Raw genomic sequence first — 57,671 nt, 5'->3', positions numbered from 1 at the left:
TTAAAGTAGTGTCAAAACTCCAAAATCCTCCATTGTTATTTTTATTGGTGGAATAGGCCAGATTTACAAAACCTCTGTGTTTCGCCATAAACGGAATTTCTCTTCTTCCATCTAAATAATCTGCCTGAACATCGTAATATTTATAAGCTAATCTTACATCAAAATTCTTAAAAGGTGTAAAATCCCACTGCGTTTGGAAAGAATTGGCGAAAGATTTTCCTTCTAAATTATAAAAAGTTAATTGCTGAGGTGAACGGTCTAAATCTGCCAAAACCTGATCCTGAAAATCCGTTCTGAAAAAGTCTGCAACAATCGTAGATTTTCTTCCGAAAATTTTAAATTCCTGTTGTAAGCTTGCGCCGTAATTCCAAGCGATTTCTGGTTTTAAACCATAAATATTTCCGCCGTTTTGTAAGATTTGAATATTTCTGTTTGATGCAAAATATTGCTGGCTTTCCGCAAAAACATTCGCCGTTCTGAAACCTCTTCCTGCAGAAAGTCTTAAAATGGTCTGTGGCGTGAAGTCATATTTAAAATTCAATCTTGGAGTAAATTGAGTTCCTGCCAAATTGTGAAAATCGGCTCTTGCTCCCGCAACCAAAGTATATTTTAATCCGGTTAGAGTATATTCTGCAAAAATCCCCGGAACAATTTCATTTCTTTTAAAATTATTGATGAGATACGTTTCATCGTAGCCATCGTACATAAAACTTGCTCCTGCTTTGTATTTATGATTGGTATTGCCTAAAATACTTTCGAAAATCAAATTTGAATAATAAGTATGCTGTTTCCCTGAATAATTTCTCAGACCAAAAAAACTGTCCTGTTGATGAAAAGTATACTGATTCATCCAACCTAAGCTTTGGTAAGGTTTTCCTTTAAAAACATATCCCGTTTTATTCCAAACCTGAAATCTTGAAATATCGATTCCGCCTCCGTAAAGTGACTGTTCTTTTTGGTCTGTATTTTTATTAAAACCGACTTGCCCGGCTGTTCTTTCATCTTTAATGAAATTAATTCCGAAATGTGAACCAAATCCTGATTTTTCCAAATCGTTGTAATTCAATAAATAAGCTGCATTGATCTGAGTTCCTTTCGGGCGGTCAAGAAAACCGTCGTCATTCATATCAGTATTCCCAAAAGTTCCGTTTCCGTGAAGTAAAAAAGTTTGCGACCATTTTTTGTCGATACTGGAAACGCTTGTGATATTGGCTTCGGCTCTTCCATTAAAATCTGCGAAAAGATTTAATGAAGTTTCAGGTTTTTCTGCATTTTTTAAAAACTCGGTGTTGATTTGTCCTGTAATACTTTCATAGCCGTTGGTTACCGTACTTCCGCCTTTTGTCAGCTGAATGCTTTCAATCCATCTTCCTGGAATGAAATTCAATCCATAAGCTGAAGCAAGACCTCTGATTTCGGGTAATAATTCTTTCGTTAAACTCGTGTATTTCTGGTCTAAACCTAGCATTTTCAACTGTTTTGTTCCTGTCACGGCATTGCTGAAAGAAACATCGACAGTCGCATTGGTTTCAAAACTTTCTGATAAATTACAGCAAGCTGCTTTTAACAGTTCTTTTCTGTCAATATTAAAAACCAGTCCTGCTTCTTTTTTATTTAAAGATGTTGCGGCTTTTGATCCTGTTACAGTAACTCCTTCAATATGCTTTTCATTATTTTCATCTGAAGAATTATGGTCATTGTGGTCAGAATGTTCAGTTTTTTCTCCTTCTTCAAAATGTACTTTCGGATTGGCTTTACCAAAAGGAATTTCTCTGTCGTAAAGGCAACATGAAGGCAAATTTTTGTAAGTATTGTCTTTTGATTTATACTTTTCGTTGTCGTGACCAACGTCTGCGATTTTCTTTAAAATTTTGTCTGCTGAGGTTTTTGACGGATCAAAATCAAGGATAACGGTCTGTTTTTCTGCATTCCATTCTGCGGAATCCGCACCGGCATCTTTCGCAGCTTTTTCAATTCTGGCTTTGCATGATTCGCAATTTCCTTTTACATAAAATTCATTCTCTTTTTTTGAATGATGGTCGTGGTTTTCTGCACTTGAAGCTTGTACATCTCTTTCATAGTGACAACATCCCGGAAGAGCTTCGTAAGCTGCGTCGGTTGACTTGAATTTTTCATTGTCGTGACCTCCTTCCGCAATTTTTTTTAAGATATCATCTGTTGAAACATTACTGTCTGTTTCTAAGGTTAAAGTTTGTGAATTGATAGAATATCTTGCTTCTTTTGCACCTGCTTTTTTGGCTGTGCTTTCGATCCTTTCTTTGCACATTTCGCAGTTTCCCTTTACTTTAAACTGGTTTTTAGAAAGATTTTGGGCAACTATAAATTGTGCAGATAATAAGAATATACCAAGAACGATCCTGGAAATATATAATTTCATTTGTTTAAAATTTAGATTAATTAAAAAACGGTTCACTAAAAATTTAATGAACTTTTGTTGATTGAATTAAGCTATTTTCGGCGGTTGCCAAATCTCTTTTAAACGGCTCGAAAGGTATGGGTCGGAATATTCGAACTGAGAATTCTTATTGGATTTATAATAAGAATATTCCAGCTGTAAACTTTTTGAAAAAGGAGTTTCTATGAAAGTGTAACAAGCCAGACAAGTCGAACAGCAATCGTCGTTACAGCTTGATTTCTGCTCTTTTTTGTGATGATTGTCTTTAGAATCTTGTTTATTATGATTGTTTTTGCAGCAATCCATTCCGGATTCGGATTTACAACAGTTTTCCTGTGAAATCTGAGTATAAAAAGTATCTTTAGGAATTAAAAAAATCCCCAGGCACAAAATAATTAATATAAGTTGAATTAATTTCACGAAGCAAAGTTAGGAAAATTGTTATTTATCTATATTATGTTCTAAAATTAATTCGGGTTTTAGCCAGCTTTTCTTCAAAATTTTTTTCATTATAACCTCCAAAATAACATGTAAAGAAAGGTTTGCCAAGATGTATCTTCTTGAAATTGGCTTCATTGTTCTTCCAATCCATGTAATTTTTGAGTTCAACTATATCACCATTTTGGAGTATTAGCGTCGAATTAAATATTTCAACTATGTTTTCCAGTTTGTTATTAAAAGGGACTTCATAAAATCCGGTTTCAGAAGCACGAAAATTTTCAAAGCTTCCATCACTAAACCTGGCAAGAAAATAGTGCGTAGGATTAAAACTTACCCTTTTTCTGATTTCTTCGGGGAGTGAATATTTGCATATTTCGATTTTATCAATATCTGATAAGGAGATGATATTGCTGCAAGAAATTAATCTTTCAATAATATCTTTTTGAACATCAGCTTGAGGTATTATTTTCCTGTCGGTTATTCCACGGGAAACTGTTTCATGTAAGCTGTTAAATTTTAATTCTATTGCTTTTCCGAGATGCCTGAAAACCACACAGGGAAGAAACGTTTTGTCGTATAGGGTTACAGATACATTATATTCAAGACCAAAAAAATCATTACTAATGGGTTGAATAAACTTATCCAATCAATTCATTAAAATATCTTCATGAATTGATCCTCCGATATCCCTCTCTATTTCGTAGATAATCATCAGCTTCTATTCAATTCTTTACAATGCTTCTCCTACTTTCTTCGCACAATCGTGCCAAGGTTCCCCATGTGGAGGATTAACTGCCGGTTTTGGACCTGTTGGAGCAGGGGTTGGAGCCGGAGCTGGTGTGTTTTGAGCTACAGTCTGTACTTGTTGTGGAGCTGGAGCGGGTTTACTGTTCAAAGGCTGCCCGACCTGAATGTCACATCTGTGTCCAGGTTCTCCATGTGGAGGATTCATTCCCGGAGCAGTTTTTATCGTTTTTGCTTTTCCGTTTTCCATGGTAAATTTTCCCGGCTGTACAGAATTTGGATCGATTTGGATGGTTTGACCTTGATTGGCGTTAACGGTTACATTTTGAGTTCCCTGTTGCGGAGCTGGCTTGCTGTTCAAAGGCTGTCCAACGGGAATGTCGCATCTATGACCCGGCTGTCCGTGAGGAGGATTCATTCCCGATGCGGTAACTGCTGCTGTAGTTGGTGCCACATTCTGAGTAGATTGAATTCCAGCCTGATCCAAAAGTGACGGTTTTGGAGCGTTATTCATAACCGTAGGCTGTGTAACACCAGCTTCTTCAGTTAAATAGGTTGCTCTTTCATCTTTTTTGCAGGAAACTGTTAGTATTGAGATGGCAATAACGCCTAAAAATATATTCTTCATGTCCTTTTGGTATAAAACAAAATTAGCAAAACATTTTTAATTGCTTTGCTAATTTTATATTTATAATAATATTTTAGAATTAATTCTTAACTAAAAGTCTGAATCCTTCTCCGTGAACGTTGATGATTTCCAGTCCTTCGTCGTCTTTTAATAATTTACGAAGTTTTGCTATATAAACGTCCATACTTCTTGCGGTGAAGTAATTTTCTTTTTTCCAGATTTTTCTTAGAGCAAGATCTCTCGGCATAAAATCGTTTCTGTGGATGCAAAGAAGCTTCAATAATTCGTTTTCTTTTGGAGAAAGTTTGTATTCGTTATCACCGACTCTTAGTTGTCTCAACATAGAATCGAAGAAGATATTACTGATCTTGAATTGTTCCTGCTCTTCATTTTCCAATGTAGAACTTCTCTGAAGAATCGCTTTGATTTTATATAAAAGTAATTCAGTATCAAATGGCTTTGTGATGTAATCATCTGCTCCCAACTGATATCCTTTTAAAATATCTTCCCTCATATTTCTTGCTGTCAAGAAAATGATTGGTGTGTTTTTGTCAATTTTTTTAACGTCTTCTGCTAATGAAAATCCGTCTTTTTTAGGCATCATTACATCGAAAATACAGATATCGAATTCGTTTTCTGTAAATTCTTTTAATCCTTGTTCACCATCTGTGGCAAGAGTAACTTCGAAATTATTTATCGTTAAATAATCCTTCAACACTGCCCCGAAACTCTGGTCGTCTTCTACTAATAATATTCTGTTGCTCATAGTTTTAACTATTAATAATTAATGATTAAGAATGAACATCGTCACTCTTGTCTTCTTATATTTTGTTTATTTGGTTTACTATTTTATTTATTTTAACTCATCGGCAGTTTTATCGTAAACGTACTTCCCTGATCTTTATGGGAGTCTACAATGATCTGACCTTTATGGAGTTCTACAATTTTTTTAACGTAAGAAAGTCCTAAACCTTGTCCTTTTACATTATGAATATTTCCGGTTTCTTCTCTAAAGAATTTTTCGAAAATCTTTGTTTTATTCTGGGTTTCCATTCCCATTCCTTTGTCGGAAATTTCAATTACATACCAATTCCCTTCGTTATTCGTTTTAATACTGATTTCAGGTGCTTCCGGTGAATATTTATTCGCATTGTCCAAAAGATTTACCAACATGTTGGAAATGTGAAATTCATCTATCTTAAAGGTATAATTTGTGGCTTTGAATTCCTGTGTAAGAGTGCCGTTTCTTTGCTGTACAATCAGATTGAAAGATTCTGTTGTTTTTCGGATCAGCTCTCTTACATTGGCTTCTTTTAAGAATAATTTTACCTCATTCCTTTCAAGTTTAGACATATTCAATACATTCTCCACCTGTTTTTTCATCCTCAGATTTTCCTGTTTGATGAGGTTTGAATAATATTTAACCTTATCAGGATTTGTCGCAATTTTATCATTTGCCAAAGAATCTGTCGCCACAGAAATTGTTGCTAAGGGAGTTTTAAACTCATGAGACATGTTATTAATAAAATCCGTTTTCACTTCCGCCAGTTTTTTCTGCCTCATCATATAGTTGATGGAAATAATATAAATTCCCAAAATTGTCAACAGTGAAAGGAATGTTCCTAACAGCATGGGCCAATTATTCATCGCCAGGGAATACTCCTTTTTCGGAAAAACTAAGGCTAAACTATACAAAGTCCTTTCTTTTGAGTCTGTAAAAAGAGGGTAATTGTAGGTATTATTGTCTTTTTTCTCTTTGTAAAGCTTGTTAACAACGCTGGTCAGTTTATTATTCTTATCCGTAATTCCATAGCCGAATGTTGCAGAAATTCCTCTTATTCTCAATTCTTTTGTAATCACGGAATCCAGAATTTTTTCATCAACTCTTTTTGTAATAGGTAAATTGTTTCCATTAACCTTCACAAATTCTTTCATGGCATAATCACCATTTTCGATATCCCGGTTAAGATCTGCCGTTAAAAGCTCGCGACTTGTGGTATCTCTTTTTATTTTATAGGCAGCTTCGTCGGAATATAAAGTTGTTAATTTTAAAGAATCGCCTTTTTGGGACAGCGGAAGCTGGTTTTTTTCAATAATATTTTTTGAATAAACGATCTGTCTCTGCGTACCGGAATCTTCTACCTGCTGAATTGTCGTTAAAGACGGTTGGCTGCTGTTGGCAAGAATATTTGTTCTGAAATCTTTATTATCTTCATTCAGATATTTATCAACCTCAATTTCGCCAATGGTTTTCGAAGTATTTTCCAGTGCGGAATATACTTTGGAAGAAAAATCCTGATCCAATGCACCATAATAACGTTTCAACCAATAAAACTGGAGCGTGACGAAGACAATCAATGAGATCGTCATAAACACCGAGATTATTGGGATGAATTTATTATTCATTTACTTTATTTTATGAGTTCTTTTAAAAGCGAATGTTAAAATTAATTATTTTACGACTAGATAAACAAAAAACGAGCCAAAAAATTGTGTTATTATTCTTAAAAATATGTTTTTTAACATTTATTTATAAATTTATAAATACTTGTCCTATGAAAAGTGTCGTAAGAGAAGAAAAAAGTAGCTTTGTTTAAACAAAATATTATTATGGAATCTAATATCATTTTTAACAAAGATTTTGATTCGAACAGTGTTTATGTAATGAAAATTTACAAGGCTGAAGTTTCAAAAGTGTGGGATTACTTTACCAAATCTGAATTATTGGATCAATGGTGGGCTCCAAAACCCTGGAAATGCGAAACAAAAAAGCAGGATTTTACGGAAGGCGGAATTTGGTTATATTCAATGGTCGGTCCGGAAGGAGAAAGGCATTATGCTCAGGTGAAGTACGGAGAAATTATGGAACACAGAAGTTTCGATGGTACAGATACTTTCTGCGACGAAAACGGAAATATAAACCCTGATTTTCCTGAAGCAAAATGGCTTTTTGGTTTTACAGGAGTTGAAGAAGGGGCGAAAGTTACCGTTAATATTCATTTTCAAACCTCTGAAGCGATGGCTAAGCTGATTGAAATGGGTTTTGAGGAAGGTTTCAAAATGGGACTGAATCAATTGGAGAAAATTTTGAAAAATCAATGAATAAAAAAACGGAAAGTGATATTGCTTTCCGTTTTTTTATTTTTAAATCAATTCTTCGTCCTGAAAATATTGAATAATCGCTTTTTTCATCAGAATCTGTTGTTCATTCGGTTTGAGTTCCGGAAGTTTTTCTAACTCTTCAAAATGGGGATATCCGTCATCATCATAATGCGAAAATTTATAATATCCAAAAGGTTCTAAAAGTCTGCAAACCGCGATGTGAAGTAAGTTTAGCTTGTCGTCTTTCGTATATTTCTGTTGACCGCTTCCCAATTCCTGAAGTCCTATCAAAAACAAATAAGTTTCAATAGGAGCATCTTTTTCGGTGTCAAAATTTTCAATGAAAAACTGTTGTATTTTCTGCCAATATTCTGCGTCGTTAATCATCTTTTTTCTTTTCTAATTTTAATAAAAAAGCATATTCTAATGCGTCTTCCTTCAACGATTCAAATCTTCCGCTCGCTCCTCCGTGTCCGGCACTCATATCAGTTTTAAAAACTAAAAGATTGTCGTCTGTTTTTAATTCTCTCAATTTTGCCGTCCATTTTGCAGGCTCCCAATATTGAACCTGAGAATCATGCAAGCCGGTTGTAATCAATGTATGCGGGTAATCCTTTGCTTCCACATTGTCGTAAGGCGAATAAGATTTCATATAATGATAATATTCTTCGTCATTCGGATTCCCCCATTCGTCGTATTCTCCGGTTGTTAAAGGAATTGTTTCATCCAACATTGTCGAAACTACGTCCACAAAAGGAACCTGAGCTACAATTCCGTTGAATAAAGTCGGTTCGTAATTCATTACAGCTCCAACCAATAATCCTCCTGCGCTTCCGCCCATTGCATACAGGTGTTTTGAAGAAGTATAATTTTCTTTAATCAAATATTTTCCGGCATCAATAAAATCGAAGAATGTGTTCTTTTTAAACAGCATTTTTCCGTCTTCATACCATTCTCGTCCTAAATATTCACCACCTCTGATGTGAGCAATTGCATAAATGAAACCTCTATCTAAAATTGACAATCGCACATTCGAAAAACTCGCATCAACAGTGTGTCCGTAACTCCCGTAACCATATAAAAGCACCGGTGTATCTGCAGATTTTTTCGTATCTTTATGATACACCAAAGAAATCGGAACTTTAGCTTCTCCGTCTCTGGAATCTGCCCAAATTCTTTCGGAAATATAATTTTCAGCAAAGAATTTTCCGCCTAAAACTTCCTGTTGTTTTAGAAGTTTGGTGGTTTTTTCTTTCATATCATATTCGTAAGTTGAACTTGGCTGGGTAAGAGAAGTGTAGCCATAACGCAAAACTTCTGTGTCGAATTCCAGATTAACTCCAATATAAGCGGTGTAAGTAGGATCTGAAAAGGGTAAGTAATAAGATTCCTGAGTTTTTTCGTCAATGATTTTGATCTGTAACAAACCTTCTTCTCTTTCTTCAAGAACAAGATAATTTTTAAAGATTTCAAAACCTTCCAATAAAACCTTTTCACGGTGAGGGATCACATCCACCCAGTTCTCCATTCCGCAGTTGTCTATTTTTGCTTTTACAATTTTGAAATTGGTAGCATCGTCTGCATTGGTGATGATATAAAATTCGTCTTCGTAATGTTCTACGGAATATTCAAGATCTTCAATTCTTGGCTGAATAATCTTCCAGTCTGCAAATACATTGTCCGCCGGAATAAATCTGTGCTCATCCGAAATCGTGCTTGAACTCGCGATGAAAATATATTCCAAAGATTTTGTTTTAAAAACATTGACATCAAAAGTATCATCCTTTTCATGGAAAATTAAAATATCTTCTGAAGAATCTGTTCCTAATTTATGTCTGTAAACCTGAAAAGCTCTTAAACTTTCATCTTTTCTGGTATAAAAAACATGCTCATTGTCTTTTGCCCAAACTGCTTTTCCTGTTGTATTAAGGATTTTATCGGGAAGAATTTCTCCTGTTTTTAAGTTTTTAAAATTAATGGTATAAATTCTGCGGCTAACGTTGTCGCTTGAAAATGAGGCTAATTCGTTGTTTGGAGAAACAGCAACGCTTCCGACCTCAAAATAATCTTCTCCTTCTGCCAAAATATTAACATCAAGAATGATTTCTTCTTCGTTCTCTAAACTTTTATATTTTCTGCAAAAAATGGGATATTCTTTTCCTTCTTCGTAACGGACGATATACCAATATTCATTAAAGAAATAGGGCAAAGATTCGTCATCTTTTTTGTATCGGGCTTTCATTTCTTCGAAAAGCTCTTCCTGAAGCTGTTCTGTGTCTTTCATCACAAATTCTTCGTAAGAATTCTCTTCTTCAAGATATTTTATGACTTCAGGATTTTCTCTTTCATTAAGCCAGAAATAATTGTCGATCCTTTTGTCTCCGTGTATTTCAAGTATTTTTTCTATTTTTTTTGCCTGTGGAGCTTTCATCCGAATATTTTAATTTTTTTATTTGGTCGGATGGAACGTCCTTCTACATTTTCTCTTTTTGAAGAGCCATTCTACATGGACGTTTCATTCAATGTTAATTCTTGTTCAAATTTAATTAAAAAAAAACCATCTTTCCTTTATGAAAAGACGGTTACTTTATATTTTATATTAAAAACCTATTTATGAAGAGCTTTAATATACTTTTCCAATGCCATTGTCATGGACGGAGTTTCTTTTGTAGGAGCCATTAAATCTACTTTTATTCCCGCTTCTTCCGCTGCTGCCAAAGTCGTTGTTCCGAAAACACCGATTTTAGTTTCATCCTGTTTGAAATCCGGGAAATTTTGTTGTAATGACTTAATTCCTTGTGGGCTGAAGAAAATCAGCATGTCGTAATCCTTAATCGTAATATCAGTAAGATCACTGCAAACCGTTCTGTACATGATTGCTCTCTTCCACTCAATGTTTGCGGCGTCAAGAGTTTTCACGATATCCGGGCTTAAAACATCTGAAGATGGCAACAAATATTTCTCAGTCGGGAATTTTTTGAAAAGAGGAGCCAGATCAGAGAAATTCTTTTCTCCAAAGCTGATTTTTCTTTTTCTGTAAACAATGTGCTTTTGAAGATAATTCGCAATTGCTTCCGACTGACAGATGTATCTCATCGTGTCAGGAACCGCAAAACGTAATTCTTCTGCTAATCTGAAGTAATGATCTATAGCGTTTTTACTCGTGAAAATAATTCCCGTGTATTGTGTAAGATCAATCTTCTGTGTTCTTAATTCTTTATTGTCAACCCCTTCGACATGGATAAAAGGTCGGAAATCAATCTTTATTTTTTCCTTCTTCGCTATATCCAGATATGGAGAAGACTCACTAGGCGCTGGTTGAGAAACCAATATAGACTTTATTCTCATCATTGACATTCGTTAAAAAAATAATAGTTTCCAAAGCAATAATAATGGTGCAATTTGGAGGGTGCAAATATACAAAAATTTATAATACCATTTTTCGGGTAAGATGTTGTTCTTATGAAATAAATAGAAAAAAACTTTGAAAATGAAGACTATAGCAAAAAATGATAAATAATATAAAAACAATTTATTTCTGTCGACAGGGAAATAATAGTGGGTTACACATAAAATTATTAATAAAAATGACAGAATGAAATAAAATTTTGTGGAGGTAAAATAAAAAATAGTCCATTTTTTTCCATCACCGATACTTTGGTAAAATAAAAATCCTAAACCTGATTTTATTAGATAAAAAAATACCACAGCAATTAAACAAAACCCGAATTTGTTAAGCTGATATCCCAAAATCTGTAAATCCGCAACGTATTTCGGAACAGTAGGAATGTATTGCGAGATTAAAACAGATAAAGTAAGAGCAATCACACAGGAAGTGATCACCCAGCTTGGCAGGTTATTGCTTGCATCAAAATATTTTTGAAGCAGAAAGTCTCTCAGGTTGGCCTCTCTCTCTACGATATTCATCATAAAAAGGTATAAAAATATACAGCCCAACAATATAAAAATTACCCAATCGTTGTTTTCAGGTATTCTTATATGATTTGTAATATTTTGTGATAACAGCAAAGGAATGTTTTTTGCAAAATTATAGATTATTTTGTATAATAGAAAAAAAGCCTGAATATTCAGGCTTTTTTTCTATTATACAAAAATTTTTATGTGGTTTTCTTCAATTTATCACCCAATATTATTCCAACCGGACCTATAATTGGAAATATGATTAAGGCAACATAAGGCAAAATCCCAGATTTATTTGTTTTTAGTTTTTTGAGTTTTCTCTATTGGATTAGCTGTATTGTCTTGATTTTCATCATTCATACAAGAAAGCATAGAACCAATAGTTAAAGATAAGAATAATGTGTAAATAATTGTTTTTTTCATCTTAAAAAAATTAAATTGTTAATATTAAATTAAACAAAAGCTTTTGTACTACAAACATATACAATTCCCTTAAAATGCAATTTAATTCTTGATGTGATTATTATGTGAATTTTATGTGGTTTTTAGCCCATAAATTTTATATTTGTTTTTAAATCCGACATACGATGGTAAAAAATAAGCTGATCAGAACCCGAAAAGCAAAGTACACCCAGGAAAATATGGCTAAGTTATTGCATATGAGCCAATCCCAGTATCAAAGAAGAGAAACTGGGGAGATTAAAATATCTGATGATGAATGGGAGAGAATAGCAAAAGTTCTTGATGTGGAAGTAGAAGATATTAAAGAAGAGGATGTTGTCCAAAGTATCATTAATAATTATGATAACAGTTCGGGAAGCTATTCTCCTTATATAAATAACAATTATAATATTCCTGAATTCATGGTGAAAAGCATGGAAGAGTATTTGGATATTCTTAAACAGGAAAATCGACAGTTGAAAGATGAGAATATTAAATTAAAACAACAAATTAACACACCTTTATGACTTGTGATTGTCTATAATAACTATCTTTGCAGACAATTTTTGAAATGAAAAAACTGGTCATAATTCCGACTTACAACGAAAAGGAAAATATTGAAAATATTATTTCCGCGGTTTTTGCATTGGAAGATGACTTTCATATTTTGGTAGTGGATGACTCGTCTCCCGATGGAACGGCGGAAGTAGTGAAGGATTTGCAGAAGAAATTTCCGCACTATTTGCATTTGTCTATCAGGAAGGTGAAAGACGGTTTAGGAAAGGCTTATATCCACGGATTTAAATGGGCAATCGAAAATAAATACGATTACATTTTTGAAATGGATGCCGATTTTTCTCACAATCCAAACGACTTACCGAAACTTTTTGAAGCGTGTCTGAATGCGGATATGGCAATCGGGTCACGTTACTCAAAAGGAGTAAATGTGGTAAACTGGCCAATGGGAAGGGTTTTACTTTCTTATTTTGCTTCAAAATATGTGAGATTTGTTTTAGGACTTTCAATTCATGATACAACTGCCGGTTTCGTTTGTTTTTCGCGAAAAGTGCTGGAAGAGATCGGGTTGGATAATGTAAGATTAAAAGGTTATGGATTTCAGATTGAAATGAAATTCAGAGCTTTTAAAAAAGGATTCAAAATTGTAGAAGTGCCTATTATTTTTACAAACAGAATCTTGGGAGAAAGCAAAATGAATGGAGGAATTATTCATGAAGCGGTTTTTGGAGTTTTAAATTTAAAATGGAAATCTATAATCAACAGATTATGAAAAAACTGATCTTCATTTTCGTTTTAATGTGTCTGTTTTCTTGTGGAGATTATATCGACAAGCCTAAAAATCTTATCCCAAAAGATCAGATGGCAGAAATTCTGGCAGATTTATCAATTAACGATCAGGCAACTTTCATGTATCCGAATTCAAATCTTGAAGCAGGAACAAGATATGTCCTGAAAACACATAATGTAAAATCCAATGATTTTATAGAAAGTTTCAAATATTACGTTGTCAAAGAAAAAATGAACGGGATTGCAGAAGAGGCCCAAAAAATATTATTAGAAAAAGATCCTAAAGCGGATAAATATATAAAGGACAAAAAAAGTAAAATAGTAAGTCCTGAAAATCTTCCGGCTTTATCAAGATAATTAAAGATGCAAAAATTTTTTAATATAGAAAAAACCTCCGAGGGAAAGGCCAGAGCAGGGGAACTTATCACAGATCACGGTAAGGTTCAGACGCCGATTTTTATGCCCGTAGGAACGGTTGCAAGCGTAAAAACAGTACACCAAAGAGAATTAAAAGAAGACATAAACGCCCAGATCATTTTGGGTAACACCTATCATTTATACCTTCGCCCGGGAATGGAAACGATGCAGGCTGCAGGAGGTTTACACAAATTCATGAACTGGGATCTTCCTATTCTTACAGATTCAGGAGGCTTTCAGGTGTTTTCCTTGGCGAGCAGCCGAAAAATGTCGGAAGAAGGAGCAAGATTCAAATCTCATATCGACGGAAGTTATCACATGTTTTCTCCAGAAAAATCGATGGAAATCCAGAGACAGATCGGAGCAGATATTTTCATGGCTTTTGATGAATGTGTAGCTTATCCTTGCGAATACAATCAGGCAAAAACATCAATGGAACTGACACACCGTTGGTTAAAAAGATGTATAGAGTGGACGGAAAATAATCCTGAATTATACGGTTACAAACAAAGGCTTTTCCCAATCGTTCAGGGTTCTACTTTTTCTGATTTAAGAAAAATTTCAGCAGAAGTAATTGCTGAATCAGGTGCTGAAGGAAACGCAATCGGCGGACTTTCTGTAGGTGAACCGGAAGAGGAAATGTACAGAATCACCGATGAGGTTACCGATATTTTACCAAAAGATAAACCAAGATATTTGATGGGAGTTGGAACCCCGTGGAATATTCTGGAATCAATCGGTCTAGGAATTGATATGATGGATTGTGTCATGCCAACAAGAAATGCAAGAAACGCAATGCTTTTCACTTGGAAAGGTGTTATGAACATGAAAAACGAAAAGTGGAAACAAGACTTTTCGCCTTTGGACGAGTTTGGAACGAGTTTCGTAGACAGAGAATATTCAAAAGCTTATGTGAGACATTTATTTGTTTCTAAAGAATATTTGGCAAAACAAATCGCTTCAATTCATAACTTGGCATTTTATTTAGACTTGGTAAAAGTTGCCAGAGAACATATTATTGCAGGAGATTTCTACGAATGGAAAAGATCTGTAGATCCGATTCTTAGACAAAGGCTCTAAAAATAAATGTTGGAAAAGTCCCGAATAGATGGCTTAAAATAGAGTAGGATGTAAATCCTGTTTAAATAAAATAGTAAAACGCATTAAAAAAATAAAATAATGCTAAAAATTATAGACAGATATATCGTTAAAAAATACCTTGGAACCTTCAGTTTCATGTTGATATTGTTGTCTATAGTTGTTTTGGTAATTGATGTACAGTCAAAAATTCCAAGGATTCAAAATGCAACGGCAATCGATCCGAAACTTAACGTTACCTACTTTTTGATCCATTTTTATCCATTTTGGATCATTAATCTGGTAATGACTTTCCTTTCGATTTTGGTATTCATTTCAGTGATTTATTTCACGTCGAGAATGGCAAATAATACCGAAATTGTTGCTGTAATCAGTAGCGGAGCCAGCTTTCACCGATTTGCGAGACCTTATTTGTTGACGTCTTTATTCATCGCAATTTTATCGTTAGGAATTAATCATTTTGTGCTGCCTTGGGCAAATATCCAGAAAAATCAGCTGGAGGCTTATACTTACAACGCTGTAAATAAAGAAAAGGTTTTGGGAACAGCTCCGGTTTCCGCGCAATTAAGCAAAACAGAATATATTTTCATCAATTCATGGAACAAAAGAGAAAAAAGAGGTTCGGGTTTCTTGTATCAGAAGTTTGATAAAAATAGAAAAATGACCTACGAATTAAAGGCTTCTGATGTTTCCTGGGATAAAGATAAAAAATATTTTGTCTTAAATTCTTATACAGAAAAGACCATCAATAAAGATGAAACTGAGAAGTTAGCCAATGGTTTTGATTTAAAGAAAAAGTTTGGTCACGATCCCGACGAGCTTTTTCCGAACGAACTTTTAGGCCAGAATAAAACCACTCCGGAACTTTTAAAATTCATCAAAAGGGAAACGGAAAAAGGTAACAGTAACCTGAATACCCACCTGAATGAGCTCCATCAAAGAACTTCAATGCCTGTTTCTGTTATTATTCTTACGTTTTTGGCGCTTTCACTTTCTTCACAGAAAAAACGGGGAGGTTTGGGAATTAATTTGGCTTTAGGTATTTCTCTGGCTTTCATTTTTGTATTCTCTTTTGAAGCTTTAAAGGTAGTTTCCGAGAACAAAAGCATGTCTCCGGCTTTGGCGATGTGGTTTCCGAATATTGTCTTTTTTCCGCTTGCAGCTTATCTTTATCTGAAAAGAGCCAATCAGTAAAGTAATTTTATCTCTTTGTGATAAAAAGATTTTAAACTCTCTTCCAGCTCAATCCAGAGTTCACCTTTTTCGTCGGCGTGTCTGATGATGCCATTTTGTCGTTTTCCGTTCAATTCAAAAACCGAAATTTCATCTTTCCGGAATAAATTAGCATTAAAAAGGCTCATGATTTCATGTTCGGAAGGGATGTTTTTTAATTTTTCAATTAAGAAATTATTAAGGTTTAAAGTAAATTCCTCAAGATTAAAATACTTTCCGGTTTGTGTTAAAAGTGATCCAGCATTGGATATTTCGTCAAATTTTTCCTGAAGAACATTGAATCCGGCACCAATGATGAAATAATTATTTTGGTTGATTTTTTTCTTTTCAATTAAAATTCCGACTATTTTTTTATTTTTCAGGATAATGTCGTTCGGCCATTTTATTTTCACTATATTTTCAGTCAAATTGGCAAGGAAATCGCTGATGACAATTGCGGTATAATAATTGAACATAAAATCCGAGATTGTAAAGTGCTTAGTCTTTACAGCAAGAGTAAAAGCCAAATTCTTTTCAGCGGTTGATGACCAGGTATTTCCATACTGACCGCGACCTTTCGTCTGGTTGAAAGTATAAAGGGAAATAAAATCTGAACTTTCATAAAGTAAAAACTTTGAAATTTCGTCATTAGTAGAAGAGCACTCCTTTAGGTAGAATAATTGACTCATTTAAGAAAACTTTAAGACTTTAAAAGGCTAAAAGTAAGGCTAAAGTAAAAGAAAAACAATAAATTTGCAGATTATAGATATTTTAATGAATAAAACAGCAGAAAAGCAGGCGCTAATAGATAAAATTGTAGAGGCTATCCAAGATGTAAAAGGTGAAGATATTATGATCTTCGATCTTTCTAAAATTGAAAATTCAGTAGCAGAAACCTTTGTTATCTGTAGCGGAAACTCTAATACACAAGTATCTGCATTAGCAGGAAGCGTAGAAAAAAAAGTAAGAAACGATCTTAAAGACAGACCTTGGCATGTAGAAGGTACCGAAAACTCAATGTGGGTTTTGGTAGATTATGTGACGGTGGTAGTTCACATTTTCCAAAAAGAAACCCGTGAGTATTATGATATTGAGGAACTTTGGGGAGATGCGGCAATCACAAAAATCGAAAGTGAATATTAAATTTTAAAAAGTATAAATGAACAATAAAGGATTTAACTGGTTTTTTCCGATTGCGATCATAGCTCTTTTGTTATTCTTTATCCCTAATTTTTTGGGTGACAGCAGTGCGAAATCTATTGATGAAGATAGTTTCTTCAGAGAAATGCAAACGGGGAAAGTTCAGAAGGTGTTAATAGATAAGCAGGCTCAAAAAGCTGATGTATTTTTAACACAGGCTGCTAAAACAGCGACAGTAAAAAAAGACGATAAAGCAAACCCTTTTTCAAGTCTTGTGATGGCTCCTAAAGCAGATTACAGCCTTAAGTATGGAGACTTAACACTTTTCTTAGAAAAATTTGAAGCTATAAAACAACAAAATCCTGCCATAAAAACATCCAAAGATTATGCAGAAGGAGAAAGCCCGCTGATGGGATTCCTTGTTCAGGCATTAATCTGGATCACAATTTTAGGATTATTTTATTTCCTTCTTTTCAGAAAGATGGGAAGCGGAGGCGGTCCTGGTGGACAAATTTTCTCTATCGGAAAATCTAAAGCAAAACTTTTCGACGAAAAAGAAAGAATTCAGGTGACATTTAAAGATGTTGCTGGTTTGGAAGGTGCTAAAGAAGAGGTTCAGGAAGTTGTTGATTTCTTGAAAAACTCAGAAAAATATACAAAATTAGGAGGTAAAATCCCTAAAGGTGTTCTTTTGGTGGGCCCTCCGGGAACAGGTAAAACGTTGTTGGCGAAAGCTGTGGCGGGTGAAGCGAAAGTTCCTTTTTTCTCACTTTCAGGTTCTGATTTTGTGGAAATGTTTGTTGGAGTTGGTGCTTCGAGAGTAAGAGATCTTTTTGCTCAGGCTAAAGCTAAATCCCCTGCAATTATCTTTATTGATGAGATTGACGCGATCGGACGTGCAAGAGGAAAAAACAATTTCTCCGGCGGAAACGACGAAAGGGAAAATACATTGAACCAGCTTCTTACAGAGATGGATGGTTTTGGAACAGATGTAAATGTAATCGTAATGGCTGCAACCAACAGAGCTGATATTTTAGATAAAGCTTTAATGAGAGCAGGTCGTTTTGACCGTTCGATTTATGTAGACCTTCCGGAATTGCACGAAAGAAGAGAGATTTTTGATGTTCACTTAAAGAAAATCAAATTAGATGATACTGTTGACAGAGACTTCTTGGCAAAACAAACTCCGGGATTCAGTGGAGCAGATATTGCCAACGTTTGTAATGAAGCAGCATTAATTGCAGCTAGAAATAGCCATACATCAGTTACAAAACAGGATTTCCTTGATGCTGTAGACAGAATTATCGGTGGTCTTGAAAAGAAAAACATGGCAATCAAACCTTCAGAAAAGAGGAGAGTTGCTTATCATGAAGCAGGACACGCTACCATCTCTTGGTTGGTAGAGCATGCGGCTCCATTGTTGAAAGTGACGATTGTGCCGAGAGGACGTTCTTTAGGAGCAGCTTGGTATCTTCCAGAAGAAAGACAATTGACAACTACTGAACAAATGCTGGATGAATTGTGTGCAACGTTGGGAGGTAGAGCTGCAGAGCAGGTTATATTTAACAATATTTCAACCGGTGCGCTTTCTGATTTGGAAAGTGTGACGAAAAGAGCTCAGGCAATGGTTACAATCTACGGATTAAGCCCAAATATTGGTAATATTTCTTATTACGACAGTTCAGGACAGTCTGAATACAGTTTTGGAAAACCTTATTCTGAAGAAACTGCCAAGAAAATTGATGTTGAGATTAAATCAATCATTGAAAATCAATATCAGAGAGCAGTTCAGATTCTTACTGAAAATAAAGATAAGCTTGATGCTTTGGCGAATAAACTTTTAGAAAAAGAAGTGATATTCCGTGAGGATCTTGAGGATATATTCGGAAAAAGAGCATGGGATCCTGAATTGACAGAGAGACCTGTGACGAATACAATTCCTACAGTTGGAGAATCAGCAGAACCAATTGTTATCAAAGAGAAAGAAAGAGAAGAGGGAAGTGAAATTCAGGCTCCTGAAAGTCCGACTCAGCTCTAAAAAAAATAAATTTTAATTAATTTAAAACCTGACAGTTCCAAAATTGTCAGGTTTTTTCATATTTATCGGCATGTTTTTGGATTTCTATCTAATTAATTTTATATTTTTGTATAAAGTTGATTAAAAATAAATTAAGTTGAATTTATTCAAGAAAATTGTAAGCAAACTTACCAACCAGCCTGAAGAAGACGAAAAACAGAGTCTGGAGAAGCTAGGGGATTCGCTAAAAAATGCGGATCTCGACTATAAGTTTGCTCAATTGTTTACACATTCCGGAGGTTTTTTTAATTATTGTGCAGATGAAGCGGAAGCTTTACAGACTTTAAACCAGATCATCAAAATAGAAGGCATCAGCAATCTTTTTTGTTGGGATAAAGATCTTCAGAATTTTTTGAATGTTGTAAAAGCTCCCTACACTTCCGAGTTGCAAAGTCAGAATGATGCAAGTTTCATCACCTGCGAATATCTGATCGCTTATGACGGAAGGATCATGCTCTCTCATAATAATATTCTTCATTACCATTCTTCAAGACTGCCGAATAAAATCATTATTATGGCAAATGTTTCCCAGATTGTGAATAATCTGAATGATGCGATGGGAAAAATAAAGAGAAACGGTAACATCAAAAACCTTACTTCTATCAGTGGAGGTCAGTCGAAACTCGATACATCTTCCAATACTAATACAAAACTGTTTTTACTGCTGCTTGAAGATTAAGCATCAACTTCTAAATTTAAAATTTTGGACAAAAATCTCATTCAAAGAACCCTATCAGGAATTGTTTACGTTGCAGTTATCATTCTTTGTACAACTCCGCTTGGATCACAATTAATCAACAGTATTTCTCCTGATCTTGTAAAGCAGGAATATTTATATTACGGTTTAATCACGCTTTTGATGGGGGTCGGTTCTTGGGAGTGTTTTAAAATAATGAAATTTGGGAACGGCTACGAAAGATTCGTTGTGTTTCCTTTGGTTATTTTTATCTTTTATATTTTTTCTAAAAGATATTTCCATTTTGATTTCTTCTTTGATTTTAGAATAAGTGAAATTCTGGCTTTGGTGTTAATTATCATTGCTGCGGTCACGTTATTTAAATATCCGAACGAATTGTACTTCGACAGCGGAAAACTGATTTTTACGGTCATTTATGTCGCTCTGCCATTTAGTTTTGCATTGGGATTACCCAAGTTTTCAAGTTATGACAACTCATTTTCGCTGGAAATTCTTTTCTTGTTTATTTTAATCTGGAGTAGCGATACTTTTGCTTATTTAACAGGGAAATTCTTCGGAAAACATAAAATGGCTCCTAAAATTTCTCCCAAAAAAACGTGGGAAGGATATATTGGCGGAGTAGTTTTAACATTAATTTTATCTTATTTCATCGAACAATATCAACCTGATCTTCGCGGAAACTGGATCATTGTTGGGTTTTTAGTGGCTGCATTCGCTCCTGTAGGGGATTTGGTGGAAAGCCAGCTGAAAAGAAATTTTGCAGTGAAAGATAGCGGAAACATTATTCCGGGGCACGGTGGAGTATTAGATAGGCTGGATAGTTTTTTAATCTGCGTTCCTGTCGTATATTTGTACTTTATTTTAGAAAAATTTATTTAATCTCATGAAACTACACAGAGAATCAAAAGGAACGATTACTGTAGCAACCATACTTTTCATTATATTGGGTGTGTTGGCTATTTATTTTCTTAAAATGTGGTCGTTGTTGATCATCCTGCCTTTATTGGTAATTTACAGCTTAGTATTTTGGTTCTTCCGAGTTCCGAATCGTGATATTTTAGATCACAAAGAAAACGTTATTGCTCCTGTTGACGGGAAAGTGGTAATGATAAAGGAAGTGGATGAAGATGAATTTATTAAAGGAAAAGCCATTCAGGTTTCGATTTTTATGTCTCCTTTAAATGTGCATATTTGTAGATATCCGGTTTCGGGAAAGGTAATTTATAAAAAATATCACCCGGGAAAATATCTGGTAGCCTGGCATGAGAAATCATCTACAGAAAATGAAAGAACAACGGTTGCGGTTGAAAGTTTAACAAACCATAAAGTGGTGTTCAGACAAATCGCAGGGTATGTTGCGAGAAGAATCGTTTTCTATTGTAATGAAGGTGATGAGGCAAAAGCTGGTCATGAATTCGGGTTTATTAAATTCGGTTCGAGAATGGACGTTTTTCTTCCTTTGGATACTGAGATTGTTTGCAAAATCGGAGATATTACAAAAGGTGGTATTGATGTGATTGCCAAAATGAAGGATTAAGATTTAACTTAAAAATATTTAAAGACTGTTTCGAAAGAGATGGTCTTTTTTTATTTTAAACACAAATGACACGAATGTTTTTCACGAATAAACACAAAAATTATGATACAAATTTTAAATTTTCATCAATAGGAACGGGCTTTAGCCCGTTTAACAATTAAACCAAATCAATTGGCTTTAGCCAAAACTTAAAACTAAACCCTGATAAACTGTTTTACCTCATTAATTAATCTCAAAATAAACTCCACGGGCAAATCCTTTTCCATATCAATTAAAAGGATTTTAAACTTCTTCCTGCCTTCCTGAAGCAATTCCGGATGATCGAGTCTGTCGCCATGATAAAAGCTCACATAATGTTTCTTGTATTTTTTGCTGTAATACAAATAACAAAGCATTTTCTTTTTATACTTAAAAAACGGAAGCCCGAAACTCAGCGTTTCAGTGATATTTTCGCTGTCGGATTCTAAGATTTTTTTGCGTAAAAAAAGAAGAGTACTTCTATCAGGCTCTTCAATTCTGTAGAAATACTCTTGTATTGGGTTCATTTTAAAATTTAATTTAAAAAGATTTTAATCGAAATTCTGTAGCTCAACAAGTTTGTTATACATCCCTTTTTTCGCAATAAGATCATGATGAGTCCCTTGTTCTACGATATCTCCTTTTTCCATAACCACAATCCAGTCTGCTTTCTGGATGGTGGAAAGTCTGTGAGCGATTACCAGAGATGTTCTGTTTTGCATCATTTTTTCCAAAGCATCCTGAACAAATCTTTCGGATTCCGTATCTAAGGCAGAAGTTGCTTCATCCAAAATCATGATTGGTGGGTTTTTCAGGACTGCCCTTGCGATAGAAACCCTTTGTTTCTGACCTCCGGAAAGTTTTCCTCCATCATCTCCGATATTTGAATCATAGCCTTCAGGAAGACGGGCAATAAAGTCATCTGCATTGGCAATTTTAGCTGCAGCAATCACTTCTTCTCGTGTTGCATCAGGCTTACCCATCAAAATATTATTGTAAACCGTATCATTAAACAGGACTGATTCCTGAGTTACCATTCCGAGAAGCTGACGGTATTCTTTTAATTTTAAATTTTTAATGTCAACACCATCAATTAAAATTTCACCTTCCGAGACATCATAAAATCGTGCTAAAAGATTGGCGATTGTAGTTTTTCCACTTCCGCTCTGTCCGACAAGCGCAACAGTTTTACCTTTTGGAATGCTCAGTGAGAAATTCTTAAGTATAGTGTGGTCTTTATCATAGTAAAAACCGATACTTTTAAATTCAATTTGATTGGTAAGTGTTGAAATTTCAACAGGATCTGCAACTTCATCAATTTTTACATCTGCATCAAGGATTTCCAACACTCTTTCCAAAGAAGCTTCTCCTTTCTGAACGTTACCAATCGAAGTAGATAAACTCTTTGCTGGAGGCAAAATCTGGAAGAACATACCTAAGAAAACCAAGAAATCTGCCGGCGAAATGGATTGTTCTACGATAATTTGTTTTCCTCCGTACCAAGCAATAATTAAGAATGTAATTGATCCTAAAAATTCGCTCATCGGAGATGCCAATTCTTTCTTTCTTCCCAAGCTGATAGAGCTGCTGATCCATCTTTGCATAGATTGCGTGAATCTATTGCTCATGATTTTTTCAGCATTAAAAATCTTAATGACTTTTGAAGATTTCAACGTTTCGTCAACAATAGAGAATATAGTTCCCATTTCATGTTGAGCTTCGTGAGAATTTTTCTTCAGACTTTTTCCGACCAATGCAATCATCGTTCCCATTACCGGTAATACAAGTAATGAGAAAAGAGTCATTTCCGGACTTAAAAAGAATAAAGTTACCAATGTACTCAGTAACATAAATGGTGCATTGATTAATTCTACCAAACTTCCCAAAATATTTCCTTCTACCTCACCCACATCATTCGACATACGAGACATTAAGTCACCCTTTCGGCGTTCCGTAAAAAATGAAACCGGTAAAGAAAGTATTTTATTGTACATCGCTCCACGAAGGTCTTTTGTAACTCCGACGCGGTAATTAATTAACAGGAAAGATCCTAAATATCGGAAAAAATTTCTCAGTAAAAACATAAAAGCAGTCACTATACAAAGCCACGCTAATACATTAAGTGCTCCGTGCTCTGTTACCAGAACCTGAACATAATAGTTGGAATATTCTTTTAAATAAGAGAAAAAATCTGTGATGTCACCCGAATATACAGGAGCTGTTTCATATTTTTCCGGCTTTATAGTTCCGAAAAGCATTCCCAAAACCGGCAAGATTGTCCCTAGGGAAGCAATCTGAAATACAGAATATAAGATATTGAAAAATAAACTTCCGTAAATATATTTTCTGTGAGGTCTTGCGAACTTTAGTATTTTAAGATATTGATTCATTCAATGAAAAAATTGGATAGCAAAATTACATAAAATTAAAAGATTAGACGTTTCTAACTTGATTTTACTTTACTAATATGTTTTAGTTGTAGGTTATTTGTTACAAAATATTTTAAATAAAAATAAAGAACCACCAAAAAATGGTGGCTTTACGGCATGATTAAAATTTTATTAAAATCTTACTTTCTCATTATACTTCGGAGCAAAATTATTTGGCGTCAGTTTCTCCAAAGTCTTTCCAAAATTATTAATAATCTGCGTTAAATTGTCAAAATCCACAACATGTACATCATCGCTCTCATTGTGATAGTGAGTCGCTTTCGTCATATCAACCGTTGAAAAAGAGTGAGCGATGATTTTCTTTTTTACAAAACTTACATTGTCTGATCTGTAGAATAACTGTTCAGAAGAATAAGGGTCTGCATTAATTTTTAGACCGTTTGCTGCATTTTTATTGAATAATTCATCTAAATCCGAAACTTCGTCACCTGTCATAAATAAAGCGTTTTTCCCGAATGCAGATTCTGTGGCCACCATTTCAAAATTGAAAAGTGTAGTGAGGTTGTTGTAAATTTTATCTAAATTCTGATCTTTAGAAATTGCTCTTGAACCCAGCATCCCTTTTTCTTCACCATTAAATGCCATAAAAACCATTGAGAAATCCGGAGTTTTATCTTTAAAATAATCTGCAATTCCTACCAATGTTGTAATTCCGCTTGCGTCGTCGTCTGCTCCGTTGTAGATATTGTCTTTAGGGTTTTTACTCGTTCCGATGTGGTCAAAATGCCCCGAAAAACCTAAATATTTATCAGTTTTTCCCTTCTTAATTCCGCAAACATTATAAACTGTTTTTCCTTTATAATCAAACGGAATCAAGTAAGAATTTCCGGTACAATATTCTAAATTGTTTTCTTTAAAAAGTTTTGCAATATAATTTGCGGCGTTTTCATTTTCCTGCGTTCCGATTTCACGACCTTTCATTTCATCTGAAGCCAATGTTGAAAGTACAGTCTGGATTCTTTCTTTTGAAACTTCCTGGGCAAAAGTAAATAGGGAGAAGAGTGAAAAAGTTAGATAAGTTAGTTTTTTCATTTTAAATTAAATTTAATAGATAATCTGTCGCAGTTTAAACGAAAATGTTGCATTTATTTTACATTTTAATAATATAATAATCTGTGCAAATTTGTGAAAGATAAAGTTAGACATAAAAAAACAGCTCCTAAAAAGAAGCTGTTCTTACTCAAAAAATCGTTGTAAGGTTATCGAAGTCTGTCTACAGATTTTACGAGCCTCTCATCTTTCTTGATATAAACGTTTGCAATAAACAAACAGATAATCGCAATCAATGGGAAAATTGGCTCAATACCCTTCTCAGGAATTTGGATTCCTCCGGATAATTTTAGTAACCAGTAAATCAATACACCAATCAACAAAGCGTTTATAATGATGCCGATATTATTCAGCAAAATTTGTCTTTTTCTGTTTTTAAAGCTGAACACACTCAGTAATCCAACCAAAACAAGTACTACACAACCGATATTTATCACAGGAATGCTATCGAAAATGATAACATCTTGTCCCGTAACGAACAGAAACACAGCAGCCAAAACTGCTAAAAAAGTCCATATAGTCTGTATTCTTTGTAACATCGAATATTAAATTCCAGGCAAAAGTACTATAAATTTTGCACAATTCAAAAATAAGTGTAGATTTGCATTATACGAATGCACTTGAAAACAAAAGTCACCCGACTTACTTTTCTTATTCACAATTAATTACATTTTTTACATTAAATATGTTTAACATTGAAACGTTAAGGTCAAAATCCGTAACGGAGTTGACTAAAATCTTAAAGGATTTGGGCGTTAAAGTTGCAAGAAACAGCACTGAAAATGACAAAATCTTTGCAATTCTTGACTTTCAGGCTTCCAATCCCAAAGTGGCAAAAGATTATTTCAACACCACAGAAACCAGTGTGACTACTGAGGAAATACAAGCAGAAAAACCTGCGAAGGCTCCTGCCAAAAAACCTGCCCCGAAAAAACCTGCGGCTAAACCTAAAGCAGAAGTAAGACCTTCGGCAGAAACACAACCAAAACCTGAAGAAAAGGTAGAAGTGGAAGTGCAACAGCCAGTTTCTGAAGTATCAAAACCGGAAGAAATAAAAGAAGCACCAATAGCAGCTAAAGAAGGAGCAAACACGGCTGCACAGTCTAAGCAAAAGAGGAAAAGAGTTTTACCGACAAATACCGGAAATACAGAAAATCCTCAGGAAAAACAAGAAGCTCCTAAAAACACAGAATCTCAGGAATCTGCTCCGGCAGAAGAAAAGCCGAATACTCCTCAGCATCAGGCTAGACCTCAAAAAGGACAACAGAACAATCCGCAGCACAACAATAACAACGGCGGAAACCAGCATAGAAATCAAAACCCGAATCAGAATCAAAACCAAAATTCTAACCAAAATCAGAATAGACAGCAACAGCAGCATTCTGACAGACAGGAGGAACACCACGAACAAAAAAGAGAGTTCAGTTTCGACGGAATGGTAAGTATTGAAGGTGTTTTGGAAATTTTACCGGATAATTACGGATTTTTAAGATCATCGGATTTCAGTTATATTTCTTCACCGGATGATGTGTATGTTTCTACGGCTCAGATCAGAAATTACAGCCTTAAAACCGGAGATACGGTAAGAGGAATTGTAAGACTTCCAAAAGAAGGAGAAAAATATTTTTCTTTATTAAAGCCAACTGAAGTTAATGGTCGCGATTTAGCTTTCATTAAAGATCGTGTTGCTTTTGAATATCTTACGCCACTTTTCCCGGAAGAAAAATTTAATTTAGCAGGAAATAATTCTACAATGTCTACAAGAATTGTTGATTTATTTGCGCCGATCGGTAAAGGACAGAGAGCAATGATTGTTGCCCAGCCAAAAACAGGTAAAACAATGTTGTTGAAAGATATTGCAAACTCTATCGCAGCCAATCACCCGGAAGTCTATATGATGGTCCTTTTGATCGACGAACGTCCGGAAGAGGTGACCGACATGGAAAGAAGTGTAAATGCAGAAGTTATTGCCTCTACATTTGATGAAGCGGCTGATAAACACGTGAAAGTTGCCAACCTTGTTTTAGCAAAAGCTCAAAGAATGGTTGAATGTGGTCATGATGTAGTTATTTTATTAGACTCAATTACAAGATTAGCAAGAGCTTATAATACGGTTACTCCTGCATCAGGTAAGGTTCTTTCCGGTGGTGTTGATGCGAATGCTCTTCACAAGCCAAAAAGATTCTTCGGGGCTGCAAGAAAAATTGAAGGTGGCGGATCTTTAACGATCATCGCAACAGCCCTTATCGATACAGGTTCTAAAATGGACGAAGTTATCTTTGAAGAATTCAAGGGAACGGGTAACATGGAACTTCAATTAGACAGAAAAATTGCCAACAGAAGAATTTATCCTGCAATTGATTTAGTTTCTTCAAGTACTCGTAGAGATGATCTACTTCTTGATGAGGTTACTTCTCAGAGAATGTGGATATTCAGAAAGTATCTTTCTGAAATGAATCCTATAGAAGCCATGGAATTTGTAAGTAAAAACATTAAAGGAACTCGTAATAATGAGGAATTCCTGATGTCTATGAATAAATAAATTTAATATTGTTAATAAATAGGAAGCACGGATCTTTGGGTTCGTACTTTTTTATTTAGAGCTTATAACTTCATCTCCTAAACCTTCATCTTCCTTACTCAAAAATTAAACTTATTCTAAATCAATATATCAATGTTAAAGATTTATTAAAGTAATACGCATTTTTTGAATATAGGTCAATTATTGGTTAACTTTGGGTTATAACATTAAAAATAAAATTATGTCATTTGAATTACCAAAATTAGGATATGCTTACGATGCATTGGAACCGACTATTGATGCAAAAACAATGGAGATCCACTATACAAAGCACCACCAAGCATATATCGACAATTTAAATAAAGCAATCGAAGGAACTGAATTAGCAGGTAAAACGATCGAAGAGATCTGCCAGACAGGAACTGATAAGCCAGCAGTAAGAAATAACGGGGGAGGTTACTTCAACCACTCTTTATTCTGGGAAATTTTAACTCCCGGAGGAAGCAATGAGCCTGTAGGAAACGTAAAAGCTGCTATTGAAGCTTACGGAGGTCTTGAGAAATTCAAAACTGATTTTTCTGATGCTGCTAAAACAAGATTCGGTTCCGGATGGGCTTGGTTAGTAAAAAATGCTGACGGATCTGTTTCTGTATCTTCAACTCCAAATCAGGATAACCCATTAATGCCTGTTGCTGACGTAAAAGGAACTCCGGTTTTAGGACTTGACGTTTGGGAACATGCTTATTATTTAAACTACCAAAACAGAAGACCTGACTATGTTGCAGCATTTTTCTCTGTTGTAAACTGGGATAAAGTTGAAGAATTATTCAATAAATAATTTTAAAACTATTTATAAAAGAAAAGGTTCAGAATTACTCTGAACCTTTTCTTTGTTTCTTTTATTTTACAATAACTTTTTTAGTCGTTATTTCATTATTCATATTAATTTTTAATAAGTAAGAAGCTTTAGGTAGACCTTGTACATTTACTTGGGTAGAAGTTCCTTTTAAAACTCTTTTCCCTGAAATATCAAATAATTCCCAAGAAGTAATTTTTTCCTTTGAATCTATATTGGTATATATTGATGCCGGATTTGGATAAATATTAATTTGATTATTTGAAGTTTTAACATCATCAATATCAAGATTTATAATCATTCCTTTTTGATTATCGTTTTGCTTAAACTCTTTGGAGGTGTCATTTCCACACTGAGCTATAAAAGCAAGATAATTTGCTCCAAGTTTAATTTCTGTTCCGGGTAGAAGATTTACACTTTGTCCTGCCTGCATAGTAATATTATGTCTGGCCCCGATAATGTAATTATTTGCTGTTGTAATTTTATTTGCAACTTTATAGTAAAAATAATAATTATTTTCAGAGAACAGGTCCAAATTATCAATACAAGGATAATAACCGCCAACATTTTCAAAGTAAGGAACCAGTTGAGGTAGTCCAAACATTGTACTTCCGTATAAACTTACCGCGTTCATGTTGACAGACATGCCTGAACCATAAACATTGGGGTTATTTATTTTTCCTAAAAAGTTACTTGCATTTCTTGTAACGTACACGTCTCCATGTTTGTTTCTCTGAATTCCCATATAACGATTTGTTACAGAGTCTGAATATATTTGCATAAAGTAAACATTACTTGTAGTAGAATTCACTAAATCAACCGCGTATATTTTATTATTATATCCTAAAAATAAAACAGATGCATCCTGATTAAATTCTGGTACCGTACTTTGAATTCCATTAACCGTCAGAGAATAATTATTGGTTATGGCTCCCGTTGTTGAATTAAATGACAGAACTTTATTTACATTGATATTCGTAACCACACCTGTAGTCTGGCTGATATTTGTGATATGAGTTATACATATGTAATTAGAAAAATTCGGATTATTGAGTTTGGGAGATGCTTTAATGGTATAAAATTTTCCGGTATTTGGTACCGCAGGAGAATTCAAATTATTTACCACAGGGTTGCCATTTGCGAAACCTGAAGTATCTATTTTATAGCTAAAAAGATTACTTTCACTAGGTATAAGAACCCAATATGTATTATTTGCGCCGCCTGCAACAACGGTAATAGCTCCAGAGCTCAAATTATTTCCCAGATTATCTATAACCGGGATATTTTTTAAACCCGGTACAATATCACCAAGTGGCTGATTATTGGCGTCTAATGGACCAAGTGTCATATCAACAACTGAATAGGTAATCTTATTATTAGCACTTACAGGATTGTTAATATCAGAGGTTGTAAAGACAAAATATTGTTTAATATTAGCTGGATTTTTTACTATTGCAAGCTGCGTACTTGCTGAAAACCCTGAAAGTCCTGTTCCATTTGGCATTGTCTGATGTTCTCTGTTCCATATTGAAGTAGCATTACAATAAAAAAGTAAATTCCCGTTGGAATCACTTATTGTACCACAAGCACTATTGGCATACATAGCACTGTTATTTAAAACTGTCGGTGTGGTACTGGAAAAATTTAAAGCCGCGCCACTTCCAAAATACCAGTTGTTGTTTTCTCCCTGGCCAAACAATGCTGTGTTTACAAGGCATATTAGGAATAGAAATAATATTTTTTTTGTTTTCATAGGTTATTTATTGGTGTTATTTTCAAGTTTTTCAATTCTTTTTTGCTGCTCTTTTATGATTTTATTTTGTTCTTGTATCGCTTCGTTTTGCTCTTTCAGTGCTTTATTTTGTTCAATAGTATAAAGAGTAAGTTCCTCTATTTTTTGCAATAAAAGATTCGACATCTCACCAACATTCAGTCCCTTTTCCTGAATTTCTTTTGCTGAAGGAATATTAGGAAGGTGATTATTGTCTTTCGTGAATTTTTCTACGTCATCAAGAGTAGGCATTATATATTCTGGCTTTAAAGTTGAACTTCCTGAATAATATTTTTGAAATACATAATCTGCAGGGACATTAAGATCTACTTTTATTTCATTGGCATGAATCAATCCTCTTACAGCTAATTTTGCATCAGGATTTGCAGATCCTATTCCTACATTTCCGTTTCCTTTAATAATAAAAGGAATATCGCCTGTGGAAATATTTCTAACTTTAAAAAAATTACTGCTTGCTGCCTGAGCTGCTGATGAAAATGCCTCTATATCGATTGTCATTGCATCAATTGTCTGAGGACTTGGGTTTTGATATACATGTAATTTGGATTCCGGGCTTACTATTCCTATTCCAACTTTTCCATTATCATTAAGAAATAAAGGAACGTCGCAAATTCCTGTTCCGCAAGGATTTACTGCATCGTATCTCATGAAGCCCAAACCATTTGCCCATGCTTTTCCTTTCCAGATTGCCCATTCCTTTATTTCTCCGGCCTGAGTATAAGAATCATCAATAAATCTTAAACCACTTGGGATATATCCTCCGTTTCCTCTGATAATTGGGATATTTCCATTGGCATTGATGTCTAAAGTACCTGCAGGATTTGCCGTATTGATTCCTACATTAGAGTTACTTGATGTAGATGGAGTTCCTGTTGGAATATAAAGTTGAGCGCTTAATAGCCCTATTGATAGCACAAAGAGTGCTGAAAACATTTTTTTCATAAAAATAATTGAGTTTGTTGTTGCTATTGCTACTGCAATACTAATGTGTGGATTTTTAAATATGATAAAAGGTCCGGAGCTCAGAATAGCACTGAACCTTTTATATGTATTTTAGGTTTTTATTTTACAATGATCTTTTTGCTAATTTGTTTGTTTTCTGTATTTATTTTCAAAATATAGGTAGCTCTAGGTAAGTTTTGTACATTTACTAGAGGAGAATTTCCTTTTAGTACATTTTTCCCAGAGATGTCAAATAATTCCCAAGATATTAATTTTTGATCTGCTGAATCTATTTTGATATAAGTAGATGCGGGATTTGGGGATATTTTAATATCTGTTTCAATGACTGGTTTATTTTCATTCTGAATTTTTGAACTATTCTGTGAAATTCTGGATGTAAAGTTGTTTTCTTCGCAAGGAGCTATATAAGCATGAAATTTACCGGTGTTTTGTCCTGTTACATAGAATCCCGGCTTTAAATGTATCTCATATCCGGCTTTAAAATCTACTGAAAGATTGGGATAAATAACAGATTGGGAAGTAATACAACAGTAAGCCTGATAATTTATGGAGTTGGTAATAGGTTGGTTGATATTAAAAATTAATTCTTCATAGCATGGTGTAGAACAGTTCTTAAATGACACATCTGGACCGGGGGGATTGGTGTTATTTATAACTACAGGTGTTTGTGGAAGAGCACTGATTGTATAATTTAAAAGGGCTCTAATATTAAAATCTAAATTACTGTTAGATCCTGAAGGGTAAAAATCAGAATAATTAAGATTTGTGGAAAAAGCACCTGCAGGAGCTGTAGTAATAATTTTTGTACTTACAACATTATTGGAAGTATCTAAGATCTGTAATGTAACATTCGTAAATGAAGCATTAGTTGGTAATGTGATGTTACCAGAAACTGGGAGTGGGAATTTTGGACAATCCTTTTTCAATGGATTTAGAGTTATTCCGGGATTAAACGATGGAGTAGTACAGGTAAATCCACAGAAGTCATCAAAATATCCATAACCCCAATGTCCGCCTTGTCCGCAATCACTTAAAATAATTTCCAGCCTTACTGTTTGCCCCATGAATCTGGCGGTACTGATATTTTCACATAACCAATTGGTGTAAAGAATTCCATTGGATTGTTGGAAAAGTGGATTAGATGGATTAGCCATTACATTTCGAGTAAAAATAGGCTGATTACTGCTGTCAAATAATCTTACCTGATAATAAGGATTGGTATTAGAACTTACATGAGTGCTTCCTCCATCTTCTAAAACTAATGCAAAAGCAAAACTTATTGAACTTTCGTTTACTACAAATGTTCTCGTCATTTTAGTAACATGGAAAAGGTCTTGTTCATTTCCAACAAAATTAGAATTACCTATTCTTATCGCATGTGTTCCATTGTTGACTCTAGGAATGCCAACCAACGGATCATTTACAGAATTATCTACAAGCGTTGCCTTAGCAGAAGGAGAAGCAGCAATTGGTGTTGTCGGATTGTTATTGAATATAGACCATCCTGTTGATATTTTGTTATAAAAAAAGTTATAACCATTTACAGAACCTCCGTTATCTTCAAAACCTCCATTTACACATTGTTGTAAAGGACTTGCATAATAAAGACTTAATTTCTCTGGATTTTTTTCAAAATAAAAATCTCTTAGTCTTGCTTTTTTCGCTGAAATTAATGCACTTTGATAAGCAGAACCTGCCAAAGGCTGTCCGTTTTCATCTTTAATTTTATTTACATTGTTTGTAACCTCCGTAAAATCATAAGTGCTCATATTTTGACTGATGAAATTCTCAATCGCGACTTCTGTACTATTTACTTTAGTAAGACGCTCTTGCTCTTCTTGAGTATATTGTTGTTGATAACTTTGTGCTGTAATTTTCAAAACAGAAAAGCACAAAATTATTATCATTAAAAATTTTTTCATAAAGTCTTATGATTATTTAGTTTTATTTTCTAGAGCTTCAATTCTTTTCTGCTGTTCCTTAATCAATTTATTTTGCTCAATAGTGTAAAGAGTAAGCTCTTCAATTTTTTGAAGTAAAAGGTTAGACATTTCACCAACATTCAAACCTTTCTCCTGAATTTCTTTTGCGGAAGGAATATTCGGAAGGTGATTATTTTCCTTTGTGAATTTTTCTACATCCTCAAGAGTAGGAATTGTGTATTCAGGTTTCAATGCTGAAGTTCCCGTATAATATTTTTGAAATACATAATCTGCAGGAACGTTCAGATCCACTTTTACTTCATTGGCATGGATCAATCCTCTTACAGCTAATTTTGCATCAGGATTTGCAGATCCTATTCCTACATTTCCGTTTCCTTTAATAATAAAAGGAATATTACCACCTGCCCCAATATCTCTTACTCTGAAGAAATGGCTGTTGTCTGCATTCGTAGGATTTCCGAAAGAACCTACATCAATTGTCATGGCATCTATTGGCTGGCTGTTTGGTTCCTGGTAAACATGTAATTTCGCTGCAGGAGCAGAAGTTCCGATACCAATATTTCCATTTGCTGCTATTCTCATCCTTTCCGTATTATTGGTTCCGATAACAATAGGATTGTCTACAAGAGTTTTCATATTCAGAAGTCCTAAATTATCTCTTGCAAAAGACAATTCGAAAATATCACCTCCTAATTGATTGATTAGATATCCAACTTTATTAGCAGGTGAAATAGTAGCATCAGCAATTTTTGATGTAATCATACCGTCATTTACCTGAAGTCTATATTGTGGATAGGCAGATGTTCCTATTGCTACGTTTCCATCGGAAGTAATTGTAAGTTTACGATTTTGATAATCTCCTTTGCCTACAGCCCAAAGTTCGGTTCCTATATTTCCTGTAAACCAGTTATCTGTATTGTCTTGAAGCCGTGATTGTATTCCTTGGACGTAGCCTCCAATATCAGTATTTCTTTTTAAAAATAACATAGGAGAATAATTATAAATTGTAATTTCCGGCTCTGTTATTTGTGCAGATAAAGAAGCCACAGTTAAAAATCCTGCGATCTGTAATAGTTTTTTCATGATTAAGTTTAATTTTTCAAAGATTTTTTAATGCAATTTTATTTTGGTGAAGATTATTTTTTCTTTTCTAAAGCCTCAATTCTCTTTTGTTGTTCTCTGATGGTCTCATTTTGTTCCTTTATAGCTTTATTCTGTTCGATAGTATAAAGTGTAAGCTCTTCTATTTTTTGCAATAAAAGATTCGACATTTCGCCGACATTTAAACCTTTTTCCTGAATTTCTTTTGCAGAAGGAACATTCGGAAGATGATTGTTTTCTTTTGTGAATTTTTCTACATCCTCAAGAGTAGGCATTGTATATTCTGGCTTCAGAATTGAATTTCCTGAATAATATTTTTGGAATACATAATCTGCCCAAACATCCAGCTTTACCTCGATTTCTTTAGCAATAATTTTTCCGTCAACTCTAACCGTTCCGTCACTAGCTTGCATAATAAGTTTGCTCCAGCTCCCCCATTGTGGGTCACTTGGAAGTGCATTTCTATAAAAAACGCCTCCATCGTTAAAGTTTAACTGGTGAGTTTTATTTCCAGAATCATCGCCCCATGGAGAAATAGTAAACATTCCCGAATACATTCCTGTTCCTGGTACACCAAGGATACTTCTCAATTTAAACTCTGTTTTAACTTCTCCAGAATAAGCAGCTGGAATATCGTTAATAGATCTTGTATCCAAGACTACCAATTTATCAGCTTGTTGGGCAAAACTGAAGAATGAAACAGTCAATAATGTTAATGATAGTAATTGTTTTTTCATAGTTAAAAGATTTTAAAATTAAATAGGTACAAAAATATACTTTATACACCATTATAGAAAGGCTTTTAATACAATTTAATATAAGTATCGTAAGACATAATATCTTCATAAATCAACAGGAAGTGATATTTTAAAGTGACTAATATTTATATATAGAAAGATTTTATTAATTGCTCCCCAAGTATATTCTTTTTAAACCGTACTTCTAATTCACGTAGGTGAAACCTGACACAACCCACACCCGTATCTCAACACATACCTTTCTTTTGGATTATAATCAATTAATGATTCAATAATATTTCTGTACTTTCCCAAAGAATAATATGATTCTATTCGCTTATTAAAAATGTATTTTTTTTGGAGGTTTCATCTTTCGTGTTTGTCTGTGATGAACAATTGAAAGAAAAAAGACACTCAAATCGAGTGCCTTTAAATTTTTTATGGTTCTTTCTGGAGAACTACAAATGCGGGGAAGTGGTCGCTATAACCACCGGTAAACTGATCTCCGTTCCAGGATCTGAAAGGATAGCCTTTGTAATTACCTTCTTTATTCACTAAATAAGCAGGAGCAAAAATTTCTGCTTTATAAACCGAATAATCTTTTGTTACCTGATCTGTAACTAAGTTTTTAGAAACAATAATCTGATCAAATAAGTTCGGAGCATCCTGATATGCTAAAGATGCCACACCTTTCTTATATAAAGGATACATTAAATTAAGATAAGGATTGGCGTCACTTAAGTCTTTCGGACTTGCCTGAGCTTTCAGATAATTTTTTAAACTTGAGCTTACAGGGTCGTCATTAAAATCACCCATTGCAAAAAGTTTTGTTGATGGATCTGCAGCTCTTACACTGTCCATTTGTTGTTTTAATAAAGCAGCTGCTGCATTTCTTTTTGGTAATGAAATCGCTTCACCTCCTCTTCTTGATGGCCAGTGATTCATAAAGAACGCTACTTTTTCGTTGTCTAAAAAGCCTGTTACCACCAAAATATCTCTTGTATATTCTCTTTTTCCGTCATCACCGAAAACTTTCAATTCTTTTTTTAATGAATTTGTCGGCGTGAATCTTCTTTTCTGATAGATCAAAGCAACATCAATTCCTCTGTAGTCATAAGAATTGTAATGAATAATTCCGTAGTCGTATTTTTTTAATACTGGTTCATTGACAAGATCCTGAATGACCTGTCTGTTTTCAACCTCAATCAGGCCTACAACGGCAGGAGCGGTTTTTGTGTATTGAGCTCCCATTTCAGAAATTACCTTAGCTTCGTTAGCAAGTTTAGCTTTATAAACTTTAGTACCATAGTTTTTTCCGCTTTTTGGTGTGAATTCATCAGATCCGCTTTGGTATCGTACTACTTTTTTACCCATTAAGGCGCCATCACTCCACGTTCCGTCGTACTTTTCAGCTTCTAGAAATTTAATAGAATCCATAGGAATGCTTCTGTGGAAAGCGGGATTCTTTACGTCTTTAGTTCCGTCAATATAATCTGCTGAGCGAATTGTATCCCAAAGGTTTTCTACGTTCAAAAAACCTACTGTTGCTACTTTTCTCAGTTTTCCTTGCTGTTGCGAGAATGCCATGATCGAAAAAATGATGGCAAACAAACTCGAAAATTTCTTCATCTTCTTAGAGTTACTATTAATAATTATTTAATCTGCAAATTTACTTTTTTTTAATTCATTCAATTTTAAATATTTGTAAATTTAAAATGTGGTATTTGAGTTTTTTTATATAATCATTCTTAAAAGTTTGCAATGTTAAGAAAAAATAACGTTAAATGAATTGTAAATTGTAAAATTTGACTAAATTTGCGTCCCCAACTTTTAAAGTGTTGAGAATTAACAAGAAAAGTATTTAAAAATAAATATACTCATGATTAAAAAACTATCATTAGTCTCTTTATTTACTTTGCTTCCGGCTTCATACTATTTTGCGCAGACTACGGTCTCTGCATATCTAAAGGACGCTGATGGAAAGCCTGTTGAAAGGGCAGAAGTAGATATAAAAGGGAAAGACAATGATGTAACGGCTGATAAAATTGGATATTTCCAGTTTGTAGACCTGATGCCGGGACATTATCAAATTGTGATTACCAAACCGAATTACGAAACAAAAGTAATGGAGTTTGATGTGATGGACAATGAGAAGAAAAAGGATTTGGGAATAATCACCCTATATTCTGCACTTACAAACGCGGATCAAGGTTTGGCGATTATTGATAATAGCGGTAGTGATGACGAAGACAGCAGCAGTGGACAGGCTTCTACAGTTGGGTTATTACAATCTTCTCAGGATGTTTTTAACAGAATTGCTAGTTTTGATCTGGGTGCATATTGGTTCCGACCAAGAGGTATTGACGGAAGAACTTCTGAAAATATGATGAATGGTGTTTCCATGGTAAAATCTGATAACGGAAATGTTGATTTTTCTAACTGGGGAGGTCTTAACGAAATTGTACGATATCCGGAAATTTCTTCAAACCATTCACCTTCTGAATATGCTTTTGGTGGAGCTAGCGGTGTTATTTATAAAAATACTAAAGCTAGTGAATACAGAAAAGGATTCCAGGCGACTTATTCCATTACCAACAGGAATTATCGTCAGAGAGTTTCTTTGAGATATACTTCAGGAATGAGCAAAAAAGGATGGGCATTTACTGTGATGGGTGCTAAAAGATGGGCAGAAGAAGGTATACAAGAGGGGACATTTTATGATGCTTATGGTACTTACTTAGGCGTTGAGAAAAAATTTAATGATAATCATTCTATTACTTTCAATGCATTTGCTTCTCCATACAGAAGGTCTACTTCAAGCCCAAGTACGCAGGAAGTTTATGATTATAGAGGAGTACATTACAACTCTTATTGGGGATGGCAAGATGGAGAAAAAAGAAACGAGAGAGTAAGAAAAGGTTTTCAGCCGATATTCCAATTACAGGATTTCTGGAAAATCAACAAAAAATCTAATTTATGGACTACTGCTTCTTACCAATTCGGAAAGGATAAAGGATCTAGATTAGATTGGCAGAATGCACAAAATCCGTCTCCGACTTATTACAAAAAATTACCTAGTTATTATCAGAATAGTATTCTTTACAGTCAGTATCATAATAATACACCTGCTAACGAATATGAAGCTTTATTGCAAGGATATCAAGCCGCAAATGAAAATTGGGTAAATAATAACCAAGAAGTAACTCAGATTAACTGGAATGCATTATATGCTGCAAACCAGGCAAATGACCCGGTTGATCAGGCAGAAATGTCTACAAGATTTGGTCTTACAGGGAAAAGAGCTAAATATTTTCTGGTAAATGATGTAAGTGATGATAAAATCTTTAATGCAGCGACACATTATACCTATAATTTCAACGACAAGACAAGATTTTTATTAAATGTTTCTTATCAAAACTTTAAATCAGAATATTATAGAGAAGTTAACGATTTATTAGGTGCAGATTACGCATTGAATGTTGACCCTTATGCAGATTCTAACAAAGCAGGATCTTCAGGTTTTTATAATATGAATGATCCTGAACTTGCAAAGCATGTAGGAGATAAAATTAATTATGATTACATTCTTAGAAGACAGGAAGTAAAAGTAAACCCGGGTATTAAACTATCAACAGGACAGTTTGATGTTTTTGTAAGTGGTTTATTCGGATATTCTACTTCTAGCAGAGAAGGATTATTTAAAAATTATCTATATCAAAATAATTCTTTTGGAGAAAGTAAAGACTATAATTATTTGAATTATGGCTTAAAAGGACAGATTATTTACAGACTTAACGGTAGAAACTTCTTCGTTTATAACGGAGCATATTTTTCTCAGGCGCCTTTCTTAGAGGATATCTTTATTAATCCAAGAGGAAATAACTATGCAGTTCCAAATATTAAGAATTCTGTTGTAAGTGCAAATGACATCAGTTATGTAATGTCTACGCCTTTCTTAAAATTAAGAGCGACAGCTTACATTGTGAATACACAAAATGATACGAATGTTCAGAGATTCTTTGCAGATGGTTTACAGATCAGCGTTTCGGAAGGAGATACTGGTACTGAAGATAAAACTGCAAGTGCATTTGTTACTCAGACAATGTCGAATGTGAACAAGCGAAACATGGGAGCTGAGCTGGGGGTAGATGTTAAAATCTTACCAACTCTATCTTTACAAGGTGTTGCGAGCTGGGGAGAATATAAATATACAAACAATCCGAATGTATATATTTCTTCAGACGTAATGGCCGCTCCATATGCTAACTTAGGAACAGCATATGTTAAAGATTTCAAAGTTGGAGGTACGGCTCAGAAAGCTTTCTCTGCAGGGTTCAGATACAATTCACCTAAATACTGGTGGTTTGGAGCAAGCTGGAATTATTTGGATGATAATAATCTTGATCCGTCTGCTATACTTAGAACGGATGAGTTTATCCAGAATAATAACAGCAGTACACCATTTGTGAATCTTGATGATCCGAAAATTGCCCATTACATGCAGCAGGTAAAACTTCCTTCATCATTCTTCGTTAATGCTAATGTTGGAAAATCCTGGATTATAGGCAAATATTATGTGTTGATTTCCGGATCAGTAAATAATATACTTGATAACAGAAAATATATTACAGGAGGTTTTGAACAAATCAGAAGCTCAAATGGTAATGTAGATTTTGAGAATGACTACAATAGCGCACGTCCTAATTTTGCTCCAAAATACTGGTACACACAAGGACGTTCTTATTTTGTAAACTTACAAGTTAGATTCTAAAAAATAACCAATAGAAATAAAAAAAATGAATATAAAAAATTTCTTAAAGATTAGTTTAGGTGTTGCCGCTTTAGGAATCACCCAAATGGCGTGTATCAATGATGATAAATGGGATGCACCGGAGATTGTATGTAATAATAAATTTGATGCTCCTACAATGACAATGGCAGAGTTTGTAGCATTATCTCCTGCTACAGGAGTTTATTCAGTACCTGCACAGGATGCAACACACCCTGCTGTTATTTTTGATGGATATGTTGTTTCTTCTGATGCTAATGGAAACTTTTATAAAACAATTGCTTTCCAAGACAAACCAGAAAATCCGACAGTTGGATTGGTTGTTGGTATCAATAAGTCTTTGAATTATGCTGATTTCCCTGTAGGATCTCACATCAGAATAAAAGCAAATGGTATGGTTATCGGTAAATCTGCCGGGGTTATTACATTAGGTGTTACAGACCCGGATTTTGCAATTGGTAGAATTCCGGAATCTATTATCAATAGATATATTGCAGGTGTTTGTAATGGATCAGGTTTGGATATTGTAAATATAGTACCTCAAGAATTAGGTCTTGCTGATATTAAGAATGACAAATATCTTAACACATTGGTTAAAGTAAAAAATGTTCAGTTTGTTGATGCAGAAGTTGGATTAAATCTGATGAATGTAGATGCTTCCGGAACTGCTATTGATACAGACAGACATATTGTAGATGTCTATGGAACACAGGCTACTATTAGAACAGATGGATTCTTTAAACCAACATATGCGATTCCAAATACAAGTGGGGATATTACATTTGTAGCAAGTAAATATAATAGTTCATTCCAAAATGTAATCAGAGGAATCAGTGATATTAATTTTAAAAACCCTAGATTAACTCCAGCTACATTAGTGTTGAATGAGCCGTTTGCTAATTTAACAGCAAATGCGTGGACTGCTTATAGCGTTACAGGAACACAGGTTTGGGGAACTACAAATTTTGGTAATCCAGCTCCTGCTGCATATATGAGTGGATTAGGTGGGGTAAATGAAGACTGGTTGGTGTCGAAATCTATTTCTTTAACAGGTGCTACAGCTGCAAAACTTTATTTTGAAAGTGATGTGAGATTTCCAGGGAATCCATTACAGGTATTAATTACAACAGACACTTATTCTGGTGGAAATCCTAGCACTTTGAACTGGGTACCGTTAAATGCCTATGTAGATACAGATATCGCAACTTTCGGAGGCTTTGTTGGTTCAGGATTAGTAGATCTTACTCCTTATCTTAACCAAAATATAAGAATAGCATTCAAATATACTAACCCGTCTACTACTGTAGCGAGTGCTGTAGAGATTGATAACGTAAAAGTTTTCAAAACTCCGTAATAGTATAAATAATAATAAAAGGCTAAGCCTTATAGCTAAGATCGGAAGATATTCTTCCGATCTTTTTATCTTATTGAAGATAAATGGTAAGGTCTTTATTTAAAAATGTAAAGTTGTCTGACTGACATTGCGATATCACATGTTTTCAGAATAATGATTAGAAACAAAAAAACCACCGCAGATGCGGTGGTTATATAACTAAATAAATTTTCTTTTAAAAAGAAACCTCATTCACTTCTTTTCCTCTTTGGAAGTTCATCACTTTCTGACTTCCTTTATAAGCAACAGTAACGATGTTAATCTGCTTCGGAAAAGCGCTTAAAAGTATCGTATTTTTTATCTTTAAGGTATTGATATCCGAAACGCCTCCGGTCTCAAAATATACCCATACAGTTTCTCCGCTTACCTGACTTCCGGTGAAGGTTATTGTTTTCGGTGATCCGTTGACGTACACATCAAAATTATTATTTACATATTTTTTTACTTCTGCCTCAAATCCTGCTGTGTTAGGATTGATCTTGATAGCATCAGAAATATGGTTCGTATTCATTTTTGTGGTGAACTTCAATGTCTTGCTTCCATCAATATAATCCACTTTTGTCATTGAAGAGAAAAAGTCTACATACGTGAAACTCATTAACACAAAAAATGTTAAAATTCCTGTTATATATAAAAGTTTTTTCATCTTAATTAATAGATTTACAATCATGCTTGTTTATAGTAAGTGACAAATAATATGCCAATTAAAAATTAACGTTTACAGAATACTTATGATAAAATGCTTTAATGTGAGCCACTGCTTCGTCAGCCGTGTCTACCACACGATAAAGATCAAGATCATCCTCATGAATCATTTTTTCTTTAAGCAAAGTATCTTTAAACCAATCCAAAAGTCCGCCCCAAAATTCAGAACCGACCAGAACAATTGGGAACTTTCCTATTTTATTGGTTTGAATTAAAGTCATTGCTTCCGTCAGTTCATCCAAAGTTCCGAAGCCTCCCGGCATAACCACAAAACCCTGAGAATATTTCACAAACATCACTTTTCTTACGAAAAAGTAATCAAAGTTCATGGAATACGATTTGTTGATATAAGGATTAAAATGCTGCTCAAAAGGAAGATCAATATTTAATCCGATGGATTTTCCGTGTGCGTTGAAAGCACCTTTGTTTCCTGCTTCCATGATTCCGGGGCCACCGCCGGTAATGATTCCAAAACCGATAGCTGTGATTTTCTCTGCAATTTCTACTGCCATTTTGTAGTATTTGCTTTGAGGTTTTAATCTTGCAGAACCGAAAATCGAAACACAAGGACCTATTTTGGCTAATTTTTCATAACCGTCCACAAACTCAGCCATTACTTTGAAAACCATCCAACTGTCTTTCATGATGGTTTCGTCCCAGGTTTTTTGTCTGAGGCTGTTTTGTAGTTTTGTTTCGTTACTGTCAAGTTCAGGATTCACCAAACTTTCGTCTCTGCTTCCTTCGATTCCCATTGCAAAAATTATTTAAAATGTTTTTCGGCTTCTATTATAGATTCCGGTCTTCCTACGTCTATAAGAATACTGTCGTGTACAAAACCGTGAATATGTTCGGTCTGCATTAGGTCCAGATATTCTTCCATAACAGAAAATTTGCCCTTTCTTTTTATTTTTTCAAAGATGCTCGGATTGATACAGTGAACACCGCTAAAAGCTAATGCCTTGAATCCTTTGTTGAATTCTGCAAGTCTCTGCTCACCGGTCTGCACATTCAGCCAGCCTCTTAAAACCAAATCATCATTGAAAAGTAGTTTTCTCGAACTTTCTCTGTCCGAAACGGCTAATGTAGCAAAATCTTTTATCTTTTTGTGGTATTCTACAAGATCTGTGATATTTATGTTGGTTAAAATATCAGCATTCATGATTAGAAAATCTTCCCCGTGATCGAGAAATGGTCTGGCAAAAATCAAGCCGCCGCCGGTTTCTAAGAGCTCTTCAGACTCGTCAGAAATCTCAATCTGACATCCGAAATTGTCGTTTTGCTTTAAAAAATCAACAATCTGGTTTCCAAAATGATAAACATTAATGACAAAATCTTTTATTCCAAAACTTTTAAGATAATTAATATTTCTTTCCAAAAGCGGGATGCCATTTACTTTTGCCAATGCTTTCGGATGATAATCTGTGAAAGGTTTCAGTCTTGTTCCTTTTCCTGCTGCGAAAATTAAAGCCTTCATAATATATAATTGATGAGTGAATAACTAAAAATGAAAAATGATTATTCGGAGCTTTTAATCTCGTTTATCATTCTTAATTTTTCATTTTTAGTTATGAATTAAGTTGGTGTTGTTCGTCATGATGAAGGCTGATTTCAACTTTTTCACCATATTTTTCTTCAATAAAATGGGCAATTTTAATGGCGGAATAAACAGACCTGTGCTGTCCTCCCGTACATCCGAAATTAATCTGCAGATTTTCAAACCCTCTTTCCAGATAATTGTCGATATTGATTGATACAAGGCTTTTAATTAATTCTAAAAACTTTGGCATATCAGTTTTTGTTTCCAGATATTCCTGAACGCCGATATCGTTTCCGGTCTGGATTTTATATTTTTCCACTCTTCCGGGATTCAGAATTCCGCGGCAGTCGAATGTAAAACCACCTCCGTTTCCTGTATTATCTTTGGGAATTCCTCCTTTTTTGTACGAAAAACTGTGTATGTCGATGTGTAGCATTCTCTATTTTTTTTAATTTTTTATTTGAACCATTAAGTCCATATAGTTTATTATTAATTTTCCCAGTCGCTTTTTTAACCACTTTTGTCATTCCGTAGTAATCTAAGCAGAATTTACTTTTTATAAAATCCTTCGAGAGCCTCAGGATGACATCGCTAATACTAACTCTTTTCTTGGCTAAATTAAATAAAGCGCAATTCAATCAATGTCAGTCTGAGCCTGTCGAAGACTTTAATTATTTTAAAATCTCTTCAATTTTCAATTTGGTTTTCTCCAGATTCAATTGTTGAATCACTTTTTCAAGCTCGGGATAATCCTTCATATTTTCCCAGGTTTGTGCAAATTCGGTAATATTTTTAATTCCTCTTTCTATGCTTGAAATGAAATGTTGTTTCCTCTGTATCAATCCTCTGAAGCCATAAGCTCCCAAAACCTGTAAGAATCTCATGAGTTGAATTGGCTTCACCGATTTTTTTAGTTGAAGTTGAATCTCTTCATTTTCAAATTGTTTGATGTAAAAGTCGAGCATTTCATTTTTAAGATTTTCAGGAAAATTTGCCTTAGCCTGAAACAGAAATGAAATTACATCATACATTAACGGCCCTTTCATTGCCGATTGATAATCGATAAACGAAACTTCATTTTTTTCATTCACCATGATATTTCTTGCCTGGAAATCTCGGATCATTAGACCTTTCGGTTCAAGATTTTCGATGAGGTTGACGATTTGTTTAAACTCTTTCAGAAGAGTCGACTTATGATACTCCAGTTCCAGAACATCGGCCACGAAATTTTTAAAATAATATAAATCGTGTGTTACAGGAAGTTCATCATAACTTTCATATTCGAAAGTCCTGGAGAAATCTATTTTATCTTGTGTTGAAATTTGTAACTGATACAATTTCTCCAAAGTTTGTTTTACCAAAGATTTTACATTCTCCGATAAGCCTTCTTTTGAAATGACTTCGGAAAGTGTGTTTTCTCCTAAAAATTCCTGAATGTACATTTTCCTGTCATCGGAAATTGTGAAGATTGTAGGAGTATTGAGGTTTAAATCTGAGAAAATATCAGAGTAATATAAAAAACTTTCGTTCTCCTGAATATTTTCATTGTAAGTAATAATATACTTCGTATTTGCGGTTTTAGCCAAAAAATTTACTCTCGCGGAACCGCTTTGAGCTAAAATTATAAACTCAGAAGGCTTTTTACCTGTATAATTTTCAAAAAATCGCTGGACGTTTTCAGAATTCATAGATGAAACAAATATAGTAATTTACAACCGAATTTCTATATTTGCAATATGCTAAAGGATTTCAAACCGGTTTTAGGCATTTTGCTGCGCTTCATCATCATTTATCTGGTGTTGCTTTTTGCGTATCAGTTTTATCTGAACAGTTTTCAGAATGAGGGCTTAGATCCTTTTTCAAGAATGATTGCGGAGCAGGTTCGGTATATCCAGAATTTATTTGGTTTCCAGACTCAGCTTTATGATGATGTGAAGGGAGAGCAGGTTTATTTTTATGTGAAAAATGAGTATCCCACGAGAATGGTGGAAGGCTGTAATGCAATTTCGGTGATGATTCTCTTTGTAGCTTTTGTTTTTGCTTTTTATAAAGGTAAAAAAACATTTGTTTTTGTATTGATTGGTCTTGTTTTGCTTTACATTATGAATGTATTGAGAATTATTGGGTTAAATGTGGTGGCGACGGATTACAAACAGTACGCAAAAATTTCGCATGATTATGTTTTTCCGGCTGTTATTTATGGGACGGTTGTTGTTCTTTGGCTGGTTTGGATTAAATTTTTTGCTTTAAAACATGAAAATTCTTAGTTGGTTTCTAGTCATGATGGGAGTTTTTGGGCTTGTAAGTGTGAGAGCGCTTGAAGACAAAATCTTTTATGATCCTTTTCTGAATTATTTTCATGAAGCGAATAAAAACATACCGTTTCCGCCTTTTGAATGGGGGAAATTAATCATTGGGTATCTTTTCAGATTTGTTTTAAACTTATTTTTTTCCTGTTTAATTATCCATTTTTGGTTTAAAAATAAAGAATGGACAATTCAGGGAGCGATTTTAATTACTATAATTTTCTTTATTACTTTCCCGATCTACCTGTATTGTATTTATGACAGATTCGAAATCGGTTATCTTTTTTCTTTCTATATGCGAAGGTTTGTGATCCAGCCTTTGATTTTACTGCTGATTATTCCAATGTTTTATTATAGAAAACAGGTGCTGGAAAAGGGCAGATAAGTTGAAAAAGCAAAGGTTTTTGCGAACTATATAGTCTTCGACAGGCTCGGACTGACATTGATTGAATTGCGCTTTATTTAATTTTATTTAGCAAGGAAAAGAGTTAGTATTAGCGATGTCATCCTGAGCGCGAAGCAGTCGAAGGATCTATTTGAAAACAAATCTCCACGAATATTTCACGAATAACACGAATGTTTTTCATCAATAGGAACATACTTCTACCTGATTTACCTCAATCAATTTGCTTTAACCAAAACTTTTAAAATGTTTCACGGAAAAAAAAGTAAAGTTTTTTTTTCATGAAAATTTGATTTAGATTGTAAAAATTTCATAGAAAAGGAAAATACGCGTAATGTTTTGAATGTTAATTGGTTGTTTTGATTAAATGTTGGGAAAGTGCAACAAAATTTGTTGTGTTTCCATTACAAATTATTTCGTTTTGAATTCTTAGGTTTGTAATGTTAAATAACTAAAAAAATACTTTTTATGAAAAATTTGAAAAAACTTTCTAGACAAAGTTTGAAGACCATTAATGGAAGTAAACTTGCTCCAAGTTATGGCGGAGGATTTGGGTGTTCAGATGCTTGTACGCCATCAAATGGTTTTTGCGAACAGTTTGGACTTACTTGTGGAGTGTGGAGTACAACAGGACCAGATGGGTCAGTTACTTCTGCTTGTTTTAAATGTTTGTAATAAAATATAACTGATGTATAGCATCAGTTATATTGCTATAAGAATATCTATTAAAAGTCGATATGAAAAAATATATTATCAGCTTATTTGTATTTATAATGAATGTGCTACATTGTCAGAATGTAACTTGTATATATGAATTAAAATTTAGACCAAATCAAAATAAAGATAGTTTGGTAACTAACCAATTTTATTTGGATATCGATGGGAAGAAATCTATTTTTAGATCAGAATTAGAAAGGAGATCAGATTCATTAATAGCAAGATCAAACTTAGGATTAGGCAGAGGGATGCTTTTCGTTACAGATTTATTTGCAAAAAAAGATCTGGAAACAAAAGAAATACAGAAAGTAATCATTACTCCGACAATGAGAACTAGATTTTTTATATCCATAGATAATAGACTAGACTGGAAAATTGTAAATGAAAAACAAAAAATTGGTGATTTGTACTGTCAAAAAGCAGAATTAGATTATGGAGGCAGACATTGGACTGCTTGGTTTACAGATTCTATAAATCTTCAGGAAGGGCCTTATATTTTTAATGGGCTACCCGGATTGATTGTCAAAATATCAGATTCTCGTTTGGATTATGATTTCAGTTTAGTGCAGTTAAAGAATGTAAAGGACAATGATTTTTTTATTTCTTCATCCGGAAAAAAAATAAGTTGGGTGGATTTTCAAAAAATAATGCAAAGCTATTATAATGACCCCTTTTATGAAGTAAAGAGTAGCGGAATGAAATATGTAGTGGGGGATGATAAAGGAAATGTTTCTACTTTAAGTCCTAAAACAATATTGAATAAATTTCAAATTGACATGAAAAATAAGGGAAATAATCTTATAGAATCTGATAAAGCATTAATTTTTAAATAAAATAAAGTGTAATAAAAAGCCTTGCAAATTTGAGGACTCAATTTTTTAGCGATTTTTCTATCAGAAAGATTAAAGACAATTACCCATCAGAATCATGAAAAAAACTATTCTTCTTTTATTAGGCTTATTTATGTTTTTATGCTTGTTATTTATTTTATTTTTTGGAAGTGTTAAACTGACAAATAATGTATCGCTAAAAAATTACAAATATGAAAACTCTCCATTTTATAATGATATACTTAGAAAAAATGATTCAGTTATTTATCTGAATGTTTGGGGATCATATAATATAGATTCTTTTGAAAGATATCAGGAATTAATAAAAGATAAAAACAAGGTAGTTTATAATATTTCGCTTGACAAAGATTCTAATGTAATAAAAAAAGAGATTGAAAAGTTTCGGATAAAAAATGATATTTCATTGAAAAATTACTTTTATAAAGAAGAAATCTTAAAAAATATATATAATTCTAACTTTACAGCAGGAACAGACTTTATATACATCAAGTTTTCACAATATGAAATTCCGAAAACTTTTGTTTTTGATAAACAAGTTCTGAAGAAAAAGTTTTAATAAATACAACTGAATTTATCAGTAAAGAAAACTTAAAAGCCTTGCAAATTTTGCAAGGCTTCAATTTGAATTCTAGAAATTCAAATTATGAAAAAGAATTATTTTTGATTAAGAATTTTTTCCAATTGTTCACCGAGCTTTACTGCGGAAGCTTCATCTGTAATTATCATATTAATAATAATTTTTCCCTTTTGAACTCCAACACCTCCAGTTCCGGTTTTATCATTATTCTCAATATTATTAGTAACCTGGATCTTTTGATCATCTTTAAAAAGCTCATAAAGTTCCACATCAAAAATTTCAGCTAATTGTGGGATGTATTGAGACTTTACATCAAACGTTTCGTTTTCCCAGTTTGAATAGGTAACCCTGTCGATATTTAATTTATCTGCAATATCCTGCTGAGAAAATTTTGTTTTAGTTCTTAGTCTTTTAAGATTTGTTCCAACTCCCATATTTATATTTTTAACAAATGTAATATTTTTTTGTTATTCTGCTGTATGCTTATCCACGCAAGTCACATTTTCCGGAGTCCATGTTACTCTTTTTACAAAATCTTTTTCACGGACAGGGCAGTTTGTAATCTGACAGACAGGGCATGAAATCGGTTTACAATCATCCATATGAAAATTAAACTCAATGCTTCTGTGTATGTTTTCGGCTAAAAGAATGATCATCTTTTCCATTTCGTTGTGGGCATCACGAAGGCTGTAATACCAAGGAAGTGTAATGTGTGCATCGATATGAAGATGAGCTCCGAACTGCTGGATTTTCATATTGTGTACGTCGATCCATTCTGTACGTCTGTTGTCTTCAAGAACTTTAATGATTTGATTTAATAATTCAGGATTCTGTTCATCCATAATTCCGCTTAAAGATTTACGAACGATCTTGTATCCTACAACAATAATGTAACCACCAAAAATTAAGGCTACAACAGAATCAATCCAATAAATTTTAGTAAAATAAACAACAACTAAACTTATTACAACCCCAAGTGTCGTGATGGTATCCGATTGAAGATGTTTTCCGGATGAAATTAAAACCAAAGAATTTTCCTGTTCTCCTTTTTTAATGGAAATATATCCCAAAAAGTAATTGATAATTGCGGTAGCTGCAATGATCCAGATTCCCCAATCAAGCTTATTTAAAACTTTTCCGACAACTAAACTGTTTACACCTTCATAAATGATCATGATTCCTGCAATGGCAATCAAAGCACCTTCTATTCCGGAAGTAACGAATTCTACTTTTCCGTGACCGTAAGGATGATCTTCGTCTCTGGGCTTTGCGGCAAGATGCAGTGAATAAAGTCCCATAAATGCGCTAATAACATTTACAATACTTTCCATGGCATCAGAAAATACAGCATCGGAATTAGTAAGTTTCCATGCAACGATTTTTCCAATGAAGAGAATCACCCCAAAAGCTGCAATCCACTTTTGAAAGGCTAATTTATCTTTATTATTAATCTTTTGAACGTTCATAGGTTTGATAAAAAAAAGAATCTCAATTTTGAGACTCTTTTTATTTTTGTTAGTTTACACTAAGTTATTTGCTACAAGGTATTCTGCGATCTGTACTGCGTTCGTTGCAGCTCCTTTTCGTAGATTGTCTGCCACAATCCAGAGATTCAGGGTCTTTGGCTGCGAAAGGTCTCGTCTTATCCTTCCGACGAAAACTTCGTCTTTTCCTTCGGAATAAAGCGGCATCGGATATTCATTGTTTTTCACGTTATCCATTACCACAACTCCCGGAGTTTCAGATAAGATTTTTCTTACTTCATCAAGCTCGAATTCGTTTTCAAACTCAATGTTTACACTTTCCGAGTGACCTCCCTGAACCGGAACTCTTACGGCTGTTGCAGTTAAATTAAATGTGTCGTCACCTAAAATTTTCTTAGGTTCTTTCATTAATTTAATCTCTTCTTTCGTATAATCATCATCCGCAAAAACATCACAGTGTGGCAATGCATTTTTGAAGATCTGATAAGGATAAACTTTTGCAATAGAATCGTCTCCGTTGATTTCTCCGTTTAATTGGTCAACGGCAGCTTTACCCGTTCCTGTTACAGATTGGTAAGTCGAAACGATTACTCTTTTTAAATCATATTTTTTGTTCAAAGGTCCTAAAACCATTACCAATTGAATAGTAGAACAGTTCGGATTTGCAATGATCTTGTCTTCTTTTGTCAACACATCAGCATTGATCTCAGGAACTACCAATTTCTTGTCAGGATCCATTCTCCAAGCTGAAGAATTATCGATCACTGTTGTTCCGGCTTCTGCAAATAAAGGAGCAAATTCAAGAGAAGTTGAACCACCCGCAGAGAAGATTGCAATATCCGGTTTGGCAGCTATAGCGTCCTTTATGCTTACAATTGTAAATTCTTCCTGTTTATACTTCACCTTTTTACCAATAGATCTTTCCGATGCAACCGGAATTAATTCTGTGATAGGGAAGTTTCTCTCCTCGAGAACTTTAAGCATAACTTGTCCAACCATTCCTGTTGAACCGACTACAGCTACTTTCATTGATTTAATTAAAAATTATTAAGTTAATATATTTATGCCCCGAAGACTCTTGCCCAAGGGAACGCGAATGCAAATAAACCTGCTGCAATTAATCCCATAATGACAACTCCTAAAGAGATTGTAGGATTAACTTTTACTTTTTTGTTAACGATTGTCATCAAAACTGCAGCAACCAACATCGAAAACGGATGTTCTACAAACTGAAATCTTGAATAGGGATCTTTCATTAATGTTCCCGCGTCCAAAGCAGCTTTGAAACCTGGAGAAAATATGAATAATAAACATATTCCCACCAAAAACTGAACATGGAAGAAGATCATCGTGAAAAGTGTAGTTTTCTTTAAAAACTTGTTCACTTTTCCGCTGTACCCAAACATGGTAGTTAATAATGCAATAATAAATAATGCTACTAAAACCAATTCCAAATACCCGAAACCTTTATGGGCACTGAGAAATACTTTGTAAAAATCCATAATCCTATTTTTTCTTTTTTCTGAGAGCAAATATAGCAAAAATCCCGGCGAAAAGCCGGGATTGGTATTTATAAAATCTAATGTTTTTTTAGATTATTAGAAGTTAAATGATAATGTTCCAGACCATGTTCTTCCGAATCCGAAGTAAACCTGGTTTTGCTGGCTTACACCATTCCAGTTTCCTGCAGCTTGATAAAGTGCATAGTTTGCCGCTGTTCCAGACGCTCCGTTGATATCAGCATATTGTTGAGCAGAAAGATTAGCAAGTGTATTGGTATTGGATTCAGCAATATAAACTTTATTAAGCACGTTATATACGTTACCTCTTACTGTAAAGTATTGTTTAGGATTTCTAAGTTTAACTTTGAAAGTGATTCCTAAATCTACTAAACCAAAGCTAGGTAATTCCAATGCTCCCATCTGTCCTGCAGCTTCCGTTGCGAAGTTAAGCGGATTTACGTTAGCATATAAATGTTTAACACCTCTGTACATACCATCTAGGCTTAACCAGTCTGTTGGTTTGAATGTAAATCCTGCACCTGCTGTAAACTGTGCTGCATTTCCTACCTTTACTTTGTCTAGATAAACTGTACTATGTGATGCACTACCATTTGTGAAGCTAATAGGATCGTTCGTTTCCGAGAATAGATCACTATCTGCATTTCCTTTGTAATAGTAATCACCCATTGATAACATTCCGTTGAAAGATAACATCTTGTGAACATTTGCAGTCACATCAACTTCAACTCCCTGGTGTACTTCAGAAATACCTGAAATGTTAGCGTATGCAGTTGTTGTAGCAACAGGAAGCCCTGTTGAAGGATCTATGTATGTCCCGGCAAGGTTGGTTCTTCTAAGGAATCTGTCATTCCATGAAGTTCTGTATAGATTCACATTTGCATTGAAGATCCCTGAACGGAAACCATATCCTAATTCAATTCCGAAGATTTTCTCGTTTGTTAAATTCGGGTTAAGGAAGTTTTTATTGTTAGGATAAACAGAATTTAAGAAAGGTTGTTTCTCGTAGTATCCGATATTAGCAAAAACATTATGGTTTTCATTAATATTATAGTTAGCACCTCCTTTTACGTTAAATCCAATAAGATTTTTAAATCCGGTCTTTGTATTAAGAGCAGGGTTAAGGGCTGTCGGTTGGTTAACTGGTGAAGTTGGTGAGTTTGTAGTAGCATATCCAGCTACATTTCCGTTAAGAAGAGATTTTCCATCAATAATGAAATTGTCAATTCTTTGGAAAGCCTGATTAGAAATTGCTCCTGAAACGAAAGCTGATAATTTATCGTTTGAGTATTCTAACTGTCCAAATCCGCCGTACCAAAGTACTTCTCCATCATTATTATAACCAATTCTATTTTCAATCGGATCAATCTTTCCTCCGAATGGATTCCAGTTTGCTTCTGCTTTTGATGAGTTAGATACGTAGTTGTAACCGGCCTGTAAGAAGTTGTTATTATTTGGAACCCAAAGGTTTTTATTAGCATTATCTCTGTAAGCTGTACCTCCTAAAAGATCACTTACAACCTGGTAGTGGTAACCATAGTAATATCTGGTATCAATACCAACAGAGAAATTTAAGTGATCAGTAACTTTATGGTTGAAACTTGAGATAACTCCGAACCAGTTATGTGAGTTGATCGATGCATTTCTGATAAGGATACCTCTGTCTGCATTTGAAGCTGCATTAGCTGCAGAAAGAGCATCAAAATCAAGAATTCCTTCCGCTGTTCTGAAATTTTCTAAATTTTTTGTAGTAGTATTTGATAAATTTCCTACACTTCCTACATTTCCTGTTCCTGCACCTCTACCAAATGAAGCATAAGCAACAGTATTTAGTTTAGATTTGCTTGAAATATTCCAATCCCAGTTAAGTGACATTACCGGTTTGTGGTAATAATTTCTTCTTACACTATATTCTTCTCCATTTAAATAACCATAATCTGCATTGTATCTTGTATCAGGAGTGCCATCTTTGTCAGAATTATATTTGATATAATTTGAGATAGATGAATAAGTACTTCTTTGGTTGTGAGCTTGTGGAGCACCGGTAATTGTGAATTGGAAATCATGCTTGCTGCCAGGTTTATTATATCCTAAAGCAAAATAATAGTTATATCCTTCAAATTCAGTTCCTCTTGCAAAAGTAGAACCTGCTGTTCTGCTCATTAAAAATGAAGAAGACCAGCCTTTTGCAGACTTTCCTGTATTGTATGCGAATAAAGTTTTAACATAATCGTCGTTACCAACAGTTAAAGAAACGATACCTCCCTGTTTTTTGTCAGCAGCTCTTGTTAAGATGTTGATAGTTCCCCCAACAGAAGCAATTGCTAATTTTGAAGAACCTAAACCTCTTTGTACCTGCATTGAAGATGTAACATCAGAAAGTCCTGCCCAGTTTGACCAGAAAACACGTCCGTTTTCCATGTCGTTTACTGGCATACCATTTACCATTACGGCAATGTTTTCTTGTCCGAATCCTCTGATAATTACTTTAGAGTCTCCGAAACCACCACCACCTTTTGTAGCGTACACTGATGGAGTTGAGTTTAAGATCTCAGGAAATTCCTGATTTCCTAATTTTTCAACGATCTGAGCTTCTTTGATTGTTGAAACTGCAACCGGAGTCTTTCTGTCTTTCGCGATATCGGCAACACCAATTAATACTACCTCGTCAATGTCTTTAGACCTAGTGGTTTTAACAGTGTCCTGAACTTGTTGAGCGTAATAAACGCTAGCTGTAGATAATGTTATTATCGCAGTTAGCATTGATTTGTTGATTAATTTCATAATCGTTAGTAATAGTTAGATTTAAATTTTCTGCAAAATTCGGTAAATAAAATTTAACCAATATTAACTGTATGTTAATTTTTAACAAGTGTTAACAAATCTTAATCAACTGATATTCAGTGGTATAAATAAAAAGCAGTTTTTTGTCTTAAAAAATCATATTATTGAATTTTTAATAAATAGACTTCATTTTTGTTAAAAATTCAACGCTATTTCACGGCTTTGAGACTCAGATCCATATTGTCTGCAGAGTGTGTTAATGCACCTGCAGAGATATAAGTTACCCCCGTCGAAGCGATTTCTTTTAACTGTTCGCGAGTGATTCCTCCGGATGCTTCGGTTTCGCAAGAGCCATTAATTAGTTTAACTGCTTGCTTCATCGTTTTTACATCCATATTATCAAGCATAATTCTGTCAACTTTTGCATTGATGGCTTCCTGAACTTCTTCCAGATTTCTTGTTTCAACCTCGATTTTCAACTTCTTTTTATTTTTTTTAACGTAATCTTTAGCCATTTTTACAGCATTCGTAATGCTGCCGTTGTAATCAATATGATTATCTTTCAGCATGATCATGTCGTAAAGTCCGTATCTGTGATTCGTTCCACCGCCGATTGCTACTGCCCATTTTTCACAAACCCTGAAATTAGGCGTAGTTTTTCTTGTATCTAAAAGTTTAGTTTTGGTTCCTACTAATCTTGAATCCCAGTCGTGAGTAAGAGTCGCAATTCCGCTCATTCTCTGCATGCAATTCAATACGAGTCTTTCTGTGGAAAGGATCGATCTTGCACTTCCTGTTACAATAAAGGCTATATCACCAACTTTTACAGCTTCACCATCTTTTACAAAAGTTTCAACCTTTAAGTTTTTATCAAAAGTTTTAAAAATAGTTTCAGCCAGTTCCACACCGGCTAAAATACAGTCTTGCTTAACCAAAAGTTTTGCACTTTGCTCCAATTCTTTCGGAATTGTTGAAAGAGTAGAATGATCGCCATCCTGAATATCTTCCTCTAAAGCATTTTTGATGAATTGTTTTAAAACTTTATCTGTAACGTATGCTGGTCTTTTCATATTTTATGCTAAATCTTTATTATAAAAGGCTCCTTTATTCTCCGTCATTTCCATCGATTGGGTAATGATGAGATGGGCAACGGTTGTTAAATTTCTCAATTCCGATAATTGTGGTGAAAGAATAGAGTAGTGGTAGATTTCATTTACGGCAGCTGCGATTTCCTGATGTTTTTGTAAAGCCATGTTTAGACGGCGGTTGCTTCTTACGATTCCTACAAGATCACTCATCATTTCCTGAAGCTGTTTTCTTAAATAAGAAATAATGACCATTTCTTCCATGATTTTCATTCCTTCCTCATTCCATTCCGGAACGGCTTTTAAATCATCGAAATTGAAATTATTTTCATTTAATAGATCAACCGTTTTCATGGCAGCATTATGTCCGAAAACCAAACCTTCCAACAAAGAGTTTGAAGCCAGTCTGTTCGCTCCGTGAAGTCCGGAATTGGTACATTCTCCCACTGCGAAAAGATTTCTGATAGAAGATTGCCCGTCTCTGTCGACCTCAATTCCTCCCATTAAATAATGACATGCAGGAACTACGGGAATTAATTGTGTGAAAGGATCAATTCCTTCGTCTTTGCATTTTTTGTAAATATTCGGGAAATGTTCCAGGAATTTTTCATGATTCATTTCCTTGCAATCCAAACCGACATATTCGTCTCCGGTGATTTTCATTTCGGCGTCAATTGCTCTTGCAACGATATCTCTTGAGGCTAATTCTTCACGTTCATCGTATTTCTGCATGAACTTTTCACCTCTTTTTGTTCTTAATTTTGCACCATCACCTCGAACGGCTTCGGAAATTAAAAACAACATTCCGTCCATTTTACTGTATAAAGCAGTTGGATGAAATTGGTAGTACTGCATATTGGAAACATTTCCTTTTGCTCTTGCTACAAAAGCGATTCCGTCTCCTGTTGCGATCGTAGGATTGGTTGTGTTTTTATAAACATGACCTGCTCCTCCTGTGGCAACTAATGTTATTTTTGAAGTAATTTTTTTTATAATTTTAGACTTTTCATCTAAAATATAGGCTCCGTAGCAATGAATATCGCCTTCATTCAGTTCTTTTCCCGGAACATGGTGTTGAGTGATAATATCAATGACGTAATGATGGTCAAGAATCTCAATATTCGGGCTGCTTTTCGCTGTTTGTAATAAAGCTCTTTCGATCTCAAAACCTGTAATGTCTTTATGATGGACGATTCTGTTTTCGGTATGACCGCCTTCTCTGCCTAAAGCAAATTCGCCGTTTTTCATGTCGAAATTCGCTCCCCATTCTACAATTTCTTTGAATCTTTTGGGGGCTTCCGTTACCACCATTTCTACAACGTCGCGTTTGTTTTCTCCGTCTCCGGCACGCATCGTGTCTTCAATATGTTTATTGAAATTATCGTTTTTAGAATCTGTAACCACTGCAAGACCGCCTTGTGCATATTTGGTATTGCTTTCGTCTTCGTCAGATTTTGTTACGATGATTATTTTGGCATCAGGAAGTTGCTCAGAAATTTTAATGGCATAGGAAAGTCCCGAAATACCGGAACCGATTACTAATACATCCGCTTTTATCATATCCTTAGTTTAAGACAATCGTCTAAATAATTAAATAAATTTAAACAATTTTTCGTTTGGTTTTCTTACTTTTTTCATGTGTTGGAAATGATCTTCCTCCGAACGGTAGCCTAAAGCAAGACTTACGGTTACTTTTTCGGTGTCAGGATTTATATCTAAAATTTGTTCGATAATATCCTGACGGAAGCCTTCCATAGGGCAAGTGTCTACATTTTCCAGAGCGGCGGCGTACATGAGGTTCGCCAAAACTATATAGGACTGCTTTTCTGCCCAATTGAAAATTTCATCTTGAGTTTTTTGATTAATATGTTGATTGATGCTGTTTTTAAAAAGGTCGAGTTTTTCCATTGGAGTTTCCCGAACGTCTGAAATGTGTCTGAAATATCCGTTGATATAGCTTTCATCAACTGTTTTTTTAGAAATAATAACAACTAAATGAGAGCATGTGGAAATCTGTGAAGGATTATAAAAGGCAGGAATTAATTTTTGCTTCATTTCCTCACTTTCCACCACAATAATTTTGTAAGGTTGGAGACCAAGAGAGCTTGCCGATAATTTTCCCGATTCAAGAATATTATGTAATGTTTCCTGAGGAATAATTTCGTGATTAAATTTTTTTACAGAATATCGTCTGCTCAAAGCTTCTAAATAATTCATATGACAAATTTAAGAATTGAATATGAATTAAATAAGTTTAAGACAAAATATCTCGTTCTAAATTAGGGTTAAAAAAAGATCACTCCAGGTTTTGAGGTGATCTGTTATTTGTTAAATGTAAATTTTTATTACTCTCTATTTTTGACAAGAATCCATCCTGCGTATTTTACGGGAGTATTTTTTTTATCATTTTCGTTCCATGAAACTGAGAACCAGTAGCTTCCTGTAGGGATTTTTCTTCCGGCTATGGTTCCGTCCCATTTGTATTTGTTGGATTGGTCAGCCTGATGAATTTTTGCTCCGTATCTGTCGAATATATTGAATACAAGGTTCTGTTTTCCTGCCAAAGCCGAATAATCGATCACATCGTTGACTCCGTCTCCGTTTGGAGTAATTACATTGATAAGATTCGGAACGACGATGGTAACAACGATGGGCTCACAGTCGTAAGCGTCTTTTACATAGATTTTTGAATCACCTCTCGGTACGTCTTTGAATTCATTGGAATCCTGCCATTGAACCCCGTCCATCGAATACTGGTAAGAAGGAGTTCCTCCCACAACATGCACAGTGATCGTATTGCTTGAAATATCAATACTTGAAATCACGGGTTGTTCCGAAGCGAACACTTTTACATTTTGGGTAACAACACATTCTCCTGTTTTAAGCTTAACCCAGTAGGTTCCTACTCCTACA

The 57,671-nt window shown here is 34.4% G+C and carries 57 protein-coding genes (1 of these 57 running past the window's edge); 20 read left to right on the top strand and 37 right to left on the bottom strand.

The features are described from left to right. From ABD745_RS16530 to ABD745_RS16505, 6 genes are all read right to left on the bottom strand, one after another. Positions 1–2,398, bottom strand: partial view of a TonB-dependent receptor domain-containing protein gene (locus ABD745_RS16530; protein WP_344832528.1) — the 5' portion only. The gene continues 281 nt to the left of window position 1, outside the view; only the first 2,398 of its 2,679 coding nucleotides appear in the window; the start codon lies at positions 2,396–2,398; the stop codon falls past the left edge of the window. A gap of 66 nt (positions 2,399–2,464) precedes the next feature. Beyond that, entirely contained in the window at positions 2,465–2,836 is a 372-nt protein-coding gene (locus ABD745_RS16525) for a hypothetical protein (RefSeq protein WP_344832524.1), read from the bottom strand. 34 nt (positions 2,837–2,870) lie between these two features. Then, a complete protein-coding gene (locus ABD745_RS16520; RefSeq protein WP_344832522.1) occupies positions 2,871–3,503 on the bottom strand; it encodes a hypothetical protein in 633 nt (210 codons plus the stop codon). Between the two features lie 84 nt (positions 3,504–3,587). Continuing rightward, on the bottom strand, positions 3,588–4,229 hold the full coding sequence (locus ABD745_RS16515; RefSeq protein WP_344832519.1) for a hypothetical protein: 642 nt from the start codon (positions 4,227–4,229) through the stop codon (positions 3,588–3,590). A 79-nt stretch (positions 4,230–4,308) separates the two neighbouring features. Next, positions 4,309–4,995: a response regulator transcription factor gene (locus ABD745_RS16510; protein WP_027380477.1), complete on the bottom strand. Its 687-nt coding sequence runs from the start codon at positions 4,993–4,995 to the stop codon at positions 4,309–4,311. A gap of 92 nt (positions 4,996–5,087) precedes the next feature. Further along, a complete protein-coding gene (locus ABD745_RS16505) occupies positions 5,088–6,635 on the bottom strand; it encodes a sensor histidine kinase (RefSeq protein WP_344832515.1) in 1,548 nt (515 codons plus the stop codon). Between the two features lie 204 nt (positions 6,636–6,839). On the opposite strand from ABD745_RS16505, the gene ABD745_RS16500 reads away from it, so the two are divergent. After that, complete coding sequence (locus ABD745_RS16500) at positions 6,840–7,331, top strand: SRPBCC family protein (protein WP_344832513.1); 492 nt, start codon at positions 6,840–6,842, stop codon at positions 7,329–7,331. 42 nt (positions 7,332–7,373) lie between these two features. Here ABD745_RS16500 and ABD745_RS16495 read toward each other — a convergent pair whose 3' ends face one another. The 5 genes from ABD745_RS16495 to ABD745_RS16475 form a co-directional block, all read right to left on the bottom strand. Next, a complete protein-coding gene (locus ABD745_RS16495) occupies positions 7,374–7,718 on the bottom strand; it encodes a hypothetical protein (protein ID WP_306618024.1) in 345 nt (114 codons plus the stop codon). After that, positions 7,711–9,762, bottom strand: coding sequence for a S9 family peptidase (locus ABD745_RS16490; protein ID WP_344832506.1), 2,052 nt, complete (start codon positions 9,760–9,762; stop codon positions 7,711–7,713). The genes ABD745_RS16495 and ABD745_RS16490 overlap by 8 nt, the downstream gene beginning before the upstream one ends. Positions 9,763–9,938: 176 nt before the next feature. After that, complete coding sequence (locus ABD745_RS16485) at positions 9,939–10,679, bottom strand: uroporphyrinogen-III synthase (protein WP_047397313.1); 741 nt, start codon at positions 10,677–10,679, stop codon at positions 9,939–9,941. Positions 10,680–10,691: 12 nt separating this feature from the next. Beyond that, positions 10,692–11,258, bottom strand: coding sequence for a DUF4271 domain-containing protein (locus tag ABD745_RS16480; protein WP_344834037.1), 567 nt, complete (start codon positions 11,256–11,258; stop codon positions 10,692–10,694). A 285-nt stretch (positions 11,259–11,543) separates the two neighbouring features. Then, the gene (locus tag ABD745_RS16475) at positions 11,544–11,675 is read right to left on the bottom strand and encodes a hypothetical protein (RefSeq protein WP_344832503.1); all 132 of its coding nucleotides are present in this window, start codon (positions 11,673–11,675) and stop codon (positions 11,544–11,546) included. Between the two features lie 164 nt (positions 11,676–11,839). Here ABD745_RS16475 and ABD745_RS16470 point away from each other — a divergent pair, with 164 nt between their 5' ends. From ABD745_RS16470 to ABD745_RS16450, 5 genes are all read left to right on the top strand, one after another. After that, positions 11,840–12,220 carry a helix-turn-helix domain-containing protein gene (locus tag ABD745_RS16470; RefSeq protein WP_047397272.1) on the top strand — a complete coding sequence of 127 codons (381 nt, stop codon included), beginning with the start codon at positions 11,840–11,842 and terminating at the stop codon, positions 12,218–12,220. Between the two features lie 44 nt (positions 12,221–12,264). Further along, the gene (locus ABD745_RS16465; RefSeq protein WP_344832497.1) at positions 12,265–12,981 is read left to right on the top strand and encodes a polyprenol monophosphomannose synthase; all 717 of its coding nucleotides are present in this window, start codon (positions 12,265–12,267) and stop codon (positions 12,979–12,981) included. Further along, the gene (locus ABD745_RS16460; RefSeq protein ID WP_344832492.1) at positions 12,978–13,355 is read left to right on the top strand and encodes a DUF4296 domain-containing protein; all 378 of its coding nucleotides are present in this window, start codon (positions 12,978–12,980) and stop codon (positions 13,353–13,355) included. The genes ABD745_RS16465 and ABD745_RS16460 overlap by 4 nt, the downstream gene beginning before the upstream one ends. Positions 13,356–13,361: 6 nt before the next feature. Further along, entirely contained in the window at positions 13,362–14,495 is a 1,134-nt protein-coding gene (gene tgt, locus ABD745_RS16455; protein WP_344832488.1) for a tRNA guanosine(34) transglycosylase Tgt, read from the top strand. 99 nt (positions 14,496–14,594) lie between these two features. Beyond that, positions 14,595–15,707 (top strand): LptF/LptG family permease, encoded by a 1,113-nt coding sequence (locus ABD745_RS16450; RefSeq protein ID WP_344832483.1) that lies wholly within the window; start codon positions 14,595–14,597, stop codon positions 15,705–15,707. On the opposite strand, the gene ABD745_RS16445 is transcribed toward ABD745_RS16450, so the two are convergent. Then, positions 15,701–16,414 carry a biotin--[acetyl-CoA-carboxylase] ligase gene (locus ABD745_RS16445; RefSeq protein ID WP_344832478.1) on the bottom strand — a complete coding sequence of 238 codons (714 nt, stop codon included), beginning with the start codon at positions 16,412–16,414 and terminating at the stop codon, positions 15,701–15,703. The genes ABD745_RS16450 and ABD745_RS16445 overlap by 7 nt on opposite strands. Positions 16,415–16,499: 85 nt before the next feature. Here ABD745_RS16445 and rsfS point away from each other — a divergent pair, with 85 nt between their 5' ends. The 5 genes from rsfS (at position 16,500) to ABD745_RS16420 (ending at position 21,176) form a co-directional block, all read left to right on the top strand. Beyond that, positions 16,500–16,868, top strand: a complete 369-nt coding sequence (gene rsfS / locus ABD745_RS16440) for a ribosome silencing factor (RefSeq protein WP_047397277.1) — start codon at positions 16,500–16,502, stop codon at positions 16,866–16,868. A gap of 16 nt (positions 16,869–16,884) precedes the next feature. Next, positions 16,885–18,903 (top strand): ATP-dependent zinc metalloprotease FtsH, encoded by a 2,019-nt coding sequence (gene ftsH / locus ABD745_RS16435; protein WP_344832471.1) that lies wholly within the window; start codon positions 16,885–16,887, stop codon positions 18,901–18,903. A gap of 136 nt (positions 18,904–19,039) precedes the next feature. Then, positions 19,040–19,621, top strand: coding sequence for an LUD domain-containing protein (locus ABD745_RS16430; protein WP_344832466.1), 582 nt, complete (start codon positions 19,040–19,042; stop codon positions 19,619–19,621). 24 nt (positions 19,622–19,645) lie between these two features. Further along, on the top strand, positions 19,646–20,518 hold the full coding sequence (locus tag ABD745_RS16425; protein ID WP_344832463.1) for a phosphatidate cytidylyltransferase: 873 nt from the start codon (positions 19,646–19,648) through the stop codon (positions 20,516–20,518). 4 nt (positions 20,519–20,522) lie between these two features. Beyond that, positions 20,523–21,176, top strand: coding sequence for a phosphatidylserine decarboxylase family protein (locus tag ABD745_RS16420; RefSeq protein WP_344832460.1), 654 nt, complete (start codon positions 20,523–20,525; stop codon positions 21,174–21,176). A 194-nt stretch (positions 21,177–21,370) separates the two neighbouring features. Here the strand turns inward: ABD745_RS16420 and ABD745_RS16415 are convergent, their stop codons facing one another. The 4 genes from ABD745_RS16415 to ABD745_RS16400 all read right to left on the bottom strand — a co-directional run bounded on the left by ABD745_RS16415 (position 21,371) and on the right by ABD745_RS16400 (position 25,233). Beyond that, on the bottom strand, positions 21,371–21,721 hold the full coding sequence (locus ABD745_RS16415; protein WP_344832457.1) for a DUF1801 domain-containing protein: 351 nt from the start codon (positions 21,719–21,721) through the stop codon (positions 21,371–21,373). Between the two features lie 24 nt (positions 21,722–21,745). Then, complete coding sequence (locus tag ABD745_RS16410) at positions 21,746–23,584, bottom strand: ABC transporter ATP-binding protein (protein ID WP_344832455.1); 1,839 nt, start codon at positions 23,582–23,584, stop codon at positions 21,746–21,748. Positions 23,585–23,755: 171 nt separating this feature from the next. Further along, positions 23,756–24,676 carry a M28 family peptidase gene (locus tag ABD745_RS16405; RefSeq protein ID WP_344832452.1) on the bottom strand — a complete coding sequence of 307 codons (921 nt, stop codon included), beginning with the start codon at positions 24,674–24,676 and terminating at the stop codon, positions 23,756–23,758. Between the two features lie 167 nt (positions 24,677–24,843). After that, on the bottom strand, positions 24,844–25,233 hold the full coding sequence (locus ABD745_RS16400) for a DUF4293 family protein (RefSeq protein WP_344832450.1): 390 nt from the start codon (positions 25,231–25,233) through the stop codon (positions 24,844–24,846). A gap of 146 nt (positions 25,234–25,379) precedes the next feature. Between ABD745_RS16400 and rho the strand changes: the two genes are divergently transcribed. Continuing rightward, the gene (gene rho, locus ABD745_RS16395) at positions 25,380–27,236 is read left to right on the top strand and encodes a transcription termination factor Rho (protein WP_344834035.1); all 1,857 of its coding nucleotides are present in this window, start codon (positions 25,380–25,382) and stop codon (positions 27,234–27,236) included. A gap of 220 nt (positions 27,237–27,456) precedes the next feature. After that, on the top strand, positions 27,457–28,053 hold the full coding sequence (locus ABD745_RS16390; RefSeq protein WP_344832448.1) for a superoxide dismutase: 597 nt from the start codon (positions 27,457–27,459) through the stop codon (positions 28,051–28,053). Between the two features lie 61 nt (positions 28,054–28,114). Here the strand turns inward: ABD745_RS16390 and ABD745_RS16385 are convergent, their stop codons facing one another. From ABD745_RS16385 to ABD745_RS16360, 7 genes are all read right to left on the bottom strand, one after another. Next, the gene (locus ABD745_RS16385; RefSeq protein ID WP_344832446.1) at positions 28,115–29,824 is read right to left on the bottom strand and encodes a T9SS type A sorting domain-containing protein; all 1,710 of its coding nucleotides are present in this window, start codon (positions 29,822–29,824) and stop codon (positions 28,115–28,117) included. Positions 29,825–29,827: 3 nt separating this feature from the next. Beyond that, positions 29,828–30,796: a cell division protein ZapB gene (locus ABD745_RS16380; protein ID WP_344832444.1), complete on the bottom strand. Its 969-nt coding sequence runs from the start codon at positions 30,794–30,796 to the stop codon at positions 29,828–29,830. Between the two features lie 128 nt (positions 30,797–30,924). Further along, entirely contained in the window at positions 30,925–32,733 is a 1,809-nt protein-coding gene (locus ABD745_RS16375; RefSeq protein ID WP_344832442.1) for a T9SS type A sorting domain-containing protein, read from the bottom strand. 27 nt (positions 32,734–32,760) lie between these two features. Beyond that, complete coding sequence (locus tag ABD745_RS16370; protein ID WP_344832439.1) at positions 32,761–33,852, bottom strand: hypothetical protein; 1,092 nt, start codon at positions 33,850–33,852, stop codon at positions 32,761–32,763. 53 nt (positions 33,853–33,905) lie between these two features. Beyond that, entirely contained in the window at positions 33,906–34,607 is a 702-nt protein-coding gene (locus ABD745_RS16365) for a hypothetical protein (protein WP_344832437.1), read from the bottom strand. Between the two features lie 210 nt (positions 34,608–34,817). Next, positions 34,818–34,922, bottom strand: coding sequence for a DUF6146 family protein (locus tag ABD745_RS21635; RefSeq protein WP_425549812.1), 105 nt, complete (start codon positions 34,920–34,922; stop codon positions 34,818–34,820). Positions 34,923–35,045: 123 nt separating this feature from the next. After that, on the bottom strand, positions 35,046–36,236 hold the full coding sequence (locus tag ABD745_RS16360; RefSeq protein WP_344832435.1) for an endonuclease/exonuclease/phosphatase family protein: 1,191 nt from the start codon (positions 36,234–36,236) through the stop codon (positions 35,046–35,048). 250 nt (positions 36,237–36,486) lie between these two features. Between ABD745_RS16360 and ABD745_RS16355 the strand changes: the two genes are divergently transcribed. Both ABD745_RS16355 and ABD745_RS16350 read left to right on the top strand, forming a co-directional pair. Then, entirely contained in the window at positions 36,487–39,378 is a 2,892-nt protein-coding gene (locus ABD745_RS16355) for a carboxypeptidase regulatory-like domain-containing protein (protein WP_344832430.1), read from the top strand. A gap of 25 nt (positions 39,379–39,403) precedes the next feature. Continuing rightward, entirely contained in the window at positions 39,404–40,750 is a 1,347-nt protein-coding gene (locus ABD745_RS16350) for a M949_1556 family lipoprotein (RefSeq protein ID WP_344832428.1), read from the top strand. Positions 40,751–40,964: 214 nt separating this feature from the next. Here the strand turns inward: ABD745_RS16350 and ABD745_RS16345 are convergent, their stop codons facing one another. From ABD745_RS16345 to ABD745_RS16325, 5 genes are all read right to left on the bottom strand, one after another. Beyond that, on the bottom strand, positions 40,965–41,435 hold the full coding sequence (locus tag ABD745_RS16345) for a DUF6702 family protein (protein ID WP_344832425.1): 471 nt from the start codon (positions 41,433–41,435) through the stop codon (positions 40,965–40,967). A gap of 58 nt (positions 41,436–41,493) precedes the next feature. Next, positions 41,494–42,246, bottom strand: coding sequence for a TIGR00730 family Rossman fold protein (locus ABD745_RS16340; RefSeq protein WP_052185863.1), 753 nt, complete (start codon positions 42,244–42,246; stop codon positions 41,494–41,496). Positions 42,247–42,254: 8 nt separating this feature from the next. Beyond that, entirely contained in the window at positions 42,255–42,968 is a 714-nt protein-coding gene (locus ABD745_RS16335; RefSeq protein ID WP_344832420.1) for a nucleotidyltransferase family protein, read from the bottom strand. A gap of 91 nt (positions 42,969–43,059) precedes the next feature. Beyond that, entirely contained in the window at positions 43,060–43,467 is a 408-nt protein-coding gene (locus ABD745_RS16330) for a RapZ C-terminal domain-containing protein (protein ID WP_344832417.1), read from the bottom strand. Positions 43,468–43,702: 235 nt separating this feature from the next. After that, complete coding sequence (locus tag ABD745_RS16325; RefSeq protein ID WP_344832414.1) at positions 43,703–44,719, bottom strand: aminoglycoside phosphotransferase family protein; 1,017 nt, start codon at positions 44,717–44,719, stop codon at positions 43,703–43,705. 48 nt (positions 44,720–44,767) lie between these two features. Here ABD745_RS16325 and xrtF point away from each other — a divergent pair, with 48 nt between their 5' ends. From xrtF to ABD745_RS16300, 5 genes are all read left to right on the top strand, one after another. Continuing rightward, positions 44,768–45,298: an exosortase family protein XrtF gene (gene xrtF, locus ABD745_RS16320; protein ID WP_344832411.1), complete on the top strand. Its 531-nt coding sequence runs from the start codon at positions 44,768–44,770 to the stop codon at positions 45,296–45,298. Next, positions 45,285–45,722 (top strand): exosortase F system-associated membrane protein, encoded by a 438-nt coding sequence (locus tag ABD745_RS16315; protein ID WP_344832408.1) that lies wholly within the window; start codon positions 45,285–45,287, stop codon positions 45,720–45,722. Before xrtF ends, ABD745_RS16315 begins: the two co-directional genes overlap by 14 nt. Before the next feature lie 486 nt (positions 45,723–46,208). Beyond that, entirely contained in the window at positions 46,209–46,415 is a 207-nt protein-coding gene (locus ABD745_RS16310) for a bacteriocin-like protein (protein WP_425549811.1), read from the top strand. A 62-nt stretch (positions 46,416–46,477) separates the two neighbouring features. Further along, positions 46,478–47,290: a GLPGLI family protein gene (locus tag ABD745_RS16305; RefSeq protein WP_081986744.1), complete on the top strand. Its 813-nt coding sequence runs from the start codon at positions 46,478–46,480 to the stop codon at positions 47,288–47,290. Positions 47,291–47,384: 94 nt separating this feature from the next. Then, positions 47,385–47,864, top strand: coding sequence for a hypothetical protein (locus tag ABD745_RS16300; protein ID WP_344832398.1), 480 nt, complete (start codon positions 47,385–47,387; stop codon positions 47,862–47,864). A gap of 98 nt (positions 47,865–47,962) precedes the next feature. On the opposite strand, the gene ABD745_RS16295 is transcribed toward ABD745_RS16300, so the two are convergent. The 9 genes from ABD745_RS16295 to ABD745_RS16255 all read right to left on the bottom strand — a co-directional run. After that, on the bottom strand, positions 47,963–48,319 hold the full coding sequence (locus ABD745_RS16295) for a helix-turn-helix domain-containing protein (protein WP_344832396.1): 357 nt from the start codon (positions 48,317–48,319) through the stop codon (positions 47,963–47,965). A gap of 33 nt (positions 48,320–48,352) precedes the next feature. After that, entirely contained in the window at positions 48,353–49,351 is a 999-nt protein-coding gene (locus tag ABD745_RS16290) for a cation diffusion facilitator family transporter (RefSeq protein WP_344832393.1), read from the bottom strand. Positions 49,352–49,405: 54 nt separating this feature from the next. Next, a complete protein-coding gene (locus ABD745_RS16285; RefSeq protein ID WP_344832391.1) occupies positions 49,406–50,398 on the bottom strand; it encodes an aspartate-semialdehyde dehydrogenase in 993 nt (330 codons plus the stop codon). 32 nt (positions 50,399–50,430) lie between these two features. Next, positions 50,431–50,871 carry a hypothetical protein gene (locus ABD745_RS16280; protein WP_344832389.1) on the bottom strand — a complete coding sequence of 147 codons (441 nt, stop codon included), beginning with the start codon at positions 50,869–50,871 and terminating at the stop codon, positions 50,431–50,433. A 96-nt stretch (positions 50,872–50,967) separates the two neighbouring features. Continuing rightward, a complete protein-coding gene (locus ABD745_RS16275) occupies positions 50,968–53,673 on the bottom strand; it encodes a TonB-dependent receptor (protein ID WP_344832386.1) in 2,706 nt (901 codons plus the stop codon). Between the two features lie 209 nt (positions 53,674–53,882). Then, on the bottom strand, positions 53,883–54,743 hold the full coding sequence (nadC, locus tag ABD745_RS16270; protein ID WP_344832383.1) for a carboxylating nicotinate-nucleotide diphosphorylase: 861 nt from the start codon (positions 54,741–54,743) through the stop codon (positions 53,883–53,885). Between the two features lie 3 nt (positions 54,744–54,746). Next, positions 54,747–56,318 carry an L-aspartate oxidase gene (nadB, locus tag ABD745_RS16265; protein WP_344832380.1) on the bottom strand — a complete coding sequence of 524 codons (1,572 nt, stop codon included), beginning with the start codon at positions 56,316–56,318 and terminating at the stop codon, positions 54,747–54,749. A 30-nt stretch (positions 56,319–56,348) separates the two neighbouring features. After that, entirely contained in the window at positions 56,349–56,975 is a 627-nt protein-coding gene (locus ABD745_RS16260; protein WP_344832377.1) for an NAD(P)H-dependent oxidoreductase, read from the bottom strand. Positions 56,976–57,103: 128 nt separating this feature from the next. Next, positions 57,104–57,671 (bottom strand): T9SS type B sorting domain-containing protein (locus ABD745_RS16255; RefSeq protein ID WP_344832374.1); only part of this gene is annotated, 568 nt, incomplete at its 5' end.

Source organism: Chryseobacterium ginsenosidimutans (assembly GCF_039536845.1).
Classification (GTDB): domain Bacteria; phylum Bacteroidota; class Bacteroidia; order Flavobacteriales; family Weeksellaceae; genus Chryseobacterium; species Chryseobacterium ginsenosidimutans_B.
The sequence above is the reverse complement of the archived record's forward strand: the minus strand, read 5'-3'. Positions and strand labels throughout refer to the sequence as shown.

Coding starts and splice junctions, on each gene's coding strand:
- ABD745_RS16515 (WP_344832519.1), bottom strand. CDS start 4,229: ATGAAGAATATATTTTTAGGCGTTATTGCCATCTCAATACTAACAGTT.
- ABD745_RS16510 (WP_027380477.1), bottom strand. CDS start 4,995: ATGAGCAACAGAATATTATTAGTAGAAGACGACCAGAGTTTCGGGGCA.
- ABD745_RS16505 (WP_344832515.1), bottom strand. CDS start 6,635: ATGAATAATAAATTCATCCCAATAATCTCGGTGTTTATGACGATCTCA.
- ABD745_RS16500 (WP_344832513.1), top strand. CDS start 6,840: ATGGAATCTAATATCATTTTTAACAAAGATTTTGATTCGAACAGTGTT.
- ABD745_RS16495 (WP_306618024.1), bottom strand. CDS start 7,718: ATGATTAACGACGCAGAATATTGGCAGAAAATACAACAGTTTTTCATT.
- ABD745_RS16490 (WP_344832506.1), bottom strand. CDS start 9,762: ATGAAAGCTCCACAGGCAAAAAAAATAGAAAAAATACTTGAAATACAC.
- ABD745_RS16485 (WP_047397313.1), bottom strand. CDS start 10,679: ATGAGAATAAAGTCTATATTGGTTTCTCAACCAGCGCCTAGTGAGTCT.
- ABD745_RS16480 (WP_344834037.1), bottom strand. CDS start 11,258: ATGAATATCGTAGAGAGAGAGGCCAACCTGAGAGACTTTCTGCTTCAA.
- ABD745_RS16475 (WP_344832503.1), bottom strand. CDS start 11,675: ATGAAAAAAACAATTATTTACACATTATTCTTATCTTTAACTATTGGT.
- ABD745_RS16470 (WP_047397272.1), top strand. CDS start 11,840: ATGGTAAAAAATAAGCTGATCAGAACCCGAAAAGCAAAGTACACCCAG.
- ABD745_RS16465 (WP_344832497.1), top strand. CDS start 12,265: ATGAAAAAACTGGTCATAATTCCGACTTACAACGAAAAGGAAAATATT.
- ABD745_RS16460 (WP_344832492.1), top strand. CDS start 12,978: ATGAAAAAACTGATCTTCATTTTCGTTTTAATGTGTCTGTTTTCTTGT.
- tgt (WP_344832488.1), top strand. CDS start 13,362: ATGCAAAAATTTTTTAATATAGAAAAAACCTCCGAGGGAAAGGCCAGA.
- ABD745_RS16450 (WP_344832483.1), top strand. CDS start 14,595: ATGCTAAAAATTATAGACAGATATATCGTTAAAAAATACCTTGGAACC.
- ABD745_RS16445 (WP_344832478.1), bottom strand. CDS start 16,414: ATGAGTCAATTATTCTACCTAAAGGAGTGCTCTTCTACTAATGACGAA.
- rsfS (WP_047397277.1), top strand. CDS start 16,500: ATGAATAAAACAGCAGAAAAGCAGGCGCTAATAGATAAAATTGTAGAG.
- ftsH (WP_344832471.1), top strand. CDS start 16,885: ATGAACAATAAAGGATTTAACTGGTTTTTTCCGATTGCGATCATAGCT.
- ABD745_RS16420 (WP_344832460.1), top strand. CDS start 20,523: ATGAAACTACACAGAGAATCAAAAGGAACGATTACTGTAGCAACCATA.
- ABD745_RS16415 (WP_344832457.1), bottom strand. CDS start 21,721: ATGAACCCAATACAAGAGTATTTCTACAGAATTGAAGAGCCTGATAGA.
- ABD745_RS16410 (WP_344832455.1), bottom strand. CDS start 23,584: ATGAATCAATATCTTAAAATACTAAAGTTCGCAAGACCTCACAGAAAA.
- ABD745_RS16405 (WP_344832452.1), bottom strand. CDS start 24,676: ATGAAAAAACTAACTTATCTAACTTTTTCACTCTTCTCCCTATTTACT.
- ABD745_RS16400 (WP_344832450.1), bottom strand. CDS start 25,233: ATGTTACAAAGAATACAGACTATATGGACTTTTTTAGCAGTTTTGGCT.
- rho (WP_344834035.1), top strand. CDS start 25,380: ATGTTTAACATTGAAACGTTAAGGTCAAAATCCGTAACGGAGTTGACT.
- ABD745_RS16390 (WP_344832448.1), top strand. CDS start 27,457: ATGTCATTTGAATTACCAAAATTAGGATATGCTTACGATGCATTGGAA.
- ABD745_RS16385 (WP_344832446.1), bottom strand. CDS start 29,824: ATGAAAACAAAAAAAATATTATTTCTATTCCTAATATGCCTTGTAAAC.
- ABD745_RS16380 (WP_344832444.1), bottom strand. CDS start 30,796: ATGTTTTCAGCACTCTTTGTGCTATCAATAGGGCTATTAAGCGCTCAA.
- ABD745_RS16375 (WP_344832442.1), bottom strand. CDS start 32,733: ATGATAATAATTTTGTGCTTTTCTGTTTTGAAAATTACAGCACAAAGT.
- ABD745_RS16370 (WP_344832439.1), bottom strand. CDS start 33,852: ATGAAAAAACTATTACAGATCGCAGGATTTTTAACTGTGGCTTCTTTA.
- ABD745_RS16365 (WP_344832437.1), bottom strand. CDS start 34,607: ATGAAAAAACAATTACTATCATTAACATTATTGACTGTTTCATTCTTC.
- ABD745_RS16360 (WP_344832435.1), bottom strand. CDS start 36,236: ATGAAGAAATTTTCGAGTTTGTTTGCCATCATTTTTTCGATCATGGCA.
- ABD745_RS16355 (WP_344832430.1), top strand. CDS start 36,487: ATGATTAAAAAACTATCATTAGTCTCTTTATTTACTTTGCTTCCGGCT.
- ABD745_RS16350 (WP_344832428.1), top strand. CDS start 39,404: ATGAATATAAAAAATTTCTTAAAGATTAGTTTAGGTGTTGCCGCTTTA.
- ABD745_RS16345 (WP_344832425.1), bottom strand. CDS start 41,435: ATGAAAAAACTTTTATATATAACAGGAATTTTAACATTTTTTGTGTTA.
- ABD745_RS16340 (WP_052185863.1), bottom strand. CDS start 42,246: ATGGGAATCGAAGGAAGCAGAGACGAAAGTTTGGTGAATCCTGAACTT.
- ABD745_RS16335 (WP_344832420.1), bottom strand. CDS start 42,968: ATGAAGGCTTTAATTTTCGCAGCAGGAAAAGGAACAAGACTGAAACCT.
- ABD745_RS16330 (WP_344832417.1), bottom strand. CDS start 43,467: ATGCTACACATCGACATACACAGTTTTTCGTACAAAAAAGGAGGAATT.
- ABD745_RS16325 (WP_344832414.1), bottom strand. CDS start 44,719: ATGAATTCTGAAAACGTCCAGCGATTTTTTGAAAATTATACAGGTAAA.
- xrtF (WP_344832411.1), top strand. CDS start 44,768: ATGCTAAAGGATTTCAAACCGGTTTTAGGCATTTTGCTGCGCTTCATC.
- ABD745_RS16315 (WP_344832408.1), top strand. CDS start 45,285: ATGAAAATTCTTAGTTGGTTTCTAGTCATGATGGGAGTTTTTGGGCTT.
- ABD745_RS16310 (WP_425549811.1), top strand. CDS start 46,209: ATGAAAAATTTGAAAAAACTTTCTAGACAAAGTTTGAAGACCATTAAT.
- ABD745_RS16305 (WP_081986744.1), top strand. CDS start 46,478: ATGAAAAAATATATTATCAGCTTATTTGTATTTATAATGAATGTGCTA.
- ABD745_RS16300 (WP_344832398.1), top strand. CDS start 47,385: ATGAAAAAAACTATTCTTCTTTTATTAGGCTTATTTATGTTTTTATGC.
- ABD745_RS16295 (WP_344832396.1), bottom strand. CDS start 48,319: ATGGGAGTTGGAACAAATCTTAAAAGACTAAGAACTAAAACAAAATTT.
- ABD745_RS16290 (WP_344832393.1), bottom strand. CDS start 49,351: ATGAACGTTCAAAAGATTAATAATAAAGATAAATTAGCCTTTCAAAAG.
- ABD745_RS16285 (WP_344832391.1), bottom strand. CDS start 50,398: ATGAAAGTAGCTGTAGTCGGTTCAACAGGAATGGTTGGACAAGTTATG.
- ABD745_RS16280 (WP_344832389.1), bottom strand. CDS start 50,871: ATGGATTTTTACAAAGTATTTCTCAGTGCCCATAAAGGTTTCGGGTAT.
- ABD745_RS16275 (WP_344832386.1), bottom strand. CDS start 53,673: ATGAAATTAATCAACAAATCAATGCTAACTGCGATAATAACATTATCT.
- nadC (WP_344832383.1), bottom strand. CDS start 54,743: ATGAAAAGACCAGCATACGTTACAGATAAAGTTTTAAAACAATTCATC.
- nadB (WP_344832380.1), bottom strand. CDS start 56,318: ATGATAAAAGCGGATGTATTAGTAATCGGTTCCGGTATTTCGGGACTT.
- ABD745_RS16260 (WP_344832377.1), bottom strand. CDS start 56,975: ATGAATTATTTAGAAGCTTTGAGCAGACGATATTCTGTAAAAAAATTT.